Source organism: Phenylobacterium sp. (assembly GCF_035569475.1).
GTDB lineage: Bacteria > Pseudomonadota > Alphaproteobacteria > Caulobacterales > Caulobacteraceae > Phenylobacterium.
Genome location: NZ_DATMNA010000005.1, coordinates 1 through 54,741 on the forward strand (window position 1 = coordinate 1; position 54,741 = coordinate 54,741).

51 protein-coding genes and 1 tRNA gene are annotated in these 54,741 nt (G+C 68.9%); 33 read left to right on the forward strand and 19 right to left on the reverse strand.

Going from position 1 to position 54,741, the window contains the following annotated elements; genetic code table 11:
- The first annotated feature begins 97 nt into the window (after positions 1-97).
- Complete coding sequence (gene modC / locus VNW53_RS00455) at positions 98-826, forward strand: molybdenum ABC transporter ATP-binding protein (RefSeq protein ID WP_325552839.1); 729 nt, start codon at positions 98-100, stop codon at positions 824-826.
- Here the strand turns inward: modC and VNW53_RS00460 are convergent.
- On the reverse strand, positions 798-2,186 hold the full coding sequence (locus VNW53_RS00460; RefSeq protein WP_325552840.1) for a peptide MFS transporter: 1,389 nt from the start codon (positions 2,184-2,186) through the stop codon (positions 798-800). The two genes, modC and VNW53_RS00460, sit on opposite strands and share 29 nt — an antisense overlap.
- Positions 2,187-2,276: 90 nt before the next feature.
- Here VNW53_RS00460 and VNW53_RS00465 point away from each other — a divergent pair, with 90 nt between their 5' ends.
- From VNW53_RS00465 to VNW53_RS00485, 5 genes are read left to right on the forward strand one after another with little or no spacing between them, the layout of a single operon-like run.
- The gene (locus tag VNW53_RS00465) at positions 2,277-2,750 is read left to right on the forward strand and encodes an iron-sulfur cluster assembly scaffold protein (RefSeq protein WP_325552842.1); all 474 of its coding nucleotides are present in this window, start codon (positions 2,277-2,279) and stop codon (positions 2,748-2,750) included.
- A 56-nt stretch (positions 2,751-2,806) separates the two neighbouring features.
- A complete protein-coding gene (yidD, locus tag VNW53_RS00470; RefSeq protein WP_325552843.1) occupies positions 2,807-3,091 on the forward strand; it encodes a membrane protein insertion efficiency factor YidD in 285 nt (94 codons plus the stop codon).
- The gene (gene thrS / locus VNW53_RS00475) at positions 3,088-5,070 is read left to right on the forward strand and encodes a threonine--tRNA ligase (RefSeq protein ID WP_325552845.1); all 1,983 of its coding nucleotides are present in this window, start codon (positions 3,088-3,090) and stop codon (positions 5,068-5,070) included. Before yidD ends, thrS begins: the two co-directional genes overlap by 4 nt.
- Positions 5,067-6,005, forward strand: a complete 939-nt coding sequence (locus VNW53_RS00480; RefSeq protein ID WP_325552846.1) for a glycosyltransferase family 2 protein — start codon at positions 5,067-5,069, stop codon at positions 6,003-6,005. Before thrS ends, VNW53_RS00480 begins: the two co-directional genes overlap by 4 nt.
- A 24-nt stretch (positions 6,006-6,029) precedes the next feature.
- Positions 6,030-6,857, forward strand: a complete 828-nt coding sequence (locus VNW53_RS00485) for a class I SAM-dependent methyltransferase (RefSeq protein ID WP_325552847.1) — start codon at positions 6,030-6,032, stop codon at positions 6,855-6,857.
- A gap of 182 nt (positions 6,858-7,039) precedes the next feature.
- Here the strand turns inward: VNW53_RS00485 and VNW53_RS00490 are convergent, their stop codons facing one another.
- Both VNW53_RS00490 and VNW53_RS00495 read right to left on the reverse strand, forming a co-directional pair.
- The gene (locus VNW53_RS00490; protein WP_325552848.1) at positions 7,040-7,945 is read right to left on the reverse strand and encodes a hydroxymethylglutaryl-CoA lyase; all 906 of its coding nucleotides are present in this window, start codon (positions 7,943-7,945) and stop codon (positions 7,040-7,042) included.
- Positions 7,942-9,642: a glycosyltransferase family 39 protein gene (locus VNW53_RS00495; RefSeq protein WP_325552850.1), complete on the reverse strand. Its 1,701-nt coding sequence runs from the start codon at positions 9,640-9,642 to the stop codon at positions 7,942-7,944. Before VNW53_RS00495 ends, VNW53_RS00490 begins: the two co-directional genes overlap by 4 nt.
- Positions 9,643-9,700: 58 nt before the next feature.
- Here VNW53_RS00495 and VNW53_RS00500 point away from each other — a divergent pair, with 58 nt between their 5' ends.
- Positions 9,701-10,441 (forward strand): glycosyltransferase family 2 protein, encoded by a 741-nt coding sequence (locus VNW53_RS00500; protein ID WP_325552852.1) that lies wholly within the window; start codon positions 9,701-9,703, stop codon positions 10,439-10,441.
- Between the two features lie 167 nt (positions 10,442-10,608).
- Complete coding sequence (locus tag VNW53_RS00505) at positions 10,609-10,935, forward strand: DNA-binding protein (RefSeq protein ID WP_325552854.1); 327 nt, start codon at positions 10,609-10,611, stop codon at positions 10,933-10,935.
- A gap of 6 nt (positions 10,936-10,941) precedes the next feature.
- Here VNW53_RS00505 and VNW53_RS00510 read toward each other — a convergent pair whose 3' ends face one another.
- Positions 10,942-11,187 carry a hypothetical protein gene (locus VNW53_RS00510; RefSeq protein WP_325552856.1) on the reverse strand — a complete coding sequence of 82 codons (246 nt, stop codon included), beginning with the start codon at positions 11,185-11,187 and terminating at the stop codon, positions 10,942-10,944.
- Positions 11,188-11,316: 129 nt separating this feature from the next.
- Complete coding sequence (gene phaR, locus VNW53_RS00515; protein ID WP_325552857.1) at positions 11,317-11,925, reverse strand: polyhydroxyalkanoate synthesis repressor PhaR; 609 nt, start codon at positions 11,923-11,925, stop codon at positions 11,317-11,319.
- A 178-nt stretch (positions 11,926-12,103) separates the two neighbouring features.
- Between phaR and VNW53_RS00520 the strand changes: the two genes are divergently transcribed.
- The 3 genes from VNW53_RS00520 to VNW53_RS00530 all read left to right on the forward strand — a co-directional run bounded on the left by VNW53_RS00520 (position 12,104) and on the right by VNW53_RS00530 (position 14,930).
- Entirely contained in the window at positions 12,104-13,285 is a 1,182-nt protein-coding gene (locus tag VNW53_RS00520) for an acetyl-CoA C-acetyltransferase (RefSeq protein WP_325552859.1), read from the forward strand.
- Positions 13,286-13,327: 42 nt separating this feature from the next.
- On the forward strand, positions 13,328-14,053 hold the full coding sequence (gene phbB, locus VNW53_RS00525) for an acetoacetyl-CoA reductase (RefSeq protein ID WP_325552861.1): 726 nt from the start codon (positions 13,328-13,330) through the stop codon (positions 14,051-14,053).
- A 73-nt stretch (positions 14,054-14,126) separates the two neighbouring features.
- Positions 14,127-14,930 carry a DUF4908 domain-containing protein gene (locus VNW53_RS00530; protein ID WP_325552862.1) on the forward strand — a complete coding sequence of 268 codons (804 nt, stop codon included), beginning with the start codon at positions 14,127-14,129 and terminating at the stop codon, positions 14,928-14,930.
- 50 nt (positions 14,931-14,980) lie between these two features.
- On the opposite strand, the gene gloB is transcribed toward VNW53_RS00530, so the two are convergent.
- Entirely contained in the window at positions 14,981-15,742 is a 762-nt protein-coding gene (gloB, locus tag VNW53_RS00535; protein ID WP_325552864.1) for a hydroxyacylglutathione hydrolase, read from the reverse strand.
- 86 nt (positions 15,743-15,828) lie between these two features.
- Between gloB and VNW53_RS00540 the strand changes: the two genes are divergently transcribed.
- The 3 genes from VNW53_RS00540 (at position 15,829) to VNW53_RS00550 (ending at position 17,634) form a co-directional block, all read left to right on the forward strand.
- Positions 15,829-16,662, forward strand: a complete 834-nt coding sequence (locus VNW53_RS00540) for a class I SAM-dependent methyltransferase (protein ID WP_325552866.1) — start codon at positions 15,829-15,831, stop codon at positions 16,660-16,662.
- A complete protein-coding gene (locus VNW53_RS00545; protein WP_325552868.1) occupies positions 16,659-17,003 on the forward strand; it encodes a P-II family nitrogen regulator in 345 nt (114 codons plus the stop codon). The genes VNW53_RS00540 and VNW53_RS00545 overlap by 4 nt, the downstream gene beginning before the upstream one ends.
- A gap of 79 nt (positions 17,004-17,082) precedes the next feature.
- Positions 17,083-17,634, forward strand: a complete 552-nt coding sequence (locus tag VNW53_RS00550) for an SRPBCC family protein (RefSeq protein WP_325552869.1) — start codon at positions 17,083-17,085, stop codon at positions 17,632-17,634.
- Here VNW53_RS00550 and metW read toward each other — a convergent pair.
- On the reverse strand, positions 17,631-18,335 hold the full coding sequence (gene metW / locus VNW53_RS00555) for a methionine biosynthesis protein MetW (RefSeq protein ID WP_325552915.1): 705 nt from the start codon (positions 18,333-18,335) through the stop codon (positions 17,631-17,633). The two genes, VNW53_RS00550 and metW, sit on opposite strands and share 4 nt — an antisense overlap.
- Before the next feature lie 22 nt (positions 18,336-18,357).
- The gene (gene metX, locus VNW53_RS00560) at positions 18,358-19,512 is read right to left on the reverse strand and encodes a homoserine O-acetyltransferase MetX (RefSeq protein WP_325552871.1); all 1,155 of its coding nucleotides are present in this window, start codon (positions 19,510-19,512) and stop codon (positions 18,358-18,360) included.
- Positions 19,513-19,624: 112 nt separating this feature from the next.
- Between metX and VNW53_RS00565 the strand changes: the two genes are divergently transcribed.
- From VNW53_RS00565 to VNW53_RS00580, 4 genes are all read left to right on the forward strand, one after another.
- Entirely contained in the window at positions 19,625-20,134 is a 510-nt protein-coding gene (locus VNW53_RS00565) for a SixA phosphatase family protein (RefSeq protein WP_325552873.1), read from the forward strand.
- Entirely contained in the window at positions 20,131-20,472 is a 342-nt protein-coding gene (locus tag VNW53_RS00570) for a DUF952 domain-containing protein (RefSeq protein ID WP_325552874.1), read from the forward strand. Before VNW53_RS00565 ends, VNW53_RS00570 begins: the two co-directional genes overlap by 4 nt.
- Entirely contained in the window at positions 20,469-21,512 is a 1,044-nt protein-coding gene (locus VNW53_RS00575; RefSeq protein WP_325552876.1) for a quinone-dependent dihydroorotate dehydrogenase, read from the forward strand. The genes VNW53_RS00570 and VNW53_RS00575 overlap by 4 nt, the downstream gene beginning before the upstream one ends.
- A 78-nt stretch (positions 21,513-21,590) precedes the next feature.
- Positions 21,591-23,096 carry a HAMP domain-containing sensor histidine kinase gene (locus tag VNW53_RS00580; RefSeq protein WP_325552877.1) on the forward strand — a complete coding sequence of 502 codons (1,506 nt, stop codon included), beginning with the start codon at positions 21,591-21,593 and terminating at the stop codon, positions 23,094-23,096.
- Here VNW53_RS00580 and VNW53_RS00585 read toward each other — a convergent pair.
- From VNW53_RS00585 to VNW53_RS00600, 3 genes are all read right to left on the reverse strand, one after another.
- Positions 23,078-23,416 (reverse strand): MmcQ/YjbR family DNA-binding protein, encoded by a 339-nt coding sequence (locus VNW53_RS00585; protein WP_325552916.1) that lies wholly within the window; start codon positions 23,414-23,416, stop codon positions 23,078-23,080. The genes VNW53_RS00580 and VNW53_RS00585 overlap by 19 nt on opposite strands.
- Positions 23,413-25,122 (reverse strand): gamma-glutamyltransferase family protein, encoded by a 1,710-nt coding sequence (locus VNW53_RS00590; protein ID WP_325552879.1) that lies wholly within the window; start codon positions 25,120-25,122, stop codon positions 23,413-23,415. The genes VNW53_RS00585 and VNW53_RS00590 overlap by 4 nt, the downstream gene beginning before the upstream one ends.
- A 405-nt stretch (positions 25,123-25,527) precedes the next feature.
- Positions 25,528-26,256, reverse strand: a complete 729-nt coding sequence (locus VNW53_RS00600) for an FkbM family methyltransferase (RefSeq protein ID WP_325552880.1) — start codon at positions 26,254-26,256, stop codon at positions 25,528-25,530.
- A gap of 176 nt (positions 26,257-26,432) precedes the next feature.
- Between VNW53_RS00600 and VNW53_RS00605 the strand changes: the two genes are divergently transcribed.
- Complete coding sequence (locus tag VNW53_RS00605) at positions 26,433-27,746, forward strand: hypothetical protein (RefSeq protein ID WP_325552881.1); 1,314 nt, start codon at positions 26,433-26,435, stop codon at positions 27,744-27,746.
- 88 nt (positions 27,747-27,834) lie between these two features.
- A tRNA-Arg gene (locus tag VNW53_RS00610) sits at positions 27,835-27,911 on the forward strand.
- Between the two features lie 305 nt (positions 27,912-28,216).
- Here the strand turns inward: VNW53_RS00610 and VNW53_RS00615 are convergent.
- Positions 28,217-28,693, reverse strand: a complete 477-nt coding sequence (locus tag VNW53_RS00615) for an Lrp/AsnC family transcriptional regulator (RefSeq protein ID WP_325552882.1) — start codon at positions 28,691-28,693, stop codon at positions 28,217-28,219.
- 118 nt (positions 28,694-28,811) lie between these two features.
- Between VNW53_RS00615 and ald the strand changes: the two genes are divergently transcribed.
- Complete coding sequence (gene ald / locus VNW53_RS00620; protein ID WP_325552884.1) at positions 28,812-29,912, forward strand: alanine dehydrogenase; 1,101 nt, start codon at positions 28,812-28,814, stop codon at positions 29,910-29,912.
- Between the two features lie 292 nt (positions 29,913-30,204).
- Here ald and VNW53_RS00625 read toward each other — a convergent pair whose 3' ends face one another.
- The gene (locus VNW53_RS00625) at positions 30,205-31,395 is read right to left on the reverse strand and encodes an MFS transporter (RefSeq protein ID WP_325552885.1); all 1,191 of its coding nucleotides are present in this window, start codon (positions 31,393-31,395) and stop codon (positions 30,205-30,207) included.
- A 73-nt stretch (positions 31,396-31,468) separates the two neighbouring features.
- A complete protein-coding gene (locus VNW53_RS00630; RefSeq protein WP_325552887.1) occupies positions 31,469-32,848 on the reverse strand; it encodes an MmgE/PrpD family protein in 1,380 nt (459 codons plus the stop codon).
- Positions 32,849-33,094: 246 nt separating this feature from the next.
- Here VNW53_RS00630 and VNW53_RS00635 point away from each other — a divergent pair, with 246 nt between their 5' ends.
- The 7 genes from VNW53_RS00635 (at position 33,095) to VNW53_RS00665 (ending at position 39,972) form a co-directional block, all read left to right on the forward strand.
- Positions 33,095-34,090 (forward strand): ABC transporter permease, encoded by a 996-nt coding sequence (locus VNW53_RS00635; RefSeq protein WP_325552888.1) that lies wholly within the window; start codon positions 33,095-33,097, stop codon positions 34,088-34,090.
- Positions 34,091-34,100: 10 nt separating this feature from the next.
- Positions 34,101-35,228, forward strand: a complete 1,128-nt coding sequence (locus tag VNW53_RS00640; RefSeq protein WP_325552890.1) for an ABC transporter permease — start codon at positions 34,101-34,103, stop codon at positions 35,226-35,228.
- 37 nt (positions 35,229-35,265) lie between these two features.
- The gene (locus VNW53_RS00645) at positions 35,266-36,273 is read left to right on the forward strand and encodes an ABC transporter ATP-binding protein (protein ID WP_325552891.1); all 1,008 of its coding nucleotides are present in this window, start codon (positions 35,266-35,268) and stop codon (positions 36,271-36,273) included.
- 8 nt (positions 36,274-36,281) lie between these two features.
- Positions 36,282-37,334: an oligopeptide/dipeptide ABC transporter ATP-binding protein gene (locus VNW53_RS00650; protein ID WP_325552893.1), complete on the forward strand. Its 1,053-nt coding sequence runs from the start codon at positions 36,282-36,284 to the stop codon at positions 37,332-37,334.
- Positions 37,335-37,401: 67 nt separating this feature from the next.
- On the forward strand, positions 37,402-37,809 hold the full coding sequence (locus tag VNW53_RS00655) for a hypothetical protein (protein WP_325552895.1): 408 nt from the start codon (positions 37,402-37,404) through the stop codon (positions 37,807-37,809).
- A 177-nt stretch (positions 37,810-37,986) separates the two neighbouring features.
- Positions 37,987-39,423, forward strand: a complete 1,437-nt coding sequence (locus VNW53_RS00660; protein WP_325552896.1) for an MFS transporter — start codon at positions 37,987-37,989, stop codon at positions 39,421-39,423.
- Positions 39,424-39,597: 174 nt separating this feature from the next.
- Positions 39,598-39,972: a RidA family protein gene (locus tag VNW53_RS00665; RefSeq protein WP_325552897.1), complete on the forward strand. Its 375-nt coding sequence runs from the start codon at positions 39,598-39,600 to the stop codon at positions 39,970-39,972.
- A gap of 312 nt (positions 39,973-40,284) precedes the next feature.
- Here VNW53_RS00665 and VNW53_RS00670 read toward each other — a convergent pair whose 3' ends face one another.
- The gene (locus VNW53_RS00670) at positions 40,285-41,148 is read right to left on the reverse strand and encodes an IclR family transcriptional regulator domain-containing protein (protein WP_325552898.1); all 864 of its coding nucleotides are present in this window, start codon (positions 41,146-41,148) and stop codon (positions 40,285-40,287) included.
- A gap of 807 nt (positions 41,149-41,955) precedes the next feature.
- Here VNW53_RS00670 and VNW53_RS00675 point away from each other — a divergent pair.
- Positions 41,956-43,134 carry a Xaa-Pro peptidase family protein gene (locus VNW53_RS00675; RefSeq protein WP_325552899.1) on the forward strand — a complete coding sequence of 393 codons (1,179 nt, stop codon included), beginning with the start codon at positions 41,956-41,958 and terminating at the stop codon, positions 43,132-43,134.
- Positions 43,135-43,140: 6 nt separating this feature from the next.
- On the opposite strand, the gene VNW53_RS00680 is transcribed toward VNW53_RS00675, so the two are convergent.
- Entirely contained in the window at positions 43,141-43,950 is an 810-nt protein-coding gene (locus VNW53_RS00680; RefSeq protein WP_325552901.1) for an IclR family transcriptional regulator domain-containing protein, read from the reverse strand.
- Positions 43,951-44,340: 390 nt separating this feature from the next.
- Here VNW53_RS00680 and VNW53_RS00685 point away from each other — a divergent pair, with 390 nt between their 5' ends.
- From VNW53_RS00685 to VNW53_RS00700, 4 genes are all read left to right on the forward strand, one after another.
- Positions 44,341-46,422 (forward strand): ABC transporter substrate-binding protein, encoded by a 2,082-nt coding sequence (locus tag VNW53_RS00685; RefSeq protein ID WP_325552903.1) that lies wholly within the window; start codon positions 44,341-44,343, stop codon positions 46,420-46,422.
- 468 nt (positions 46,423-46,890) lie between these two features.
- Positions 46,891-47,532, forward strand: coding sequence for an isochorismatase family protein (locus VNW53_RS00690; RefSeq protein ID WP_325552905.1), 642 nt, complete (start codon positions 46,891-46,893; stop codon positions 47,530-47,532).
- A 59-nt stretch (positions 47,533-47,591) separates the two neighbouring features.
- The gene (locus tag VNW53_RS00695; protein WP_325552907.1) at positions 47,592-48,449 is read left to right on the forward strand and encodes a pirin family protein; all 858 of its coding nucleotides are present in this window, start codon (positions 47,592-47,594) and stop codon (positions 48,447-48,449) included.
- 32 nt (positions 48,450-48,481) lie between these two features.
- A complete protein-coding gene (locus VNW53_RS00700) occupies positions 48,482-49,384 on the forward strand; it encodes a LysR substrate-binding domain-containing protein (protein ID WP_325552909.1) in 903 nt (300 codons plus the stop codon).
- A gap of 146 nt (positions 49,385-49,530) precedes the next feature.
- Here the strand turns inward: VNW53_RS00700 and VNW53_RS00705 are convergent, their stop codons facing one another.
- The 3 genes from VNW53_RS00705 to VNW53_RS00715 form a co-directional block, all read right to left on the reverse strand.
- The gene (locus VNW53_RS00705; protein ID WP_325552911.1) at positions 49,531-52,995 is read right to left on the reverse strand and encodes a pyruvate carboxylase; all 3,465 of its coding nucleotides are present in this window, start codon (positions 52,993-52,995) and stop codon (positions 49,531-49,533) included.
- Between the two features lie 274 nt (positions 52,996-53,269).
- Positions 53,270-53,701 (reverse strand): hypothetical protein, encoded by a 432-nt coding sequence (locus VNW53_RS00710; protein ID WP_325552912.1) that lies wholly within the window; start codon positions 53,699-53,701, stop codon positions 53,270-53,272.
- 111 nt (positions 53,702-53,812) lie between these two features.
- The gene (locus VNW53_RS00715; RefSeq protein WP_325552913.1) at positions 53,813-54,328 is read right to left on the reverse strand and encodes a dual specificity protein phosphatase; all 516 of its coding nucleotides are present in this window, start codon (positions 54,326-54,328) and stop codon (positions 53,813-53,815) included.
- Between the last annotated feature and the right edge of the window lie 413 nt (positions 54,329-54,741).

A 54,741-nucleotide genomic window follows, 5' to 3' on the forward strand; every position in this document is an offset into this window, starting at 1 on the left:
CCGAGGCCTACCGCCTGGCCGCCGGCGTGGTGGCGTTCTCGTTCGCGGCCCTGCTGGTCCTGCTGCTGCTCGACCGGCGCATCGACGAGGCCGTGCGATGAGCGTCGAGGGGCGGTTTTCCGGCGCCCTGGGCGGCTTCCGCCTCGACGCCCGGTTCGTGCTGGCGGCCCGGGGGATCACGGCGCTGAGCGGCCCCTCGGGCTCCGGCAAGACGACGCTGTTGCGCTGCATCGCCGGCCTCACGCGGATGGCGGGCGAACTAAGCGTCGGGGGCGAGGTCTGGCAGGACGCCCGCCGCTTCACGCCGCCCTATCGCCGGCCGGTGGGCGTGGTGTTCCAGGAGGCGAGCCTGCTGGCCCACCTGTCCGTGCGCGGCAACCTCGACTACGGCGCGCGCCGCACCGAGGCGAAAGCGGAGGTGGGCTTCGACGACGCCGTGGAGCTGCTGGGCCTGGGCCCGTTGCTGGACCGCGCCCCGGCCAACCTCTCCGGCGGGGAGCGGCAGCGGGTGGCGCTGGGCCGCGCCCTGCTGAGCCAGCCCAGGCTGCTCCTGATGGACGAGCCGCTCTCCAGCCTGGACGCCGCCGCCAAGGCCGAGATCCTGCCCTACCTGGAGCGGCTGCATCGGGCGCTGGCGATCCCGGCGCTCTACATCAGCCACGACGCCGGCGAGATCGCCCGGCTGGCCGATCATGTACTCTATATGCGCGAGGGGAAGATCGTCGCCGGCGAGGCCTCCACGCCCAGCCTGGACGGGGTGGACGCCGCGACCCGCGACGGCCTGGCGCGCGCGGCGCTCAGGGCCGGGCTGTCGCCGGAGCCTTGAGGCCGTAGGCGCCCGCGAAGCGCCAGCCGATCGCCAGGAAGATCACGCCGCCGGTCGCGACGATGGCCGCGTGCAGGCTCCAGAACTGGGCCGGCGTCAGGCTCTCGTAGAGGCCGCCCAGGCGGCCCGAGGCGAAGCTGCCGACGGTCGTGGAGAGCATGTTGAGCCCGACCAGGGTCGCGACGACCGAAACCGGCGCTGCGCGCGTGAACAGGGCGACCATGGTCGGGGTGAAATAGAGCCAGCCCAGATTGGAGGCGAGGTGGAAGACCACCGCCCAAAGGATCGGCGTCCGCCCGGCGCCGTCGGCGGCGATCCCGGCGGCCGCCAGCCAGAGCGTCGCGGCGGCGAAGATGAAGCAGCCGATGGCGGCCTTGACGAATTCGCCGGGCTCCTTGCCGCGGACCGCCTGCCAACGCCAGAACATCAGCATCGGCGGCAGGCATATGAAGGGCGACAGGCCGTCGATGGCCTGGAACCACGGCACCGGCACGAGGAATCGCCCCACCTGGAGCTGAACGTGGTCGCGGACCCAAAGGTTGTAGGTGTTCCAGACCTGCGACTGGGCGATCCAGAAGAGGGCGGCCACGGGCACGAGGGCCAGCAAGGCCGCGACCCGCCGCCAATCGGCGACGGTCAGCGGCGCGCGGGCCGCGCGGACCGGTTTCGGCGCCGCCGCGACCACGGCGCCCTGGCCGCCGAGATAGACGACGAGGCCGGCCAGCATCCCGAAGCCGGCGAAGGCGAAGCCGATGTGCCAACTGAAGGTCTGGGCCAGGGCGCCGGTGACCACCGGGGCGACAAAGGCGCCGAGGTTGACCATCGCGTAGTAGAGCTGGAACGCGGTGTCGCGGCGGCCGTCCTCCGGCCGATAGAGTTCGCCCACCTGCGGCAGCAGATTGCCGCGCAGCGCGCCCGTGCCGAGGATGATCAGCAGCATGGCCACCAGGAACGACTGGTCGAAGGCCATGCAGAAGTGGCCGGCGGTCATCAGCAGGGCGCCCAGGATCACCATGCGCTTGCGGCCCAGCCAGAGGTCGCCGATCAATCCGCCGAAGACCGGCGTGAACATGGCCAGGCCGACGTAGAGGCCGAACACCTGGGTCGCGAGGCCCAGGAGGGTCAGATGTCCGAAGACGGCCTCGACGGCGGCGCGGAAGACGCGGAAGCCCGCGATCCTTTCGATGTGTCCGGGGGTGAACAACTGGCCGACCATGTAAAGCGTCAGCAGCGCTTGCATGCCGTGGAACGAGACACGGTCCCAGAACTCGGTCCCGGCCAGCACCACGAGGCCGCGCGGATGGCCGAAGAGGTCGCGGCGCCTCGCCTCGATCAGGTGTTCGGCCGTGCCCGCGGTCATGGCGCCTCCCGCCCGCAACGCTAGGGCCGTGCGAGGCGCTGACAAGGCCACATATTTGACAGGGCCGCCCAGGCCCCCGATCTAGGGGGCATGATCGACGATCTCTACTCGGCGAAACTGCTGGCGCTGGCGGCGAACATGCCCCGCACAGGGCGCCTGGCCGCGCCCGACGCCAGCGTCGAGAAGATCTCCAAGCTGTGCGGCAGCCGCGTGGTGGTCGACGTGGTGGTCGACGGCGGCCGGGTCGCCGACTTCGCCCAGGACGTGAAGGCCTGCGCGCTCGGCCAGGCGGCGGCCTCGGTGCTGGGCGCCCAGGTGATCGGCGCGACGCTGGAAGAGCTGGAAGTGACCCGTCAGCAATTCCGGGCTATGTTGAAGGACGGCGCACCCGCGCCGGACGGACGATTTTCGGACCTGGCCATGCTCGCGCCTGTGAAGGACTACCCGGCCCGCCACGCCTCGACGCTGCTCGCGTTCGAGGCGGTGACCGAGGCTGTCCGCCAGGCCAGCATTTCCGGGACGCCGGGAACCGCCGGGCGAACTAGCCCCGCCGGCGCGGCTTGATCCCCCGCTAGGGGCGGCGTAAGCCCCGCCCTGGCCCCCGAGTCTCCGTAGCCGGCATGAACCTCTACGAACGCTGCGTCAGAGGCGCGCTCCGCGCCTACAAGCTGACGCTTTCGCCGCTGATCGGGCGGCAATGCCGGTTCCTTCCGACCTGCTCGGAATATGCGGCAGACGCCCTGATCGGCCATGGCCCGTGGCGCGGGGGAGCCCTCGCCGTCCGCAGGCTGTGCCGTTGTCATCCCTGGGGCGGCGATTCGGGCTTCGACCCGGTCCCGTCCCCGCGCCACAAGATCGCCAAAGACCTTGGGGATCAGGCGCGCAAGTGGACCTGTGAGACATGATCGACCTGATTTTCCCCGATGGCGGCAAACGCCAGTACGACGACGGCGTCACGGGACGGGCGGTGGCGGCCTCCATTGCGCCATCGCTGGCCAAGCGCGCTGCGCTGATCAAGCTGAACGGCGAGCTCTATGACGTGGACCGGCCCCTGCCGGCCGGCGGCCACTTCGAGATCCTGACGCGCGACGCGCGGGAGTCGCTGGAGACCCTGCGCCACGACGCCAGCCACGTCATGGCGCAGGCCGTGCAGGAGCTGTTTCCCGGCACGCAGGTGACCATCGGCCCCTCGATCGAGGACGGCTTCTACTACGACTTCGCCCGCGCCGAGCCGTTCAGCCTGGACGACCTGGCGACCATCGAGCAGCGCATGAAGGAGATCGTCGACCGCGACGAGCCGATCACGCGCGAGGTCTGGACGCGCGACGAGGCGGTCAGCCACTTCAAGTCCATCGGCGAGGCCTACAAGGCGGAGATCATCGAGGGCATTCCCGCCGGCGAGGACGTCAGCGTCTATCGCCAGGGAAACTGGAAGGACCTCTGCCGCGGCCCGCACTTCCCCTCGACGAAGTTCGTGGGCAAGGCGTTCAAACTGACCAAGCTGGCCGGCGCCTATTGGCGCGGCGATCACCGCAACGCCCAGCTCCAGCGCATCTACGGCACGGCCTGGGCCTCGGAGGCCGATCTCGAAGCCTACATCCACCGCATCGAGGAGGCCGAGAAACGCGACCACCGCAAGATCGCCAAGGCCATGGACCTCTTCCACCTGCAGGAAGAGGCCAAGGGGATGATCTTCTGGCACCCCAAGGGCTGGACGCTCTACCGCACGGTCGAGGCCTATATGCGCCGCCGCCTGGACGCCGACGGCTACGTCGAGGTCAAGGCGCCCCAGCTCATGGACCGCGAGCTGTGGGAGAAATCCGGCCACTGGCAGAAGTTCTCCCACGCCATGTTCACCTGCGAGACGGAGGAAGGCGAGGTCCTGGCCGTCAAGCCGATGAATTGCCCGGGCCACGTGCAGATCTTCAACCACGGCCAGAAGTCCTATCGCGACCTGCCGCTGCGCATGGCCGAGTTCGGCGCCTGCCACCGCTATGAGCCGTCGGGCGCCCTGCACGGCATCTTCCGGGTGCGGGCCTTCACCCAGGACGACGCGCACATCTTCTGCCGCGAGGACCAGATCGAGGCGGAGTCCACGAAGTTCGTGCGGCTGCTGGAAAGCGTCTACCGCGACTGCGGCCTGGAGCTGCACGCCGTGAAGCTGGCGCTGCGCCCTGAGCTGCGCTTCGGCACGGACGAGGTCTGGGACATCGCCGAGCAGAAGCTGGAGCGGGCGGCCAAGAACGCCGGCATCGCCGAGGTCGAGATGCTGCCGGGCGAGGGCGCCTTCTATGGCCCGAAGCTGGAGTTCCACCTGCGCGACGCCATCGGCCGGACCTGGCAGTGCGGCACGCTGCAGCTCGACTATGTGCTGCCCGAGCGGCTCGACGCCGAGTACGTGGCCGAGGACGGGACCAAGCAGCGGCCGGTGATGCTGCACCGGGCGATCTGCGGCTCGCTGGAGCGCTACATTGGCGTGATGATCGAGAACTACGCCGGGGCCTTCCCGCTCTGGTTGGCTCCTGTTCAGGTTGTCGTCGCCACGATCACCTCCGACGCCGACGATTTCGCTCTCCAGGCGGCCGCGGCGTTGCGGGCGAAGGGGCTGCGGGTGGAAACCGACCTGCGCAACGAGAAGATCAACCTGAAGGTCCGGGAACACTCCCTGGCCAAGGTTCCGGTGATCGCCGTGGTCGGGCGGCGCGAAGCCGAAGAGGGCAAGGTGGCCCTGCGCCGGCTGGGCTCCGACGGCCAGCAGATCCTCGACCTCGCGGCCGCCGCGAACCTGCTTGCCATGCAGGCGACTCCACCCGATGCTGCGAGCGCCGGGGGAGCTGCGGAGTTGCGGGTCCCGGGCGCGGTCGGCGCCATGGAGGCTGGATGAACGGCATCGCCGCACCCATCGTCGCCCACGAACTCGCACCGACCTCGGATTTCCTGGCCGCGCGGCGCAGCGTCTCGGTGGTCATGGTCGTCTACATGACCGGGGCGGCGCTGGAGGAAAGCGTCGAGCGGGTTCTGAAGGACCCGCTGGTCGACGAGTTCGTCATCGTCGACAACGGCTCGACCGGGCCGGAGGCGGCGCTTCTGCGCGGGCTCGCGGAGCGGGACAAGCGGGTCGTGCTCCTGGCCGGCCACGGCAACGTCGGCTTCGCCCGGGCCGCCAACCTGGGCGCGCGGACGGCCAGCGGTGAGATCCTGGTGTTCCTGAACCCCGACGCCTTCCTGCAGCCGCGCTGCATCGCCGAGCTGGTGCGCGAGATCGAGGGCCGGCCCTCGCCCTGCATCGTCGGCGGCCGGGTGCTCAACACCGACCTGACCGAACAGCGGGGCGGCCGGCGCGGCGAGATCACCCTGATGAACGCGCTGATGTCGCTGAGCCAGCTCGCCGGCCGCAGCGCCGCCTGGCGGCGCTACGAGGTGCACTGGGAGGGCGAGGCCCTGCCGGACCAGGCCGCCGCGGTGCCGACCATCTCCGGGGCCTGCTTCTGCATGCGCCGCGAGGACTTCGAGGCCGTGAAGGGCTTCGACGAGGGCTATTTCCTGCACGTCGAGGACGTCGATCTCTGCTGGCGGGTGCGCGAGATGGGCGGGCGCGTGCTGTTCCATCCCAAGGCCGAGGTGATCCACCTGGGCCACACCAGCCGCACCAGCCCGATCCGGGTCGAGTTCCACAAGGGCGTGGGCCTGGCCCGCTACTTCCGCAAGCGCGCCGTGGGCGTGACCCAGAGCGTCATCGCCTGGGTGATGTCGCCGGTCGTGGTCGGGGCGGCGATCGTGCGGCCGGTGATGTGGCGCTTCCGGGGCCGCGCGGGCTGACGGCCGCAAGGCGCTGATAGACCCATGGCGCCACGCATCCTTCGAAGACTGATCGCCGTCGCGCCGCCGGGCGTGCGCCGCACCCTGGCCGGGGCCCTGCTCGATTTCAAAAGCCTGCCCGCGCGACTGGCCGACCCCCGGCGCCGCGCCGAGCCCTGGGCCTTCGTGCACAACGTCGGCGACGGCGACTTCGTGGCGGTGGGCGCCCAGCTTGTGCGACACCTGAGCGAACACGCCGGCCTCAGGCCCGCCGACCGGGTGCTGGACATCGGCTGCGGCAACGGCCGGGTGGCCGAACAGCTCTCGCCCCTGCTGGCCCGGGGCGGCGGAAGCTATGTCGGGTTCGACCTGTCGCCGGCGGGCGTCCGCGCCTGCCGCCGCCGCTTCGCCGGCCAGCCGCACATGACCTTCGAACACCTGGACGTCTGGAACGGGGAGTACAACGAGACCGGCAAGCTGGCGGAAACCGAGGTGGTGTTCCCGGCCGCCGACGCCTCCGTCGACCTGGCGTTCGCCACCTCGGTCTTCACCCACATGCGGATGCCCGGGATGCGCCGCTATCTCGCCGAGGCGGCGCGGGTGCTGAAGCCCGGCGGGCGCCTCGCCTTCACCGCCTTCGCCCTGACGCCCGAGCGCCAAGATTCGGAGGTCTTCGCCTTCCGCCCCTTCGACGAAACCTCGATGATCATCGACCCCCGCTCGCCCGAGCGGGCCATCGGCCACCGGCGGGCGGCGATCGAGGCGGCGGTGGCTGAGGCGGGCCTGACGCTGACCGCCAGCCACAATGGCCTCTGGGCCCCGCCCAGCGACTACGACGGCGGCCAGGACCTGTTCGTGGCGGCGAAGGGGTAGCGCTCCTCTCCCCCGAGCGCAGCGAGAGAGGGAGAGGGTAGGGAGAGGGCGGCGTCGAACTGGCCGCCGCCGATCCGCGTCCAGCCATAACCCATGGTCCTCGCCCGACCGTCTGCGGATCACGGTTTCACGAGCCGCCCTCTCCCTACCCTCTCCCTCTCGGCTTCGCCGGGGGAGAGGAGTCAGGCCGGCATCGGAAACACGCCGGCGCGGCTGACCGAGGCGGCCGGGGGCTTGCCGAGGATCGCGGCCATCCACTTGGCCGTGTCGATCAGGGCGGGCAGGTCGTAGCCGGTCTCGAAGCCAGCGCGCTCCAGCATGTAGACCAGGTCCTCAGTGCCGATGTTGCCGGTGGCGTCCGGCGCGAAGGGGCAGCCGCCCAGGCCGCCGCAACTGGCGTCCAGCACGTCGACCCCGGCCTCTACGGAGGCGTAGGCGTTGGCCAGGCCCGTGTTGCGGGTGTCGTGGAAATGCATTCGCAGGCGCTGGTCGGGCGCGGCCCTGCGGGTGGCCTCGACGCGCTTGCGCACCAGCCAGGGGTCGGCGACGCCGATGGTGTCGGCCAGCGCGATCTCGGCGACGCCCGCCTGCGCCGCCGCGCGGACGATGCGGATCACCTGCTCTTCCGACACCTCGCCGTCGAAGGGGCAGCCGAAGGCCACCGATATGGTCACCGTGATCGGCGGGCCGCCCTCGGCCTTCTGCCGCGCGGCGATGGCCTGCATGGCGGCGGTCTGCTCGGCGGCGCTGGCGCCCTGGTTGCGGATGCCGAAGCCGTCGGTGGCGCAGACCACGACATTGGCCTCGTCGCAGCCGGCCGCCACGCAGCGGTCCCAGCCGCGCTCGTTCAGCACCAGGCCGATGCGCGAGCGGCCGGCGGCGTGGGGCAGGGCGGCGGAAATCTCCTCGGCGCCGGCCATCTGCGGCACGCGCTTGGGGTTGACGAAGGAGACGGTCTCCATGCGTCGCGCGCCGGCGACCTCCAGGCGGCGGATGAAGTCGAGCTTCTGGTCGACTTCCAGCAGGGCCTTTTCATTCTGCAGGCCGTCGCGGGGCCCGACCTCGACGATCTCGATGGAGCGGCTCACGGTTGGCCTCCTGTGTCCTGCGCCTCGGTCTGAGGCGATCCCGGCGCCGCCTCGTAGACGCGCAGGGTCATCTTCTTGCCGTCCGAATAGTCGAGGCCCTTGATGGCCGCCACCAGATGGGCGCGCGCGCGGTAGCCCGCCAGGGCCTTCTCGAAATTGGCCTCCTCGCGCTGCTCGACGACGGCGGGGCGGTGTTCGGAGATCGCCTGGGCGGCGTCTTCGGGTCCGGCGAGTTCGGTAGGGGTGCCCAGCGCAAAGACCAGGCTGGGCTCGGCGTAGCCGGCGACGGTCACCGGCGCGTCGGCGATGCCCTGCTCGGGCAGCAGCTCGGCCTTGGCCATGACCGTCTCCACGCGGGCGGAGAGCCAGAGCGGGCGGAGCCTCGGGGCCAGGCCCGCCGCCAGGGTCGCATGGCCGGCGACGCCCAGGGCCAGCGCCGTCATCGCCGCGCTCGGCGGCGCCTGGCGCACCAGCATGTAGCCGCCGACCAGGCCCGCGCCGGCCAGGAACAGGGCCGCGGGGAGGGCCGCCGGGAGGTCGGAGGCGTCGCCATAGGCCTTGACCAGGTAGAGCGCGCCGCCGGCCAGCAGCACCCCGAACAGGCCCGCCATCGCCGCCCCGGTCCAGCGCGCGCCCTTGCCGATCGGCGCCGTCAGGGCCGCGGCGGCCAGCCAGGCGACCGCGCCATAGGTCGGCAGGGTGTAGTGCACGAGCTTGGTCGGCAGGGCCTCGAACACCAGCCAAGTGGGGATCAGCCAGCAGAGCGCGAACCGAACGCCGGGCTCGCCCCGGCGCCGCCAGGCGGTCACCGCGGCGGCGGGCAGCAGCAGCGTCATCGGGAACATCAGGAGCGGCGAGAGCAGGGCGTGGTAGCCGGGCGGCGCGCCATGGCTCTCCTGCCCGCCGGCCAGCTTGGGCGCCAGGTCGCCGCCGAGCGCGGCGCTCCAGAACCCGCCGTCGGTGGCCACCGTCACCGCCCAGGCCCAGGGGCCGCAGACGGCGGCCAGCAGGATCACGCCCCAGAGCCAGTTCAGCCGCTTCAGCCAGCCGGCGCGGCGCTCGCTGAGGGTGAGCGCGGCGATGGTCAGGGCGGCCACCATCGGCGTCACCGGTCCCTTGACCAGGGTCCCGACCGAGACCCCGATCCAGAACAGCAGCCAGGCGCGCCGTCCCGCCGGCGGGCCGCCGCGCGCCTCGGCGTAGATCCGGCCGAGCGCCGCCAGGGCGAGCGTCGTGACCCCGCAGAGCGTGGCGTCGGTCTTGGCGATCAGGGCCTCGGTCGACAGCATGAAGGTCGCGCCCAGCATCGCCCCCGCCAGCAGGCCGGCCGGGGCTCCGAAGAAGGCCGACGCGCCCCAGGCGCAGGCGGCGGCGGCCAGCATGGCGCCCAGCAGGCTGGGGATGCGGTAGGCCCAGATCTGGCGCGCCTCGGGGCTGGAGAAGACCGAGACGCTGGCCGCCTGCAGCCAGTGGATGCCCACCGGCTTCTTGAAGCGGGGCTCCTCCTGGTAGCGGATGACGGTGAAGTCGCCGCTTTCCAGCATCTGGGCGGTGGCCTGGGCGAACCGCGATTCGTCGCGGTCCAGGGGCGGCACGGCGAGCAGGCCCGGCAGGCCCGCCAGGAACGCGATCAAAGCCGCCAGCGCCGGCCCCCGCCAGCCGCGGCTGAGCCGCGCCAGTTCACCCTCAAGCGTCATGGCAGCGGTGATAGCACGATCCTTTCCAACGCTCGCTTTTCCGGTATGGGAGGCAGAGATGGCTCGAACCCCTGCCTCTTCCGTCCCCGAAATCTCGGTCGTCGTGCCCGTCTTCGACGAGGAGGGCGCAGCGCCCGCGCTGGCCCGCGAGATCGCCGCGGCCTTCGAGGGGCGGAACTACGAGATGATCTTCGTGGACGACGCCAGCCGCGACGGCACGCGCGCGGCGCTGCAGGCCCTGCGCGCCGAGATCCCGCGGTTGCGGGTGCTGTCCCACCGCCGGAACTCCGGCCAGAGCCGGGCGATTCGGTCAGGCGTCCTCGGCGCGCGCGGCGCGGTGATCGTCACCCTGGACGGCGACGGCCAGAACGATCCGGCGGACGGGCCGGCGCTGGTGGACGCCCTGCTGGCCGGGCCGCCGGAGCTGGCGCTGGTGGGCGGCGAGCGGGTCAAGCGCCAGGACAGCTACGCCAAGAAGGTCGCCTCGCGAATCGGCAACGGGGTGCGCAAGCGCCTGCTGAGCGACACCGCCAACGACACCGGCTGCGGCCTGAAGGCCTTCCGCCGCGAGGCCTTCCTGAGGCTCCCCTACTTCGACCACATTCACCGCTACCTGCCGGCCCTGATGCAGCGGGAGGGATACCTGACCGCCTTCCGGCCGGTGAACCATCGCCACCGCCAGACCGGCGCGTCGAAGTACACCAACCTCGGACGGCTCTGGGCGTCGTTGTCGGACCTGTTCGGCGTGGTCTGGCTGCAGTCCCGCGCGCGCCAACCGGGCGGCGTGGACGAGGTCTAGCCCCTTCCTCTCCTTCATGGGGAGGGAAGGCTAGGTGAGGGCCGTCAGGATCAGCGCGACCACGGTCACGTCGACGAGGCGGAAGACGGCTTGCAGCATGACGGGCCCTCGTGATCGGAATCGCCATCACGGTTAAGCAAGTCCGGCGCCAGCCGTGCGGAGACCCCATGGCCCTGTTCTTCGACGCCGCCTGGTTCGACGCGCGCCTCGGCGAGCGCGGCCTTTCGCGCGCGGTGCTGGCCGCCGCTGCGTCCCTGAGCGCCGAGGACTTGGCCCTGGTCTTCAAGGACCAGCGGGAGCTGTCGGCCGGCGAGGTGGCGGTCTTTGCCGAGCTTTTGGGCGCGGAGGCGGCAGAAGTCGCCGCCCATGCGGGCGTCTCGACGCCGGTTCCGGGGACGGAGGGCGGGGCGGCCGCGCGGATCGCGGCCCTGGAGCGGCGGGTGGCGGCGCTGGAGGCGGAGGTGGCGCGGCTGTCCCGGCTTTCGCCGGGATGAGCGGATTCAGATCTCGGTGCGGGCGGAGCGGCCCGTCGGCGCGCGGCGGTCGGCCGAGCCGGACCAGGCGGTGCGGTTGTAGCTGACGCGGGCCTGGTCGTGGATCTGGGGGCCGGCCCGCAGGCCGCGGCGTTCGCCGATCACCTGGGCGTCGATGGCCGAGGCGCCGCCGACGCGGGCCGCGCTTCGCGGGATCGTGCGCGGCGGGCCGACCGGCACCGGCAAGAGGCTGCCCGCGGTCGCCTGCGTCAAATCGGCACGGTCTGTGTCGGCTTCGCCCTTGCGGCTACGGCTCGGGCCAGGGGCCCTGCGGATAGGATCGATCGATATCGTCATTGCGGGGCTGCTTGTGCAGGACTCGGGCCAACCATTACCGAGACGTTAACGCTTGCCGGCCAACTTCTCAATCTGCGCCTGCATCTCCTCCATCTGCTTGCGCAACGCCACGAGGGCCTCGTCGGATGCAGCCGGCGCCGGCTCGGCCTTGGGTGCGGGCGCCGGCTCCTCCGGCCGCGCGGCGTAGGCGAAGGGCGAGAACATCTTCATCGCCCGGTCGAAGAGGGCGAGGTTCTGGCGCACCTGCTCGTCGAAGACGCCCACGCCCGGCGCGGCCTGGCCCAGGGCGGAGAACTGGCTGCGCATGCGCTCCTGCTGCTGGGTGAAGCTGGCCAGCGACAGCTCCAGATAGGACGGCAGGAAGGCCTGCATGGAGTTGCCGTAGAAGCCGATGAGCTGCCGCAGGAACTGGATCGGCAGCAGGCTCTGCCCCTGGCTCTCTTCCTCGAAGATGATCTGGGTCAGGACCGAGCGGGTGATGTCCTCGTTGGTCTTGGCGTCATAGACGACGAAGTCGACGTTCTTCTTCACCATCTCCGAGAGGTGCTCGAGGGTGACGTAGCTGGAGGAGGCGGTGTTGTAGAGTCGCCGGTTGGCGTACTTCTTGATGACGACGCGCTCGCCCGGGGCGGCTGTCCCTTCCGTGTCGGCCATCCCAATTCCTTATGCCGGGCCGCGAACCTCCGCGAACCCTGTTTCTGCACCGCAGTATCGCGGATGCGAGCAGAATGGCAATCGGCGCCAAATCACGCGCGGGGTTGCGGAAATGTCGCGCGCTCCCAATAGATGGGGAGGAAGGGCCGTCCCCAAAAGACGTCAAGGAATCCGCGTCATGACCGACATCGTCATCGTCTCCGCCGCGCGCACGCCGGTGGGCTCGTTCAACGGGGCGCTCTCCAGCCTGCCCGCCCACGAACTGGGCAAGATCGCCATCATGGCCGCCATCGAGCGCGCCGGGATCAAGGCCGCCGACGTGGACGAAGTGGTGATGGGCCAGGTGCTGCAGGCCGGCGCCGGCCAGGGCCCCGCGCGGCAGGCCTCGGTCAACGCCGGCATCCCGGTGGAAAGCCCCGCCTGGAGCCTCAATCAGCTCTGCGGCTCGGGCCTGCGCGCCGTGGCCCTGGGCGCCCAGCAGATCATGGATGGCTCGGCCGACATCGTGATCGCCGGCGGCCAGGAGAGCATGAGCCAGTCGCCGCACGCCCAGAACCTTCGCGGCGGCCAGAAGATGGGCGACCTGGCCCTGGTCGACACGATGATCAAGGACGGGCTGTGGGACGCCTTCCACGGCTATCACATGGGCCAGACGGCCGAGAACATCGCCGCCCGCTGGCAGATCACCAGGGAGGACCAGGACCGGTTCGCCGTGGGCTCGCAGAACAAGGCCGAGGCCGCCCAGAAGGCGGGCAGGTTCGCGGGCGAGATCGCCCCGGTCACCATCAAGGGCCGCAAGGGCGACACGGTCGTCGATCAGGACGAATACATCCGCCACGGGGCGACGCTGGAGGCCATGGCCGCGCTCAAGCCCGCCTTCGCCAAGGAAGGCTCGGTCACCGCCGCCAACGCCTCGGGCCTCAACGACGGGGCCGCGGCCCTGGTGTTGATGAGCGCCGACGAAGCCAGGAAGCGGGGCCTGAAGCCCCTGGCGCGCATCGCGTCCTGGGCCAACGCCGGGGTCGATCCGGAGATCATGGGCACCGGCCCGATCCCCGCCAGCCGCAAGGCCCTGGAGCGCGCCGGCTGGTCGGTGGGCGACCTGGACCTGATCGAATCCAACGAGGCTTTCGCCGCCCAGTCGATCTGCGTGGTGCGCGACCTGGGCCTCGACCCGGCGAAGGTGAACGTCAACGGGGGGGCCATCGCCATCGGCCACCCGATCGGCGCGTCGGGCGCGCGGATCCTGACCACCCTGCTGCACGAGATGAACCGCACGGACGCAACCAAAGGCCTCGCGACGCTCTGCGTGGGTGGCGGCATGGGCGTGGCCATGTGCGTCGAGAAGATTACGAGCTGAACGCCGGATCAACCGGCGACGGTCGATAGGGAGACGAACGGCATGGCCAGGGTGGCGCTGGTCACGGGTGGAACCCGTGGCATCGGGCGGGCGATCGTCGAGCGGCTGACCGCGGACGGGTTCAAGGTCGCCGCAGGCTATTCCGGCAACGAGGAGGCCGCCGTCGCGCTGAAGCGCGAGACCGGCGCCATGGTGATCAAGGGCAATGTCGGCAACTTCGCCGATTGCCAACACGCCGTGAAGGCGGTCGAGGCCGAGCTCGGTCCGATCGACATCCTGGTCAACAACGCCGGCATCACCCGCGACGGCGTCTTCCACCGGATGAACTCCGAGCAGTGGAGCGAGGTGATCCGGGTGAACATGGACTCGCTGTTCAACATGACCCGCCAGGTGATCGAGGGCATGCGCGACCGGTCCTGGGGCCGCATCATCAACATCTCCTCGATCAACGGCCAGAAGGGCCAGGTGGGCCAGACCAACTATTCCGCCGCCAAGGCCGGGATGATCGGCTTCACCAAGGCCCTGGCCCTGGAGAACGCCAAGAAGGGCGTCACCGTGAACTGCATCGCCCCCGGCTACATCGACACCGAGATGGTCCAGGCAGTGCCCGAGAAGGTGCTGGAGGGCATTATCGGCCAGATTCCCGTCGGCCGGCTCGGCCGCGGCGACGAGATCGCCGACATGGTCGCCTTCCTGGCCGGCGAGCGCGCAGGGTATGTGACCGGAACGACACTGTCGCTGAATGGCGGACAATACTTGGTCGGCTGAGGCCCCGCTGTCCGGTGAAGGCCCTGCCCCGGTCCAAAAAGCGCCACACCCCCTCGGCATGCCCTTTGGAGTCATGACGGGCGAGCCACTGGCTTTTTCTAGGACGAAGGCGGCGGCGGTTCTCGCCGTCATGCTCGGCCTATGGCTCAGCCTCGTTTCGCCGGCGACGGCGGGCCCCCTGGGCAGCCTCCGGGACGGGCTCTTCGGGCGCCATCCCAGCGACGGGCGCGACATCGCCGCGCCCTTGGTCGCCCGCTATGTCACCGAGGACGGCGATGTCTTCACCTTCGACCGCTCCCAGTCCAAGGCGCTGCTGAAGTTCGACGGCAGCTTCGAGGTCTGGGCCCTGCAGCCGCAACCGGCCCCGCGCGGCGACACCATCTACAAGAACGACCTGGGGGAGCCGGTGCTGCGCGCCACCCGGCTGGGGGGGGTGACGGTGTTCACCGACCAGCGGCCGGGCGGCGCGGCCGCGGCCCTGGCGGGCATCGCCCCGCCGTTGAAGCTCGCCATCATGGGCCCGCAGGTCCTGCTGGAGCGGCTGGCCCAGGCCAGCGCCCGCGCCAGCCGCGCCGCGCGCCGGCTGATCCAGTTCGACGCGGGACGGCCCGGCCAGGAGGCGACGCCCATATCGGCCCCCCTGATCGCCGACGCGGCCATGGTGACCAGCGAGGCGGTGGTGCGGATGTCCAAGCGTTCCGACGCCCGCAAGATCCTGGATCACATCCTGCGGGTGCAACTGGTGGAAGGGAGCCGCGCATCCGTCCAGCTCGACAGCGCCGGCGTCCTGGAGGTCACCGTCGCCCCGCCGCAGGGCCTGGCCGGCCGGCCCTCGTCGGATCGCATCGTCCAGGTGGCCCAGAGCTTTCGCCAGTAGGCATCCTTCTCCGCCCGGCTCCGGCTCTTGCGGCCCGGGCGAGCGGAGACCTATCCCTTGAACACGTCCTTGGCGGCGCGGACGGCGCCGAAGGCTTCGTAGTCGGGCTTGCCGGCGGCGCCGACCCGGCCGGCCAGCACCGGCGCGCGCAGGAAGGGGTTGGTGGCCTTCTCCAGCGCGATGGTGGTCGGCACCGTGGCCTCGCCGCGCTGGCGGGCGGCGAAGACCTGCTCGGCGCGGGCCTTGAGCGCCGGATCGTCGTCCACCGACAGCGCGAAGCGGGCGTTGGAGGCGGTATATTCGTGCGCGCAGTAGACGGTGGTGTCGTCCGGCAGGGCGGCGAGGCGCTGCAGGCTGGTCCACATCTGCTCCGGCGTGCCCTCGAACAGCCGCCCGCAGCCGAGCGCGAACAGGGTGTCGCCCACGAAGGCGATGCGGTCGGCGGCGTCGAAATAGGCGATGTGGCCCAGGGTGTGGCCGCCGCTCTCGATCACCTGGAACTGGGTCTCGCCCAGCATCACGGTGTCGCCGCCCTTCACCTCGCGGTCCAGCGCCGAGATGCGGGTCACCTCTGCGGGGCCGACGATCCTGGCGCCGGTCGCGGCCACGATCTCGGCGTTGCCGCCGGCGTGGTCGGGGTGCCAGTGAGTGTTGAGGATCATGTCGAGCTTCCAGCCCAGCTTGTCGAGCTCGCGCAGGATGGCGCCGGCGTCAGGGGTGTCGACGCAGGCGGCCAGGCCGGTGGCCGCATCGCGGGCCAGGAAGCCGTAGTTGTCCTCGAGGCAGGGGAACTGGTGGACGGTGAGCGGCATGGGTGGACCTCCTGCCAGATGGGGAGCGTGCGGGGCGCATGCGATTTAGGTTGGCGGGACCCCTTAGTCGAGCATAGCCATGGATTATGCGCCGCGACGTCCTGGAGCTTCGACAGTTCTACGCCTCCGATCTGGGGCGGGCGGCGCGCGCCATGGTGGGCCGCAAGGTGATCGAGGCGTGGGGCGACGCGCGCGGACTGGACGTGCTGGCGCTGGGTTATGCGACGCCCTTCGTGGCCCCGGCCCGCCACGCCGCGCGGCGGGTGATCGGCGCCATGCCCGCCCAGCAGGGGGTGGAGATCTGGCCGGGCGGCGCGCGCAACCTGACCACCCTGGTGGGCGAGGACAGCCTGCCCTTCGCCAACGCCCTCTTCGACCGCATCCTGATGGTCCACGGCATCGAGGAGAGCCCCGACCCCCTGGCCCTGCTGCGCGAGGTCTGGCGGGTGCTGGCGCCTTCGGGAAAGGTCGTCGTGGCGGTGGCGGCCCGCAATGGGCTGTGGGCCAATTCCGAGAAGACGCCCTTCGGCCATGGGCGGCCCTATAGCCGCGGCCAACTGGCCGAACTGCTGCGCGAGGCCGAGCTGGAGCCCTCCGGCTGGACCCGGGCGCTTTATGTGCCGCCGCTCAACTGGATGGCCGGCTGGGCCGAGGGATTCGAGCAGACGGGCTCCAGGCTGTGGCCGGGGTTCGCGGGCCTGCTGCTGATGGAGGCGGTGAAGCAGACGTTCGCGGTGAAGCCCAAGGGCCACGCTGCGCGCGTGCGGCGGGCCCGCCCGCTGCTCGCCCCCGCGCCGGGAGCCCTTTCCATGGCGCCCATTTCCCGGGCAGGAGGAACCGAGCGAAAGCTCAAGCTCTTGGAGCGACGCGGGGAAGGCCTTAGCGTCGAGCCGCGAATGAACCGAAAGGCGGCGCCATGAAGATGATCGTCGCGATCATCAAACCCAGCCGGCTCGACGCCGTGCTCGACGCGGTCACCGAGGCCGGCGCCTCCGGCCTGACGGTCACCGAGGTGCGCGGCTACGGCCGCCAGCGCGGCAAGACCGAGGTCTATCGCGGGGCCGAGTACGAAGTGAAGCTGCTGCCCAAGGTGAAGCTGGAAATCGCCGTGCCGGACGACATCTGCGAAGCGGTGGTCGAGGCCGTCTCGCGCACCGCCAACACCGGCAAGATCGGCGACGGCAAGGTCTTCGTCATGGACCTGGAGCAGGCGCTGCGCATCCGCACCGGCGACCGCGACGCCGCGGCCATCGCCGGTTAGCCGCGGGCCATTGTCCCGAACAGGTGGCTCAGGTCGTCGGGGCTTGGTCCGCGCGCCCGGCCTCGCCTAGGGTGGGTCCATGCCGACCGACCTTCCCCCGCCGCCCGCCATCGACCCCGACGCCCCGATGATCGCGCGCACCGAGCGCATCGTCGTCGACCGGCCGCCCCAGGCGGTCAGCGACTGGGTGGTGCTGGGGGCGCTGGAGGAGATGGTCCTGCCGACCAAGCGGCTGCCGGGCGTGGCCGGGGTGACGCCGCTGACGCCGGGGCCGTGGGGAACGCCCGGCGGGCGGCGGATCGTGCGGCTCACTGACGGCGCTCAGACCACGGAGCAGGTGGTGGTGCGCACCCCCGAACTTTTCCGCTACCAGGTGTGGAACTACACCACCCCGGCGGCGCGGCCTGTCGCCTACGCGATCGGCGAGTTCCGCTTCGCGCCCCTGGACGGCGGCGCGCGCACGGAACTGGCCTGGACCTACGCCTTCCGGCTGCGCGGCGACCGGCTCCCCGGGAGCCTCGGCGGCCTCGGCCGCGCCCTGATGCGGATCGCCTTCCTCGACAGCGCCTACGCCGAGCTGATGCGAACGGCGCTGAAGGCCATCAGGGCCAAGCTGGAGCGGGCCGGCTAGGCCTTCGCGCGCGTCCGCCGGGCCTTGGGCGCCACGCCCTCCGGCCTCGGCAGGTCCACCTCGCCGAACAGGTTCTGCGGCGTGGCTTCGGGCCGGTCCTCGGCGCGGCGGCCGAGCAGGAAGAGGGCGGTCTCCGAGCGCCAGTTCTCCAGCAGGCCGTCCGGGCGGATCGAGCGCGCCGGCTTGCCGCCGCTCAGCGCCGCGCAGGCGTCGACCCGCAGGTCCAGTTCGCGGCAGAGGTCGGTGAAGTCGCGCAGGGTGCACAGGTGAATGTTGGGCGTCGACCACCAGGGGTCGGGAAGCGCCCGCGTCTCCGGCATCCGGCCCCGCGCCATCAGCGACATCCGCATCCGCCAGTGCCCGAAGTTCGGCACCGAGACGATGGCCTGGTCGGCGATGCGCAGGAGTTCGGACAGCACGTGCCTGGGATCGCGCATCTGCTGCAGGGTCTTGGACAGGATCGCGTAGTCGAAGGCCCGCGTCGGGAAATGGTCGAGGTCACGGTCGCCGTCGCCCTGCACCACCGCCAGGCCCTTGGCCAGGCAGGCCGAGACCCCGGCGGGGCTGATCTCCAGCCCCTGGCCGTCGACGCGCTTCTCGCGGGTCAGGAGGTCGAGCAGTTCGCCGTCCTCGCAGCCCACGTCGAGCACCCGCGCGCCGGGACGCACCAGCCGCAGGATCTCGGCGAAGTCCTCGCGCATGGCGGCCACTAGAGTCCCATTCCTATAGTCCTCGGGCCTGGGCGGTGGAGGCGAAGAAGCCGCGCAGCGTGCGGTCGAGCTGCGGCTCGTCGAGGAAGAAGGCGTCGTGGCCCTTGTCGCTCTCGATCTCGGCGAAGGAGGCGCGGCAGCCGGCGGCGTTGAGCGCGCGCACGATGTCGCGGCTCTCGGCGGTGGGATAGAGCCAGTCGGAGGAGAAGGAGAGCACGCAGAAGCGCACCCCGCGCGCCTTGCGGAACGCCTCGGCCAGCACGCCGCCGTGCCGCGCGGCCAGGTCGAAGTAGTCCAGCGCGCGGGTGATGTAGAGGTAGGAGTTGGCGTCGAAGCGGTCGACGAAGCTGGCGCCCTGGTGGCGCAGATAGCTCTCCACCTGGAAGTCGGCGTCGAAACCCCACGACAGGCCATCGCGCTGCAGCTCGCGGCCGAATTTCCGCTGCAGGGCGGGCTCGGACAAGTAGGTGATGTGCGCGGCCATGCGCGCCACGGCCAGGCCCTTTTCCGGACGCACCCCGGCGGCCTCGTAGTCGCCCGCCCGCCAGTCGGGATCGGCCATGATCGCCTGGCGGCCGACCTCGTGGAAGGCGATGTTCTGGGCCGAGTGGCGCGGCGCGGCGGCGATGCAGACGGCGCTGAACAGCTTCTCCGGGAAGTCCGCCGCCCACTGCAGAACCTGCATCCCGCCCATGGACCCGCCGACCACGGCGAACAGGGTCTCGATGCCCAGGGCCTCGATCAGCATGGCCTGGGCGCGGACCATGTCGGCGATGGTGATCATCGGGAAGGACAGGGCGTAGGCCTGTCCGGTCTTGGGATTGGCCGAGGCGGGCCCGGTCGAGCCCATGCAGCCGCCGATCACGTTGGTGGCGATCACGAAGTAGCGCTCGGGATCGAGCGGCCGGCCGGGTCCGATGACGTTTTCCCACCAGCCGGGGCGGCCGGTGACCGGATTGACCGAGGCGGCGTGCTGGTCGCCGGTCAGGGCGTGGCAGACCAGGACGGCGTTGGTCCTGGCCTCGTTCAGGCGGCCATAGGTCTTGTAGGCCACCTCCAGGCCGCTCAGCGTCGCCCCGGAGTCCAGGCGCAACGGCCTTCCCGCCGGAAACCGCCAGGTCCCGCCGCCGCTCTCGACATCCGACCCGGGCTCCGCGCCTGCGTCCATGGCGCCTTGGACCGCCAAGCCCTTTCGGTGTCAATGACGTCTTGGGCGCTTTGCGGCGGCTTCGCAGGCGGCGCGGGCGCCGCTATGAGGGGCGCGCAAGGGTGGAGCGTCCATGGATCGGCTGATCCTTTTCCGGCACGGCAAGGCTGAGGCGGAGTCCGCCAGCGGCGAGGATTTCGACCGCCGCCTCGCGCCCCGGGGGATCGAGGAGTCGGCGCAGATGGGCGCCCAACTGGCCGACATGGGCTTCGCGCCGGACCTGGTGCTGGTCTCGACCGCGGCCCGCGCCCGCGAGACCTGGGCGGCGGCCGAGCCCCACTTCGCCAAGGCCCGCGCCCGCTTCGACGACGACCTCTATCACGCCGATTCCGGCCGCGTCCGACGCGAGGCCGCGCGGGCCGGCGCGGGCGCCCCTACGGTGATGGTGGTGGGCCACAATCCGGGCCTGCAGGAGCTGGCCGTGCAGCTTCTGACGGAAGGCTCGGCCCCACCCTCGCTGATCGCCCGCGCCAGCCGCCGGTTCCCCACAGCCGCGGCGGCGGTGTTCCTGTTCGACGACGACGGCCGGCCGGCCTTCGATGGCCTGTTCTTCCCCGAACGCGGCCTGGGAGGGGGCGATTGACCCGCATCTACAAGATCCTGCCACGCGCCGACTGGACCGCCGCCCATGAGGCCGGGCGCTACGAGGGCTCGCCTCTCGACCGGGCGGACGGCTTCATCCATTTCTCCACCGCGGCCCAGGCGCAGGAGACCGCCCGGCGGCACTTTGCCGGCCAGGCGGACCTGGTGGTGCTGGAGGTGGAGGCTGACGACCTGGGCGAGGCCCTGCGCTGGGAGCCCTCGCGCGGCGGCGACCTCTTCCCGCACCTCTATGGCCCGCTCGCCGCCCAGCAGGTGCGCTATGTGACCGAGGCGCCGCTGGACGGCGAGGGCGTCCCGGTCCTCGGCGCGCTCTCGTGAGCCTGCACGGCGCGGCGACCTGGGCGCTCCGGGGCCTCGATCCGGAAGACGCGCACGGCTGGGCGATCAAGGGACTGAAGCTGGGGCTGGGCCCGGCAGGCGGCCGCGACGATCCGATCCTGGCCACGTCGCTGGCCGGGCTTTCCCTGCCCAATCCGGTGGGCCTGGCGCCGGGCTTCGACAAGGACGCCGAGGTGTTCGCACCGATGCTGCGCGCCGGCTTCGGCTTTGCGGAGTGCGGGACGGTGACGCCCTTGCCACAGGCCGGCAACCCGCGCCCGCGGCTCTTCCGGCTGAGCGAAGACCGGGCGGTGATCAACCGCATGGGCTTCAACAACAAGGGCCTGGAGGCCTTCGCCGGGCGGCTGGCGCGGCGCGGACCTTCCGGCGTCGTCGGCGCCAACATCGGAGCCAACAAGGACTCCGCCGACCGCATCGGCGACTATGTGACCGGGCTGACGCGGCTGTGGGGCCTGGCCAGCTATTTCACCATCAACATCTCCTCGCCCAACACGCCGGGCCTGAGGGCGCTGCAGACCAAGGCCGCGCTCGAGGAGCTGCTGGGCCGCCTGGCCGAGGCGGCGGACAGCCTGCCGCCGGCCGGCCGGGCGCCGATGTTCCTGAAGGTCGCCCCGGACCTGGAGGCGGGCGAGGTGGAGACCATCGCCGCGGCCTGCGCCGTCCGGGGCCTGGCCGGGATCATGGTCTCCAACACCACCGTGTCCCGTCCGCCGCTGACATCGCGGTTCGCGGGCGAGGCGGGCGGGCTATCGGGCGCGCCGCTCACGGCGCTGTCGACGCGGGTGCTGGGCGAGTTCGCCCAGGCCGCCGGCGGCCGGCTCGCCCTGGTGGGCGTCGGCGGGATAGGCTCGGGAGCGGACGCCTATGCGAAGATCCGCGCCGGAGCCTGCGCCGTGCAGCTCTATTCGGCCCTGGTGTTCGAGGGCCCGGGGCTGGTGGGGCGCATCAAGCGCGATCTGGCGCAGCGCCTGCGCGCGGACGGCTTTGCTTCGGTCGGCGCCGCGGTGGGCGCAAAGTAGGCGCGGGCAGGCCCAAGGCTTGCAGGGGCCAAGGCCCGCGTTGCCGAAGTGAACGCGCTGCATTAACTCGGAAGGATCATGGCGGACGCCGCCCCCACGCCACAGGAAGAGACCAGGCCCGCGAGGCCCCGCTTCTTCTGGCCGGGCGGCCTCTCGGCGCGCCTGCTGACGCTCACCATCCTGTTCGTGGCGTTCGGCGGCCTGCTGTCCCTGCCGCCCGCGCTGGCGTCCTTCGAGCAGCAGTGGCTGCTGGACCGGGTGCGCGCGGCCGAGCTCGCGTCCCTCGCGCCCGAGGTCGCGCCCGACCGCAAGGTCTCCGAGCAGTTGAAGACGGAGCTCCTGAAGGGCGCCGGGGTGGAGATCGTGGCCATCTCCAACGACAAGATCCGCTCCCTGGTGTTCGCGGGGCCACGCACCGCCATCTCGCCCTACCTGGTGGACCTGCGCGGCAATGTCGGCCTGGACCTGCTGGCCCCCTTCCGCACCCTGTTCAGCGCGCCGGACGCGCGGCTGCGGGTGATCGCCGCCCCGCGCTTCCGCAACGACCTCAACGCGCGCACCGATTTCGTGGAGTTCGTGGCCCCCGACGCGGAGCTGAAGAAGGCGCTGACGGGCTATCTCTGGCGGGTGGTGCTGGTCATCGCCTTCGTCTCGGCGATCGCGGGCCTGCTGGTCTACCTGACGCTCAACCTCTTCCTGGTTCGGCCCATCCAGCGGCTCACCTACGCCATGGAACGGTTCCGCGCCGACCCGGAGGACTCCGAGGCGCGCATCCAGCTCTCCGGACGCCGTGACGAGGTGGGCCGCGCCGAGGCCGAGCTCGACCGCATGCAGGCCGACCTGCGCGCCGCGCTGAACTCCCGCGCCCGGCTGGCCGCCCTGGGCGAGGCGGTGGCCAAGATCAACCACGACCTGAAGAACATGCTGACCAGCGCCCAGATCGCCTCCGAGCGGCTGGCGGCGCTGAAGGATCCCAAGGTGAGCCAGGCCCTGCCGCGCCTGGAGCGCGCGCTCGACCGGGCGGTGAAGCTGGCGTCCGGCGTGCTGGCCTACGGCAAGACCCAGGAGGCCGCGCCGGAGCCCCGGCCCGTGCCCCTGACTTCGGCCGTCCAGGCGGCGGCCGAGGAAGCGCGGCTCGTGGAGCACCAAGTCGCCCTGTCCTGCCGGATCGCCGCGGCCGAGCGGGTGATCGCCGACCCCGACCAACTGCACCGCATCCTGGCCAACCTGCTGCGCAACGCCCAGCAGGCGATCGAGCACCAGGAAGGGCGCACCAAGCCCGGGCGGATCGCCGTCAGCCTGACCCGCACCCGAGACGCCAGCCTGATCCGCGTGGCCGACAACGGGCCGGGCCTGCCGGAACGGGCGCGCGAGCGGCTGTTCCAGCCCTTCGCGGGATCGGGCCGCCCCGATGGCGCGGGCCTGGGCCTCGCGATCGCGCGAGAGCTCGCCCAGGCGCACGGCGGAGACCTGAGCCTCGTGGAGACCGGACCCGGCGGCTCAATCTTCGAGCTGCGCCTGCCGGGCGCGCCGACGCCGGCGCCGCCGAAGCGGCGGCCTGCCGCTCACGCCGCGCCGAAGTAGGCGCGAGCGACCTTCTTCGGGACGATCTGGGTCCAGGCCTCGCGGACCAGCTCACCGATTTCATCGGCGTCGAGCGCGGCGATGTCCACGAAGCTCCAGCGCAGGGCGCCGGCGATCATCGGGCGGAAGACGTCCGGTCGGGCCTCGAACAGCAGCTCCTGATGCGCGGAGGCCAGCTTCATGATGATCCTGCCGCGCGAGCTGCAGACGAAGCCCTTGGACCCCACCTGGAACCAGGGCTCGCCGCGATAGTCGACCTCCTGCACGCCCGGCAGGGCCAGGGCGACGGCGCGTATGTCGTCAAGGGTCGCCAGGCTCAGTACCCTCGGGCGACGCCTTCACGGCGCGGGTCAGCGCCGCCGCGAAGGCCGTTGGGCGTCATCTCGATCGCCTGTTCGCCGGAGCCCTCGCCGAAGGGGCCGCCGCGCACCGCGACGCCCTTGGCCGCCAGCCCCGCCACCACGCCCGGCGGGAATTTCGCGGGCTCCGAGGCGTAGATCGTGTCGAAGGCGATCAGGTTGGGCAGGGCCACGGCTTCCTGCGGCGGGACCTTCCAGTCCATGAGGCCCACCAGCACCTTGAGGTTGAAGGCGATGATCGACGGGCCGCCGGGGGAGCCGGCGCCGGCGACGAAGCGGCTCTGCCGGTCCAGCACGATGGCCGGCGCCATGGACGAGCGCGGCCGCTTGCCGCCCGCCGCGGCGTTGGCGGCCGGCGCGCCGTCGTAATCCTTCGGCGTGAAGGAGAAGTCGGTGAGCTGGTTGTTGAGGAAGAAGCCGCCGACCATCTTACCGTCGCCGAAGATGCTCTCGACCGTGGTGGTCATGGAGATGGCGTTGCCGTCCTTGTCGACGATGACCATGTGGGTGGTGCCGCCGGGCTCCTTGGTGCGGTCGGGCCCGCGCGGGCCGGCGCCTTTGGGATTGCCGGGCGCCGGCGGCGGGCCGGCCTTGTCCGGGTTGATGAGCCGCGCCCTCGCGTCGAGGTAGTCGGGCGCCAGCAGGCCCTCCATCGGCACCGAGATGAAGTCCGGGTCGCCGTAGTAGCGGTCGCGGTCGGCGTACATCAGCCGGCTCGCCTGGCTGAACAGGTACCAGCCCTGGACGTCGTTCGGGTGCTTGTCGATATCGGTGCGCTGCAGGATGCCCAGGCCCTCCAGCACCGCCGGTCCGCCCGAGGGCGCGGGCGGCACGCAGACGGTGTATTCGCGATAGGGCCGGCAGACGGCAGGCGTGACCTCGGGCTTGTAACCGGCCAGGTCCTTCAGGGTCATGGCGCTGGGATAGGGACCCTCGTGCAGCTTGGCCACGATCTGCTCGGCGATAGGGCCTTCCAGGATGGCCTTGGGCCCCTCGGCCGCCAGCCGCTTCAGCGTGGCGGCGTAGGCCGGGTTCTTCATGATCTCGCCGGCCTGGACCTTGGTCCCATCGGGCTTGGTGAAATAGGCGACGGCGTCCGGCTGCTTGGCCTGGGGCGCGTTGGAGGAGGCCGCCGCGGCCATCCGGGCGGGAACGTGGAAGCCGTCGCCGGCCAGGTGCTCGGCGTCGCCGAACAGATCCTTCCAGGCGAGCTTGCCGTGCTGGCTCTGGGCCAGGTGGAGCATGGCGATGGCGCCGGGCACGCCGGCCGAGCGGCCGCCGACGATCGCCTGCCCCTTGGGCATGGGCTTGCCGTCCGGGCCGTAGAACAGCTCCGCCGTGGCGCCCGCCGGGGCGGTCTCGCGGCCGTTGTAGGCGGTCACCTGGCGGGTCTTGGCGTCGTAGTAGGTCATGAACGCGCCGCCGCCGAGGCCGGAGCTCTGCGGCTCCTCCAGGCCCAGCACCGCCTGCACGGCCACCGCGGCGTCCACCGCCGAGCCGCCGGCCCTCAGCACCTTCAGGCCCGCCTCCACCGCGTCGGGCTCGGCCGCGGCCACCATGGCCGTGGGGCCCTTGGGCGGCGCCTGCGCGGCCGCTGCGGTGGCGCTGAGCAGGGCCGCCAGGGTGAGGGGCAGGAGACGCTTGAACGGGGGCAAGACTGAAGACACGGGCGAAAAGGCTCCGGAAGGGACGGGAGTGAAGCGCCAACATAGTGGCCGCGGGCGCGTGGACAACAAACCCGGCGGCGTGCGAGGTCGCCCGATCATGAGCGGACTGCCATCGCATGCGCGGGCCGGACCCCGCAACCTGATCACCGACGTGGCCGGGCTGAAAGTGGGCCAGGCGCACGATCCCCGGGCGCGGTCGACGTCCGCGGCGGGGCGCCGGGCCCGCGGGAGACCGACGCCCCGGCGCCGGAGAACCTGGTGGAGGCGGTGGACGCGGCGGTGCTGTCCGGGGGCTCGGTCTACGGCCTGACCGCCGCCCGGTTCGAATGGGATCTGGTGACCCGGACAAAAAGGGTCGATCTTCAAAAGCTCAGAGCGCGTCGGACGGGTGACCCGCGTTCCACTTCACCCTGACGCGCTCCAGCCGGTTTTCACATACCAGTCGTCGACGCCCGACATGGCCTCAAGCGTCCGCCGATAGCCCTTGGACGTCAGCAGATCGAAGATCTCGCGACGCTTGTCCGTATGATTGTGCTCGACGCTGATCAGGCCCACGTCGTAGCGCTCGAAGTCCAGGGCCTGCAGGATCGCCAGTTCCGAGCCTTCCGTGTCAGCCGACAGGTAGTCGATCCTGCGGGGCGCGTTCCAGTGCGCCAGCAGATCGTTCAGGGATACGGTCTCGACCTCATAGCGCGCGCCGGTTTCGCGTGTGGGGCCCAGGTTGTCGCTGTCCGAGAAGGCGTCGAGGGTGGAGTGCGCGGGGATGGCCGCCTGGTTGAACAACAGGGTCTCGCCGGTCTTCGTCCAGACGCAACGGTTGTCCACGAAGCAGCGCCGGTTGGCGCGGAGCTGGGTGCGGTAGATCCGCGCCGGTTCGGCGACGATCCCCGTCCAGCCGAGTTCGCGCTCCAGGTAGGCGGTGTTGGAGTACCGGACGCCGTCGCCGGCGCCGAACTCGACGAAAAAGCCGTTCCGCCGACCGGGACGTTCGAACGTCACCCACAGGTCCTGCAGCATCTGCGCGCGACTGCCGGAAATATTGTTCAGACAGTGGACGAGGAAACGCGCGTCCTCATTCGCGGGATTGTGGTCCCGCAGGACCACGAGCAGTTCCAGAACCTCCGGAAAGCCCATCGGTCGCATCCGGCCCTGCCCTCGCCGCCAAAATCCAGGCGCGCAGCAATAGGCAGGCGCGGACATCTTGGGAAGTTCGCCCCGCTTCGGCCGCGCCAATCGGGGGACAATACGCAGGCTTTACCTGAGCGGCGCCCCTGATAGCCTTGTTCTGCGAATTGGGGCGGGAGGCTGCCATGCGTAGGGGTCACAGGTTTCTGCTGCTGACGGGCGCGGCGGCGGCGGCGAGCGCGGCGGTGGCGCAGCCGGCGCAGAAGGTCACCGGGCCGGTGGCGGTCTACTGGATGAGCGCCTCGACCCAGAGCGGCTTCGGCATGCCGGGCATGGGCGGCGGGGCCGGCGGCGGGCGGCCGTCGATGAGCCAGGTCATGGCGATGATGAACGGCGGCGGGGCGCAGCACAGCCTGCTGCTGCAGCTCGGCTCCTCGGACCGCCCGTCGGGGCCGCCCAGCGCCGAGCACCTGCCGCCGGCTGGCCTGGGCGCGGGCGCCAGCCTGCCGCTGGTCACCCCGCAGGCCCCGACGCCGGTCGTGCGCGACGACGCCCCGGAGAAGCCGCAGATCCCGCCGGAGTACCAGAAGCCCAAGGGCCGGATGCTGATCTTCTGGGGCTGCGGCGAGCATGCCAAGCCCGGCCAGCCGGTCGTCCTCGACTTCGCCGAGATGAGCGCCGGCAAGGCCCAGCCGGGCATGGCGCTGATCGGCAAGGGCCTCGACATCCGCCGGATGCAGCCGCCGTCCCCCGGCCGCTACGCCGCCTACGGAGACTGGCCCAACGCCCAGTCGCGCACGACGGCGCCCGGTAGTGGCTCGCTGGTGGGCCAGCACACGGTCCACGGGAACTACAGCCCGGAGATCAGGTTCACCCTGAACGCGAGCCAGGATTTCCTGGGGCCGCTGACCCTGACCACCAACGCCAAGACGCCCGGCGGGCCGGCCCAGCTCGGCTGGGCGCCGGTGCAGGGCGCCCAGGCCTATGCGGCGACGGTGATCGGGGCCGGCGGCGCCGGCGGGCGCGGCCGCAGCGGCGACGGGGGCGACATGACGGTGGTGCTGTGGAGTTCTTCCGAGACCCAGGCGGCCGCCTTCGCCCTGCCGGACTACATCGCCCCGTCCGACCTCGCGCGCGGCGTCGAGACCCACACCCTGATGGGTCCCCAGACCACGAGCTGCCAGGTGCCCAAGGAGGTGGTCGACGCCGCGCCGCAGGGCTTCGTGCAGATGGTCGCCTATGGCGGGGAGGCGAACTTCGTCTATCCGCCCCGGCCCGCCGACCCGAAGATCGCCTGGAACCGGCAGTGGGAGGTCAAGGTCCGCTACCGCTCGGCGACCGGCGGCCTGCTGGGCATGGCCATGCCGGCGATGGGCGGCGGCCGGAGCTATCCGGGCGGCTCGCAGGCTGGCCAGGACCCGCCGCCGTCGCCGCAGGACGCCGCCGCCGCGCGCCGCCGCGCCATCCTCAACGGCCTGGGCGGCCTGATCCCGCACTGACGCGGGGCGCGCGAAATTCTAACGCGCCCCCGGCTTGCGCTTTGCGGCGTCCGCGACTAGGTTCCGCGCCCTCGCCGTCAGGCGGTGCGCGCCCGTAGCTCAGCTGGATAGAGCATCAGACTACGAATCTGAGGGTCGGACGTTCGAATCGTTCCGGGCGCGCCAATTTCTCCTTTAAAATTAAATACTAAGTCGGCCTCGGCCTTCGTCGCCGTTTTAAAATTCGATTTAAAACGGCGTTTAAAACGGTGTTTGACCATGAACGCCAAGGGAACGCCGCCCGCCATACGCCGCGGTTCGCAGTTCTTCGATGCCGCTCGCTTCGGCTGCAGCGGACCGAATCCCGAACGGACGGGGCTTGCCGGAAGGATCTCGGTGGACGGAGGCGCCGCGCCGGCACACGTCCGGACGCCATCATCCGGGTTCGCAGCGGGCCGCCCAGACTTTGCGCGGTCTCGGCGCCGAACGACCTATCGAATCGGCAGGGCGTTTCGGCGGACGACGCTGCGCAGCGCGATCGAGGAGTTCAGCCGCGCCACGCCGGGCAAGCGAGTCAGCACCTTGGCGTGAAGCCGCTCCAGGTCTTCGACGTCGGCGGCCACGACCCGAATAATGTAGTCGGCCTGGCCGGTCATCAGGTGGCACTCGACGATCTCGGGGGCTTTTGCGACAGCCTCCTCGAAGGCCGCCAGCACGTCCTGCGCCTGACTCGCGAGCGTAATCGAGACATAGACCGTCAATCCCAGGCCGATCGCCTGAGGGTCTACCGTGGCGGCGTAGCCGGTGATGACGCCGGCGTCTTCCAGCGCCCGGACTCGACGGAAGCAGGCGCTTTCAGACAGGTTGGCGGCCTCGGCGAGCTCCACATTGCTTGCCCGGCCATGGTCCTGGAGCCGACGAAGCAAGACTTTGTCGTACGCATCAATCCGATTTGCAGATTTCGCCATTTGAAACTTCATTTGTGCAAGATCGTTGCATATCACTGCTGTGCGGAGAGGGAAAAATCAAGGTTCCACTCCGCTCTTCGGCATAGGCTCCCCTATCGACTTCACTGGAGAGCGCACTATGCGGATTGGAACCGTCACCGAGATCAAGAAGCTTGAGCGCCGGGTGGGCTTGACGCCCGCCGTCGTCGCCACCCTTGTCGCCCATGGCCACGAGTTGTTCGTGCAATCGGGGGCCGGCGCGGGCGTGGGCCTGTCGGACACCGACTACTCGGCCGCCGGCGCCACGATTGTTCCCGATGCGCCCGACGTCTTCGACGCCGCTGAGCTGATCGTAAAGGTCAAGGAGCCGCTAGCCTATGAGATCGCGCTCCTGAAGCCGCACCACATCCTTTTCACGTACCTCCACCTGGCGCCTGATCCGGCGCAGGCCAAGGGCCTGATGGCGTCGGGCGCCACCTGCATCGCCTACGAGACCATCCTCGACGACAAACGCGGCTTGCCGCTGCTGACGCCGATGAGCCAAGTGGCCGGCCGCATGGCCGCCCAGGTGGGTGCGGCGTGCCTCCTGGCCCCGGCCGGCGGGCGTGGCCTGCTGATGGGCGGCGTGCCCGGTGTGGCTCCGGCGAAGGTGGTCATTCTCGGTGGCGGTGTTTCGGGCTTCAATGCCGCCGAAGTCGCGGTCGGTATGCGCGCCGATGTGACGATCATGGACATCTCGCCCAGCCGCCTGGCCCAACTGGACGCCAACTTCCAGGGCCGCGCCCGCACGATGCTGGCGTCGCGCGGCGCCCTGCTGGAGCTGTTGCCGACCGCCGACCTGGTGATCGGCTGCGTGTTGGTCACCGGCGCGGCGGCGCCCAAGCTGATCCGCCGAGAGGACCTGAAGCTGATGCGCAAGGGTTCGGTGTTGGTGGACGTATCCATCGACCAGGGTGGCTGCTTCGAGACCTCCAAACCGACCACTCATGCCGAGCCGACGTACGAGGTCGACGGCGTCGTCCACTACTGCGTGGCCAACATGCCGGGCGCGGCGCCGCTTACCTCCACATATGCCCTGAGCGCGGCGACCACCCCATACGTCCTTGCCCTGGCGGAAAAGGGCGTCGAGCGCGCGCTCGCCGACGACCCGGGCTTCGCCGCTGGCCTGAACGTGGTGGGCGGGAAGATCGTCCACCCGGCCGTCGCCGACTCGCTCGGCCTTCTGTTTGTCGCCGCCTGAACCACGCGGAGGGCGCGCCACTGCAGCGGTCGGATCGAATATCGGATAGAGAGGCCGCTGGTCGGCCGATGCGTCAAAGTGGCCGAGCTCGGCCAGAGAGCAGGTCTCTGGCCGATGCCCTTCACATCGCCGAGGGCCAAGCGCTCGATGGCAGTGCGATGACCGCGGGCGCCAGCTGAACTGCCATCCCGCGATCCGAAGGCGCCTTTGCAAAAGCTGATCGCCCGCTGCGGTCTCGACCGGAAGTCCGGCGCAAAGTGGAGGAAGCGCAGCTTTCTCCACGAGGCGCCTCCTAGGGGTCCTGTTCCTCCGGTGGTTGGACCTTCTGGAAGCGCCAAAGCAGCAGCAGGTCGTAGGTGATCTTCAGTCCCCCGCAGATCACCAGCGGCCAGGCGAACGGGCTGGCGCTGAAGATAAACCCGGCCAGCGCCGGACTAAGCGCCGAGGCCAGGCTGCGCGGCACATTCGTCACGCCGGCGGCGGCCGCGCGCTCGGCTGGAGTCACGATGGCCATCACGTAAGAGGTCCTGGCCGGCACATCCATCTGCGACAGCAGGGCGCGCAGGAACAACAGGGCGAAGGCTGTGGGCAGGTTCGGCGCGAAGGCCGCGGCCATCACGCAGACGTTCGCCGGGATGTGCGTGAACACCATGGTGTTCACAAGCCCGACCCGCCTGGCGAGCAGCGGCGCGGCCAGTTGCGAGAGCGCCGAAAGCACGCCGGTCCAGAAGAAGAAGGCTCCGGCCGCGGTCAGCGAAAGCCCAAAGCGATGGAACAGCCACAGCGCGAACAGCGACTGCACCAGAAAGCCGCCGGCGAAAGAATCCAGGCTGAAGAGAGCCGCCAGCCACAGCACTCTGTTGCGTGAGGGCCCAAGCGCCGTGCGCGGCGTCTCGGTCTCCGCCGGTTGGTCGGGCAGGCGCCGATAGAGCAGGAAGCTGGCGAGGCCCAGCAATCCGTAAGCGGCGAATGCCCACTCGATGAGCGTCAGCCTCGGCAGCCCCGTGGCCTTCAACGGATCCAGCAGCCCCACGCTGAGCGCGCCGAGCGCGGCCATCAGCGACCCGGCCAGGGCATAGCGGGCGAACAGGTGGGTGCGTTGCGACGGCGGACCCGCGTGGGCGAGCAGCGATTGCTCCAGCGGCAGGAACAGGCTGACGTCGCCCCCTGACGGATTGAGCGTGCCGACGAACCCCACGATCACCAGGGGCCAGAACGCATGGGCTTGGGAGAAGGCGAGCCCGGTCGCCGCCATCAACACGCAGGCGGCGAACAGCAGCCGCTTGGCCGGGAACCGGTGACCGGCCAGCCCGACCGCCAGGGTGAGCGCCGCGGAGCCCAGCAGGGTCGCGGTGGTCAGCACGCCGACGCGGAAGGCGCTGTAACCCAGGTTCGTCAGATAGACGGGCAACAGCAGGGCCGTGAAGCCGTCTCCAAAACCCCGGACGCCGCGCGCCGCGATGAGGGTGGCGGAACCCCGCAACCCCGGGCTCACATCAGACGCGGGGTGATATCGTTGAGCGGGCCGCCCTCGCGCACGGTCTTATGGCGATAGATCACAGCCCGATACAATTCGGCCGCTGGGCGATGGCGGTGCGGAAGGCTGGCCGCTCCGCGAGGCAGCTGAACAGAGGCGATAGGTCCGCAAGATGCTCCATGTCGCCAACGATCGAAGTGAGCGTCATCAGCTGGGCTGTGTCGGGCCCTTTTCCATGGAATCGCACAATCTCTTCGACGTTGGTGTTGCGCAACAAGCGGTAGTCCCCTTCGGCCCGGAGAACCCTGCCGTCGACGGTGTGGACCTCGATCTGCTGAAGGCCTTCGTTGACCCCCTGCAGGCGCCGGAATTCGACCTTCCTCGTAATGTCGAACACCTCCGGCACGTTGGGATTCTTGAAGCGTTCCAAGGTGATGCCGCCATCGAGCAGGGTCGCAGCGAACGCAAACGGCATCGACGATCCCGCGTAATCAAGGATGAATGGACCCTTCGCATGCTTAACCGGATCGTTGGACTCGAACGCCCGGGACACGACGATGCGGATCACCTGCTGGGGCGTAAGGCCATGCTCAACGATGAGGCGGGCCATCAGGATCACGGCCACGCCGCTGTTGAGCGTTCCGGGCGCCGGTTTCAGCACCAGCCCCGTCAGGGCAAAGTCCACGCCCAGACTGGCCAGCGCGGGTTCGAAGGATTCAGGGCGGCCGCCGAGCTGAGCCTCATAGAACCCCGGCGAACCTTCAAGGGCGTCCCGCGGCGCGGGGGCTCCCGCCTGCCCGAGGTAGGCCGCCGTCATGCCGTTGCGGGCCAGTACGGCGTATTGGTGATCCTCAAACCCCAGCTGGATCATGGCCGCGATATTCCCGGCATAGGCCAGCGCCGTCGCCGTCTGCCCGATATCGAGTCCGAGGAGGCGCGCCGCGGTGACCGCGGCGGCGAACCCGCCATAGGTGTGGGAAGAGGTTCGCACCATGCGCTTGTCGGGCGCGGCGCGATCCAAGACCGCAGCCACTTCGCACCCCGCGACCATCGCCGTGAGGACATCGGCGCCGCTACGGCCGTGCTGTTCCGCGAGGGCGATCGCCACCGGCAGGGTGATCGCCACCCCGTGGATCCCGGACGGCATGAGACTATCCTCCTGTCGAAGGGCCCGGATCATCGCCGCATTGGCATAGGCCGCATCGATGGGGGCCGCACGTCCGGCCTGTCCGAGAACGCAGCAGCGACCCGGGGCGCCGCCCTCGCCTTGGATGAACCGCAGGGCGCGCTCGGTCTGCCAGTCGTCATGAGCGATGAGCCCCATGACGAGGTCCTGAAGTATGGCCGTCTTCAGGCGCGCGACCACATCTTGAGGAATATCGTCGAGCGACAACCCGGAGGCCCAGGTTGCCAGCCGCTCGCTCAGGGTCGGGGGGTGCGCGCTCAAATCGTCCGCCATCTGTCCATTGTGGAGGCTGCACGTCCGGCTCGCGAGCCTCGCCGCCGCGGGTTGCATAGGTATCGCCCAGCGCAGATGATAATGATCATTATTCAAGAGCTTGCTAGCAGCCGGCATACTTGGGCGAAGCCGCGCTTTCCCGAACCCCGGTTCGACTGGCGAACTTTTTGTGCGGCCGAAGCGACTGGGTCTTAGTGAGCCTGCCCGTCCAGCCCGGACGGGGTTCGGAGTGTCGCTCGTAAGCGCATGGGGTCAGTTTCGAAATTCATCCTCCGCCGGCTGGCCCTCTGCGTGGTGACGATCTGGGTCATTTCGGTGATCTCGTACGTCATTATCCAGCTGCCGCCTGGGGACTTCGTCTCCAGCTACGTTGCTCAGCTTGCGCAATCCGGGGCTATCGGCTCTGGGGACGACCTGCAGCGGCTGCGGGCGGACTACGGACTGGATCAGCCGATGTTCGTCCGCTACGCCCACTGGGCCTGGGGCGTGCTGCGCGGAAACCTAGGCTGGTCGCTCGACTGGGGCCGCCCGGTGGCCGATCTGATCGCGGAGCGGATTGGCATGACGCTGCTGCTCTCGGTCACCGCTCTCGCGCTTTCCTGGATGTTGGCGCTTCCGATTGCGGTGTACTGCGCGGCCAACCGGGGGACGCCCGGGGATTACCTCTTCGCGACCCTTGGACTCACGGGCGTGGCGTTGCCCAACTTCCTCCTTGCGCTTGGGGTCATGTACGTCGGGTACCGTTGGTTCAACGTGGATTTCAGCGAGGTGCATTCGGCGCAATACGCGACCGCGCCGCCGAGCCTGGGAAAGGGGCTCGACCTGCTCTGGCATCTGCTGACGCCGGCGCTGATCCTAGGGCTCGCCACGACGGCTCGCCTCATCCGGGTGATGCGGGCGAATCTGTTGGACGAGTTGGAGAAGCCCTACATCGTCACGGCGCGCGCCAAAGGCATGCGCGAGCTCAATCTCATCCTGAAGTATCCGCTTCGCGTGGCGCTCAATCCCTTCGTCAGCACGATCGGCATGACGCTTCCTCAACTCGTCTCGGGCAGCATCATCGTTTCCCTCGTCATGAATCTGCCGACTGTGGGACCCTTGCTTCTACGGGCGTTGCAGGCTCAGGACATGTTCCTCGCCAGCGGCATTCTGCTCATTCTGGCCACCCTGACCGTCCTGGGGACGCTGGTTTCAGATCTGCTCCTCGCGTGGCTTGATCCGCGCATTCGGCTCGCGGCTTAGAGAGATGTCGATGCAGGCCCTGATCGCCCCGCCGGAGCCGCCGCAACCAATGGCTGAGCTCGTACCCGGGGCTTCGCAGTGGACGCTTATCCGACGGCGATTCCTGAAGCATCGCCTGGCCGCCGCGAGCACCGTGGTGGTCGCGCTCCTCTACCTCGTCGTCGTGTTCGCAGATTTCCTGGCCTACTCCGATCCGGCCGCCACCAATCCCGGGCGCCCCCTAGTGCCCCCCCAGCCGATCCACTTCTTCGAAGACGGCCACTTCGCGCCCCACGTGCACGCGCTCCACCGCTGGCGGGACCCCCAGACGTTCGAGATGCGCTACACGCCGGATCCCGCCACGCGCATCCCGGTGGTCCTGTGGGCGGAGGGCTACAGGTATCGCATTCTCGGGTTCGAGGCCCATCGGCACCTTATCGGCGTGGCGGGGCGGCCCGCCACGGAAGGCGCACTCTTCATCATGGGCGCGGACTCGTTGGGCCGCGACCTGTTCTCTCGGATCCTGCTCGCCATACGCACCTCGCTGGTCATCGGCCTGGCGGCCGTGGCGCTGAGCCTGAGCCTTGGGCTCTTGATGGGGACGATCTCGGGCTACTATGGAGGCTTGGTCGATCTGCTGATCCAGCGGCTCATCGAGATCCTCCGCGCCATCCCCACGATCCCGCTCTGGATGGGGCTGGCCGCCGCCATCCCGGCCAGCTGGAGCATCACCGCGGTCTACTTCACCGTCACCCTGATCATTGCCCTGATCGGCTGGACAGAGCTCGCACGCGAGCTGCGCGGACGAATCATGGCGCTGCGCAACGAAGACTACGTTCTCGCCGCCGAGCTGGCCGGCAGCGGTCCTGGACGCATCATGCTGGTGCATCTGCTGCCAGCCTGCACCAGCCACATCATCGCCACGACGACCCTGGCGATTCCCGCGATGATCGCCAGCGAGACGGCGCTCGGGTTCCTGGGGCTGGGGCTACGGCCGCCTGCGATCTCGCTGGGCGTGCTGCTCAACGGTGCTCAGAATCTTGAAGCGCTGGCGCTCTCGCCCTGGTTGCTCTGGCCGGTGGCGCCCACAGCGGCGGCCATCCTCGCGTTCAATTTCATCGGTGATGGCCTTCGAGACGCTGCGGACCCCTATGCCTGAGCGAATTCCCCCTCCACCGCCTGACCCGCTGCTCTCCGTGCAGGATCTGCACGTCTCGTTCCGCACAGACGAAGGCGTCGTGCGCGCGGTCAATGGGCTCAGCTTCGACCTCCGGCCAGGGCGCACGCTGGGCGTGGTGGGGGAGAGCGGCTGCGGCAAGAGCGTCACGGCGCGCGCCATCCTCCGCATCGAGGACAAGCACGCACGGATCGACTCCGGCCGCATCCTGCTGTCCCGCGACAACCAGGTAACCGACCTTGCGACCTTGTCGAAGCACGGCCCTGAAATGCGGGGGATCCGCGGGCGAGACATTGGCCTGGTGTTCCAGGAGCCGATGACCTCGTTCAGCCCGGTGCACACGGTCGGCGACCAGATCGTCGAAACCATCCGTCTGCACATGCCGCTGGACCGCGCCGCCGCGCGTCGCAGGGCCATCGAACAGCTCGCCCAGGTCGGCACGCCCCACCCGGAGTTCATCATGGGCCAGTACGCCTGGGAGCTGTCGGGCGGGCTACGGCAGCGGGCCATGATCGCGATGGCGTTGGTCTGCGGACCTTCGGTGCTGATCGCGGACGAGCCAACGACCGCCCTCGATGTGACCACTCAAGCCCAAGTGCTCGATCTCCTCGGGCAACTGCGTAACAGTAGGGCCATGGCCCTGCTGCTGATCACCCATGACCTCGGGGTGATTGCAGAAACCGCGGATGACGTCGTGGTGATGTATCTGGGCCGCGTCGTTGAACAGGGGGCGGCGGCCGCGATCTTCAGATCGCCCAAGCACCCCTACACTCAGGCGCTGCTGCGCTCGATGCCCAATCCGCTCGCCAAGCCCCGCACGCGCTTGGCCACCCTGCGGGGCTCGGTGCCGCATCCGCTTGCGCGGCCTCCGGGCTGCCCCTTCCACCCGCGATGCGGCCAAGCCATCAGCGGCCTGTGCGATCACATCGAGCCGGCGCCGCGGACGGTGGCGCCTGGCCACGCCGCCGCCTGCCACCTCTACGCGGATGCGGCGGCGGATGGGGCGTTGCGCCCCGAAGTCGCGTGAGCGCCGCCATGGACACGAGGCAACCGCGCCCCGGCGTCTGCGAGGCCGACGCCTTGCCGGAGGACGTCGTCTTGCGCGTCACGGGACTTTGCAAGACCTATGGCGGGAACGGCCGGGACGCACGATCCGGCGTGGTGAAAGCGGTCGACGACGTCAGTTTCGACGTCCGGCGCGGGCGCACCCTGGCGTTGGTGGGCGAAAGCGGATGCGGCAAGACGACCATCGCGCGCTGCGTGCTGAGGGCGGTTGAGCCAACCGCCGGTCGGGTGACGTTCCGCACGGCGGCGGGCGAGACAGTGGACCTTTCAGACCTGCCGGTTCGCCGACTGCGGGCCCTGAGGGCCGAGTTCCAGATGGTCTTCCAGGACCCCTACGCCTCGCTCAATCCGCGGCTGAAGGTCCGGGACATCATCGCCGAGCCGTTGGTGATCCACGGCTGGCGGGACCGCGCCCGGATCGATGCCCGGGTCGACGAGCTGCTGCAGTTGGTGGGCCTGCGGCGCGATCATGCGAACCGCTATCCGAACGCCTTCTCCGGTGGCCAGCGGCAGCGGATCGGGATCGCGCGCGCGCTCGCGCTCAGCCCGCGACTGATCGTGGCGGATGAGGCGGTCTCAGCGCTGGACGTGTCGGTGCAGGCGCAAATCCTCAACCTCCTGCTGGACCTGCAGGATGCTCTCGGGCTGTCATATCTGTTCGTCTCACATGACCTCGCGGTCATCAAACACGTGGCCGACGAGGTGGCGGTCATGTACGTGGGCCAGATGGTGGAGCAGGGGCCCTGCGAGGACCTGTTCCGGCGCCCCTTGCATCCCTACACCGCCAGCCTCCTCGCCGCGGTGCCGAAGCCGGACCCAAGCCTGCGCGGCGGGCCCCGTCCGTTGGCCGGCGAGGTGGCCAGTCCGCGAAATCCGCCGAGCGGCTGCTACTTCCATCCGCGGTGCCCGTTTGCGGAGGCGCGTTGCAAGGAAATGGCGCCGGCGTGGCGGGAGGTCGAACCCGGCCGTTCGGTTCGGTGTCACCGGGCCGATGAGCTGACTTTGCTGGGGGTGCGCGCATGATCGGACGAACCCTCACCGCGCGAGACAGCCGAATGCTTCGCACATCGTCCGGGGCGCGCGCTCAGGCATGATCTACGTCAACTACATCCTGCAATACGCCCACGTGGTCTGCGCCGCGTTCTGGTTTGGGACGGTGCTCTATACGGAAATCGTGCTCTGGCCGCAGCTGAGACGGATGGGCGACCTGCAGCGTGTGCAGGCTGAGCTGCGCCACATAGAGGTGCGCAGGATTGTCGGCCTGTTTATCGTCGGCACCATCGTCACTGGGGTCGCCCGTGGAGTCGCCAACGGGTTGCTGCCAAGGCTGTACACGCCCTACGGCGTCTGTTTCGTGGCAGGCGCACTGGTGGGGATCTGGATGATGACCTGGTGGCTTTGCTTTCCGCCGCGAAGCATGACGCTGGGTTGGCGAACCTTCTATTCGAGCTTTTGGGTGGTGCTGGCGCTCATGTTCGGGATGCGTTTCACCGCTTGAAACCGCTGCGCGCGGCGCCGAATTTCAGGGCCCCGATCACCCACACCGGCGCGCTCGCCTTGCGAACATCAGAGTCGCTGGCCAAACACATTGCCGCCGCGTGACCGGCTCGGGGATCATGCCGCCGTAAGGATCGGCGGCGCTTGTCCCGGGGTCCATCCACCGGGATTGAATGTCATGGACGATATCCGTGGGGCCGAGGTGTCGCGGACGTATGCTCCCGCCAAGCTCGTCGCCCTGGCGGTTTCCTGCGGGCTGTTCATGGAGCTGACGGACACCAGCGCCCTGGCGACCGCCCTGCCAACGCTCGTGCGCGAGTTCCATGTCGACGTCCTCAAATTCAAGCTCGTGCTCACGGCCTATCTGATCGTCGCGGCCATGCTGATCCCCTTGAGCGGCTGGTTAGCGGATCGGTACGGCGCGCGGCGGGTGTTCCTCACCGCGCTTTCGGTCTTCCTCTTGGGATCGACCTGCTGCGCGCTGGCGAACAGTTTTGAGCACCTTGTTCTTGCCCGGATCCTGCAGGCCCTGGGCGGTGGCTTGATGACCCCGGTGGGGCGTCAGATCGTGGCGCGGACGGCGCCACGGAACGAACTCGTCAACGCTCTGAACTGGTTCACCATTCCCGCGATGATTGGGCCGCTGATCGGCCCGCCGCTCGCCGGCCTGCTGATCGAGTTCGCGACTTGGCGTTGGCTGTTCCTGATCAATATCCCGGTGGGTGTCGCGGGCTTCTTTGTGGTCCGGCGCCTCGTGCCGCCGCTGGCGCTGCAGAACCCCGGCCGGTTCGACGCGGCCGGCGCGGTGCTGGCGATTCTGGGCGTGGGCTCCTTGATGGGAGCGGCCGAGCTGATCGGGCGCGCCGGTGTCCCACTGGGCGTGTGGTTGCCGGCAACGGTTCTCGCGGCGGCCATCAACACCATCATGGTTCGCCACATGCTGCGCACCAAGGACGCCATTCTCGATGTGGCGCTGTTCCGCATTCCCTCGTTCCGCGCCACCATTCTGGGCGGGGGCGCGATCCGCCTCGGGCTGGGCGCGCTGCCCTTCCTGTTGCCGCTGCTCTTGCAAAGCGCGCTCGGCTGGTCGCCCTTCGAGAGCGGGCTGGTCATGCTCGTGGCCGCCGTGGGGTCGCTGCTCGGTCGGTTCGTCGGGCCGACGACCATCCGCCGGATGGGCTTCCGCGCCACGCTGGTGGTCTTCGCTCTGGGAAGCGCGATCAGCGCCAGCCTCCCGGCGCTATTCCGTCCGTGGACGCCCGGCGTCGTCATCTTCGTGCTGGCGCCGGTCGGCGAATTCTTGCGCGTGACGCATTTCATCGCGTCTTCCGCGCTCACCTATTCGGGCATACCCCCGGAACGCAGCGGTCGCGCGTCGACATTGAGCGCCATGACTCAGCAGCTGAGCCTAAGCATCGGCGTCAGCTTCGGCGCTGTCGCCCTTTCGCTCTCGCGGGCGCATGGCCATGCTGCTCTGACGGCCAACGACTTCATCCTGCCCTTCCTGGCCATCGGCGCCGCGGGGCTGCTGGCGCTGCCGGAATACCTCAGCCTGCCGCGGGACGTCGGTGCGGAGATGCGCATGGGAGGACGGCCGCGGACCAAGGCGCGCTAGCGGGGCCCCGGACCACGGACGCACGGCGCGACGGATCGCACGCGCCGAGGCGCCCGCGTAGCGAACACGCGGATCGCTCGTCAAACATTTTGCCGCAGGGGGACCGGCTCGGGAAAAGTTCGGTCTTAAGGACCTGCGGAATCGTCCCGGGCTCCGTCCACCGGGATCAACATCATGACCGAGACCCGCACCATCAAACGTGTGCCGCACCCCTGGAAGCACGTGAAGGGTCGCAGTGCGGGGAGCATCCATGGCGACCTCGTCTGGCTCGCTGGCGTCGCCGACACCGATGCGCCCGACATCGACGTGCAGACGACAGATCTGTTCGCCAAGCTCGATCGGCTCCTGGCTGACGCCGGCGCCGATCGTACGCGCATCCTCTCGGCCTCGATCCACCTGGCGGACCTCAAGGATAAGCCTGTGTTCGACCGAGCGTGGGATCGATGGGTTGGAGACGACCCGGCGCACTGGCCGCAACGCACCTGTGTTGGGGGCGAGCTGATTGGGCGCTACCTGGTCGAGATCAAGCTGGTCGCCACCCGGCGCTAGCCAGAGGGCCTTGGGCCAGCGAGCCCATCGGCCGCGCAGAAGCCTTTAGCGCCGACGCGCGGCCGCAGGGCGCGCGGCCCGAATTGGCAAATAGGCCTGCCTCTCACGTCGCTCGGATTGAACGCGGTCGGCGGCGGGTGGACAATTCCAACGCGCAGGCGCGACCGTCGGCCCGAGCCACGTGGAATCGTTCGCCCGCGCCGCCTACCCGCTGGAGAGATCGAAGGTCTCGAAATCCGGAGGCCCGCGACAGACGCTGTTTGACGGCCTGCCTTCGGACCTGTTCGAGCCTACCCGATGAAACGGCGGCGTCTATGTTGGCCTGAAAGGCGAAGGTTCCGACGCCGCGCCGCCTGCATCACGGGCTTCGAGGATGTCGGCCGCGGCCTTTCTCAGCTGCGGCACCGCCACATCTTGCACGAACTCGTCCGTCGCGCGCGCGGCGGACATCACGACCTTCAACGCGGCGATCGTGGCGCCGAGATGGTCTGTCAGGGGGACCGCGACGCAGGCAAAGCGCTCGTCGACCTCCGAGCGCTCCAGGCACCATCCCTGGCGTCGCGCAGCCTCGAGGCGCCGCCGCAATTCGGTGATGTCGGTCACCGTGTGCGGCGTAAACGCCTGCAGGCGCGCGTCGCGCAGGTAGAGATCAAGTTCTGCGTCCGGCAGCCGCGCCAGAAGCATGCGCCCAATTGCGGTCGAGGTCGCCGGGAGCCCGACGCGACGCGCGATGAGGAGTTGCACCACCTTCGGGGGGCGCGCGTGCACTTTGCAGACGACTTCCCCGCTGTCCATGACGCCGGCCCAGACCGGTTCGTTCAGGCTCGCCGCCACCTCGTCGAGGATCGGCTGCGCGAGCTCCCAGATCGATTTGCTCTGGTGGCCGGCGGCCAATTCAATGACGCGGGACGTGAGGTAGAACAAGCGACCCTCGGATCGGACATAGCCGAGGGTGCAAAGGGTGTGGAGGAACCGCCGGGCGGTGGCGCGCGTCAGACCGCACGCGGCGGCCACCTGCGCCATGGTCATCCGCTCGCAATCCGGCCGGAAGGCTTCGATCACGGATAGGCCGCGGGCCAACGACAGGATGAAGCCATCCTGTGTATCGAGGCCGTCCTGAAAAGAGACGTCCGAATCGTCCGCGTGAGCGACGACAGATGTATGCGGCGTCATCATTACTCAGCTTCGCAAATTAGGTCCGGGCCGTGCCGGGCCGTTAAGCTTCAACGAATTATGACACAGCGGAGACAATTAAAAAACCGCCCAGGAAATCCCGTTACGCGGGCAGAGCTTGGCTTGCGTTTCGCCAAATTCCAGCGCGCCGATCGATAGATAGCCGCGCCGAGCGGGCCGGCGATCATCGCCCTGTCATCCAGCAATAATGCGCCTGCGACGGGGCGCGATCGCTTCGGTGATGTTCCGCTGCGACGGCGAAAGAGGCCGCAGTCGGGGGTGACGCCCGCGACGGGCTGTCCCGTGGCGTCGCCGGGGCGCGCTGCGCCGTCTGCGCGCGACCTGGGCGCGCGGCCCATCAGCGTCGGCGTGGCGGCCATCTGGATGAGGGCCCAGTAGGCCTGGTCCCCGCCAAAGACGCGGCGCTGGGGCTGGCGCGCCTGGCTGGTATCTCAGCTTCGTCCTGATCTTTGCGCTCGCGATGGCGCCGTGGACGCCTGGGGTTGGGAGATGTGCGCACGCGCGTCAGGATTGAGCCTCGCTCCAGCCCTCAGCCTACGTATATACGCAAGTATATCATATATCTGCTTGGATAAACTTACGAAAATAAGGGAGTGAACTTAATAGACAAGCGTAACATAGGAAAAATATGCCGACAATTTGCTTGCGGTCTCTAGATGAACATAAGTTCGCGCGCCGAACATTTTGATTGAACAGATCTTGTGCGGTTCGACTGGGGTCTGAGCAGCAAAGAGGAGGTTGAACTTGCCCGGACTTAGTCGTGCCGTGAGGAATTATCGTCATGAGCGCATGCTGTCGTTCATGCGCGAGACGGGCTGTGATGCGATCGCCTTCACCAGCGCCGAATGGGCTGAATGGGCCTTCAATTTCCAGATCCTCGAGAAGACCTGGGAGCGGCCCGTCCTCGTCGTCGTCACCAAGGAGGGCCAGGCGCTCGCGTTCCTGGCCGACATGAGCGAACCGGCGGCGACCGCGGCGTTCGACGGTGGGCAACTCTGGGTGGACCAGATGGTCTTCTACGCGGACACGCCGCTGGCCGAACGCTACAATGCGTGGAACACGGGCAACTGGGACGAGATGGTCGCGACGGGACTGGCCAAGGCCGGGCTCGGGCGTGCCCGCATCGCTGTCGATGCGCTCACCGGTCCGCTGAGGAAGGTCGCCGAGCGCCTTCCCGACGTGACGCTCTATGCGGCCGAGCCAATGTTCCGCAGCCTTCGTTGGATCAAGCATCCGGAAGAGGTCGAAACCATGCGGGCGGGTGCGTCGCTCAGCGAATGGGCGATGCAGCGGCTTGGCGAGGAGTTGCAGCCCGGCCGGCAGACGGGGGAGGCGGACCACACGGTCGCCGCCATGCTTATGACCGAGGCGGCGCGACGCTACCCCGATGCGGCTTTCCACGTGATGGGCATCTTCTCGGTGGGAAATCCCGACTCGGCCTACCTCAATCCAATTAACGCCCCCGTCGACCGTCGGGTCGAACGGGATACGGTGCTCATCTCGCAGATCAGCACGCGGCTGAACGGAGTCACGACGGAATTCACGCGCCCCTGGCTGGTCGGGTCTCCCAGCCGCGAGTTGGTGGGCTATGTGGAATGTGTTCGCGAAGCCCAGGAGGCCGGAATTGCGGCGGCGTCGCCAGGCGCTCCGATCAACGGCATCCAGGCAGCCGCTCAGAGCGTGATCGAACGTGCGGGCCACGGCGCCCATTGCCGGCTGCGCGCCGGCCACGGCATTGGCGTCATCATGCACGATTTTCCTGAGGACCTGCCCTTCGCGGATCGGCCGTTGCAGGCCGGCGAGCTCTATTCGATCGAACCCGGAATCTACATCCCCCGCGTCGGCGGTTTCCGGTATGCGGACACCATCGTGGTGCGAGAGGGGGGGGCGGAGCGCATGACCAAGGGGTCCGCGGACCTTGAGCAACTGAGGATCAGCGCCGCGCCGGCCCAGACTGTCGCGGGCTGACGAGGCCTAGCCGGGCTGCGAACTGAGGGCGGCGGTGATCCCCGCCGCCGTTTCCCTCAAGATGGGCAGGATCCGGCCCTCGACGTACTCTGGGCCGGCCCGCTCCGTTGTCATGCTGACGTTCAAAGCGGCAAGCGTGAATCCCTCGCGATCGACGAGCGGAACCGAGACCCCAGTCGTCCCGGACTCGAACTCCCCTCGTGCGATGCCCCAGCCCTGCTGGCGCACGAGCTGCAACCTCTCGGTCAAGGCCTCCTTGCTGATGAGAGTCGTCGCGGTCAACGGCTCGAAGCGCGCCTGCCGCATGTAGCTGGCGAGGTCGACCGGCGGAAGGGCGGCAAGGAGCACCTGCCCCATGCTCGAGGTGTGCGCCGGGATGTGAGCCCCTGCGCCGAGGTCGAATTCGAAGATCTGCAGCCTCTGAATCCGTAGCGTGTAGACGAGGTCGAACCCGTCGAGCACCCCGGCCGAGACCGTTTCGTTCAGGGTGGCCGCAAGGCGCTCCAGCTGGGGTCGGGCGATTTGCCAGAGCGACTGGCTGAGATAGCCGCGAGCCAGGTCCCGCACCCGCGACGTCAGATGAAACAACCGGCCTTCGACCCCAACGTAGCCGAGGGACTGGAGGGTGAAGAGGATCCGGCGGGCTCCGGCCCGGTCGAGTTGCGCCGCCTTGGCCACCTCGGAGATCGTCAGCTGACCACGACCCGGACCGAAGGCCCGGATGACCGCGAGTCCCCGTCCTACAGACTGGATGAAAACGTCACGATCAGGGTCAAGGTGTGAAGTCATCAATGGCCAAGGGTCTACGACACTCATAGTCTGCCCCCACCAAGACGACACTCTTGCAAGGCGAAATATGAATCTAACACGGCGCCGACCGTCAACATAGAAAAGCAAAGCTTGGATTGGAGAATTTTTGCAGGAAGTTGTCTCAGGGTTTTCCACTGCCAAGGGTTGCGACGAATAGACTCGACTTGACTTGAGTTTACGGAGCCATTGACCAGCCTGAAGTGGTCGGGTCCCCACAGGCCTGGAATCCGGTCAGCTGGTTCGGCTGCCGAACTCTTTGCGGCCGGCCTCCCGGTGGGTTTTCGTCAGCCCTCCATCGCGCCCGCCGCGCTGCCATAGGTCGAACATGAATCGGGACTGGATCCAGAGTGCGCCAGCGACGGCGCCATACCTGCCAGGTCCTCCGGAACCTATCCAATGATCCCGCGGCGGACGGTGATCCTCGCAGGCGGCGCCGCGATCGGGCTCTCCGGACTGGCATGGCGCCAGTGGATGCGTCCGAAGCCCCGGCTCGGGAGCAACACCCCTGGGCCGGTCGGCGAGGCCTCTGTCCCGATGTTTCCGCTCACGGGGCCCGAGGTACTGCGCGACCCGCGTCTGATGCCGGCGCGTTTCCAAGAGGCGCCGATGCTCGCCCGGGAAGTACGCGCGGGGCGCCTGCCACCGGTCGGCGAGCGTATCGGGCTGGATCCCATCGTTGTCCGCCCGCTCCACGAGATCGGCAGCTACGGCGGCACGATCCGCCGGGCCTTCGTGGGGCCGGAAGACAGTCAGGGCATCGGACGGTTCGCATCCGGCCCAGACGGCCTGCTTGCCTGGGACTACGCTTGGCGGGAAATTCGTCCGAACATCGCTAAGGACTTTGTCTTCAGTCCAGACCAGCGGGTGCTCACGCTGTCGCTGCGCCGCGGCATGCGATGGTCGAGCGGCGCGCCGTTCTCCGCCGATGACATTCTGTTCTGGTACCAGCGAATGTATCTTGACCGCCGCATTGTGGGCGGCCCCAGCCTGACGCTGCAGGTGACGGGCGGCGATGTGGTCGTCCGCAAGGTGGACGACCTGACTGTAGAGTTCGTCTCGCCCGCGCCTTATCCACTCCTCGCTGACGTACTGGCCAGTTACAGTGAACTTGGGGGGCCTTCGTTCCTCGGCCGTAGCGGCATGGGGGGCTATGCGCCACGACACTATCTCGAGCGATTCCATGCCTCTGCCCGCAGCGAGGATGAGCTGAATCGCGAGGCTCGTGAGGTCGGGTTCGCAAACTGGACCCTCAGGTTCAAGGCCCTAAACGACTGGACGCTCAATCCTGACCTTCCGGTGACATCCCCCTGGCGCGTGACCTCGCCGATCAACACCCAAAACCTTAGCCTGGCGCGGAACCCGTACTGCGTCTGGGTCGACACCGCCGGCAACCAACTGCCCTACGTCGACCATATCGACCATGTGCTCTGCTTGAGCCCGGACGGCGTGGTGCTTAAGGCGGCCGCCGGCAAGCTTGATTTCCAGGATCGGCACATCTACGTCTCGAAGCTCCCGTTCCTGTTGTCCAACCGACGAAGGGCGAACTACGTCGTCGGCATGAATCCCTACCAGGGGACGGACCTTGCCGCTCGGTTCAACCTCAATCACAAGCAGGATCCGGAGATCGGCGCGCTGCTCGCCGACGTGCGCTTCCGCCGGGCCCTGTCTCTCTCGATCAACCGTCCACAGATCAACGACACCTTTCTGTTCGGAACGGCTGTGCCTTCGGCGTCCACGCCGTCGCCGGACTGCAAGTATTATCCCGGCGAGGCCTGGGCGCAGCGCTGGGCGACGCACGATCCAGAGCGTGCGAATCGCATGCTCGACAGTCTGGGCCTCAGCGCACGTGACCAAGCGGGCTACCGCCTGCGCCGCGACGGCGGCGGACGGCTGCGGCTCGTCGTTTCGGTGACAAGGTCCGGCTTCGATTACGCCTCACTTGGCGAGATGATCCGCGAACAGTGGCGCGACATCGGCGTGGACATGGACCTGAGGGAGCTGGAGGGAACCCTGTTCGGGATGCGGATGATCTCCGGCGAACTCCAGATCACGCTGCAGAGCACGTTCTCTGAAGACCCCTTCATCTATCCGGACTTCCTCTTCCCGTCCTCGCCCTATGCGTCGGGGGCGCTGTTGGGGGTGGAGTACGCCCAGTGGTTCAGGTCCAATGGCCGGCGCGGTCAAAAGCCGCCGCCCGAGCTGGTCGAAATCATGGAGCTGTGGCGCCGAGGCCGATCGTTGCCCGAGACGCAGCGTCTTGAGGCCGGGCGCGAGATCATCCGCCGCCACATCGATCTCGTCCTGACAGCTGGCATCGTCTCGGCCGGCCTTGCGAACAACGGTGTGCACGTCGCCAGCAACGACGTCGGAAACGTCCCGCAGCGGATCCTGAACACGGCGGTCCTGCGGTCGCCAAGCAACGTCATGCCCATGACATTCTATTTTCGCAATGCTGGACGCCGGCGCCTGACAGCATAGGTCACCCAGGACTTGGCCGCTCGCATCCACGCCGCGCGGGACCTCGACCAAGAGATCGGAACGCTCGGTCTCCTCAGCATCCGCATCGCTCGCGCCGCTGGCGACGAGATGGAGAAGCTTTACGCCGCGGCGTGGGCCGCCGGCCGAGGCATCGTAGGGAACCGGTCCTGATCGGATCGCCGGCGCTCAAGCGTTCAAGGGGATCCGGGACCGAATGGTCACCCGCCTGAGCGTCGTGCGGTCTGGAGGGGCGGGGAGGTCGTTCGACCGGTTTTGCGCCGCGCCCTGGCGAGGACCTCAGCCCCGATGCGGCGCCGGCCGGTGTTTCCGGCGGGCGCCGGTACGGATGAGCCAATAACGTCAGGGGTCTTCGTTCTGAAATTGGAACGCTGCTTCGCGATGCTGCCGGATACCCCGCCGCTTTCGACCACTTCATATGTGGGGCGTCACAAGCAACGGAGACCTCCCATGACTGTCAGCGCTTCCAAGAATCCCCTCCTCGACCCTGATAACCACGCCCTTCTGCTGATCGACCATCAGTACCTGCAGATGCTCACCACCCGTTCCCACGAAGTGGGCGACATCATCAACAATGTCGCGGCCGTCGCCGAGGGCGCCAAGATCTTCAAGGTGCCCACCTTGGTGACCACCGCCTTCGCCGAGAAGCAGAATGTGGTCTCGGCGCTGGCCGACGCCACCTCCGATCAGGTTCCGATCGACCGCACCACGCTCAACTCGTGGGAAGACCCCCGCGTCACCGACTGGGTGAAGGCCACGGGCAAGCGCAAGCTGGTGATGGCCGGCCAATGGACCGAGGTCTGCCTCGCCATGCCGGTGCTCTCGGCTCTGGCCGAGGGCTACGAGGTCTATATCATCACCGACGCATCGGGCGGCGCCACGAAAGAGGCGCACGACATGGCCGTCCAGCGGATGATCCAGGCCGGCGCCGTGCCGATGACCACCTGGGCCTACGTGAGCGAGCTCCAGCGCGACTGGGCGCGGCCGACCGCCGGCGACGTCGCCAATCTGTTCGCCGCGCGCGGCGGCGGCTTCGGCCAGGGCCTGCGCTGGCAATGGCAGTTGCTCGCCCTCAAGGAAGGCTCACGCTGACCCACGTTCCAGGGATCGCGGCCCGGCGCCGCGATCCCGCCCGTCGCAAGGACCACCCCATGACCATCCAGCGAACCATCAAGCGTCTGCACGCCGCGCATCGCGACGACATCGCGGACCTCCAGACCCGTCGGCCCCTGCCGGGCCCGGCCCTGCCGAACCTCGGCGCGTTCCTGTTCCTCAATCACCACGGACCGCAGGTCTATCCGCCGTACAATGGCGGCCTGCCATTCGGTCCCCATCCCCATCGCGGTTTCGAGACCGTGACCTTCATCCTTGAAGGCGAGCTCACCCACCGCGATACGGCGGGCCATGAGAGCACGATCCTGGAGGGCGGCGTCCAGTGGATGACGGCCGGCAGCGGCCTCGTCCACGCCGAGGTGTCCTCGTCGGAATTCAAGCGCAACGGCGGGCCGCTGGAACTCCTGCAGCTGTGGGTGAACCTGCCCGCACGGCTCAAGATGACCACGCCTCGGTATGTCGGCGTGCAGCGCGACGGCATCCCATCCCTGCCCGCCGCCAACGACAAGGCGCGGGTGAACCTGGTCGCCGGCCAGCACAACGGCGCCGAAGGCCCGATTACTTCGCTGAGCGGGGTGTTCATGGCCACGGTCACAGCCGAGGCCGGCGGCAAGGTCCGCTTCGATGGACTTAGGGGCCGCGACGTCTTCCTCTATGTCGCCCGCGGCGAGATTGAAGTGGCCGGCCGCCGGGCCGGGGCGTTCAACCTCGTTGAGCTGAATGAGGGCGACGCCGTGGAGATCGAGGCGACGACCGATACGGTCCTGGTGTTCGGCCATGCCGAGCCCATCGACGAGCCGATTGTCAGCGGCGGCCCGTTCGTCATGAACACGATCGAAGAGATCCAACAGGCCTTCGACGACTTTCGCGCCGGCCGTTTGGGCGCCATGGCTTAGCGAATGATGGCGACGAACCAGGGAATGTCGGGATGAGCGACAGCGAGGCGGACGATCTCATCCTCTTCGCCCGTATCGCTCAGCATGGCGGCTTCTCCGCCGCCGGCCGCGCGCTCGACATTCCCAAGTCGCGCCTCAGCCGGCGCCTTTCAGGGCTCGAAGAGCGGCTCGGCGCCCGGCTCATCCAACGGAACTCGCGCGGCTTCTCGCTGACCGCGATCGGCGAGCAGGTGCGCGTGAGGGCCGAGGCGATCCTCGCCGAAATCGAGGCGACCAAGGCCATGGTCGAGGGCCATCGCGCGCAGCCGCAAGGGACGCTGCGCGTCAGTTGTCCCGTCACCATCTCGCAATACTGGCTCAGTCCGCTGCTTCCCGCCTTCCTCGCCCGCTATCCTCAGGTCCAGGTGGTGCTGGAGACGACCAACCGCCGAGTGGACCTGATCGCCGAGCGGATCGACGTCGCCCTGCGCGTGCGCCACGGCCAGGTCGATGAACCGGACTGCGTCATACGCAAGCTGCTGGACGCCCCGGACATTCTGGTGGCCGCGCCGGAACGGCTCGAAGGCCTGGCAGGGCTGGACCAGGGCAATCTCCACCTTCTGACGGACGGACAGACGCTGGCGACGGCCAGCGGCGAGCCCCACATCTGGCGGCTGGTCGATCCGTCCGGCCACGTTCATCATCTCAGCCATCGGCCGCGGCTGATCACCAATGACATGGGGGCCGTGCGGCGCGCCGCGCTCGACGGGGCGGGCGTCGCGCTCATTCCGCTGATGGCTTGCGCCGAGGATCTGGCCGCCGGACGCCTGGTCCGACTGCTGCCGGACTGGAGCGCCGGCTCAGGCGTACTGCAGGTGGCCTATGCGTCCCGTCGCGGGGTGGCGCCGCCCGTCAGGGCGCTCATAGACTTCCTGGTCGACGCCGCAGCCGGTTGAGGCGTCCGCGAGTTGGCCGCGAGGATCTTCAACGCGAGGGCCGCGCCGCGTCTGGATCCTGAAGTCCGCCCTTCCAAGGCGAGCCAAACTTAGCCTTTATGTCCGAATTTCCAGCGGCGCCTCAGTGCGCTGGCATCATCGGCTGGTCAGCCCTCGCCAGCGCCGGCCACGGGCTCCAGCGTCAGCAGCAGGTCCTTTGCCTCGACGGTGGCGCCGATCTGAACCGTGACCTCGCCGACCGTCGCCGCGGACGGCGCCGTCAGCTGGGTCTCGACCTTCATTGCCTCGATGGACAACAGGATCGCGCCCGCCTCGATCCTCTGACCCGGCGCGACGCTCAGGGAGCTTACGATCCCCGGCATGGGCGCGGCGACATGGGCCGGATTCGACGGATCGGCCTTAAGCCGGCGGCGTTGGGGCGCCTTCGCGCTGTCCTGGCGCAGTTTGATCTGCCGCGGCTGGCCGTTGAGTTCGAAGAAGACCGACACCATGCCCTCTCCATCCGGCGTCCCGACCGCCAGCAGCTGGATGAGCAGCGTCTTTCCGGGTTCGATCTCGACCTCGACCTCGTCACCTGCCGCCATGCCATAAAAGTAGATAGGGGTGGGCAATGCGCTCACGGGCCCCTGAGCCTGGCTGGCGCGGGAGAAGTTGAGGAACACCTTTGGATACATCAGCGCCGACGCGAATTCGCGGTCATCGATGTCGCGTCGGCAAGCGGTCGCGGACTCGGTGCGGAGCTTCGCAAGGTCGACGGGCGGTAACAGCGCCCCGGGACGGTCGCTGAGTTCGGCGGCGCCCTTGAGCACCCTGTTCTGGATGGCGGGCGGCCACCCGCCTGGAGGCCGTCCCAGCTCCCCGCGCAGCATTTCCGTGACCGATTGCGGGAAGGCGATCTGGCGGGCCGGGTTCAGGACGTCGTCGGCCGACAGGCCCTGCGACACCATCATCAGGGCCATGTCGCCCACCACCTTGGAGGAGGGCGTAACTTTCACGATATCGCCGAACAGGTCGTTCGCGGCGCGATAGGCGCGGGCGACCTCGTGCCAGCGATCGGCAAGGCCCAGCGCCCGGGCCTGTTCCCGGAGATTGGTGAATTGCCCGCCGGGAAGCTCGTGCAGGTAGACTTCGGACGCGCCCGCGCGCATGTCGCCCTCGAAGGCGGCGTACTGCGCCCGGACCTTCTCCCAGTACTCGCTGATGGCGCGGATGGCGGTGGGGTCTAGCCTGGTGTCGCGCGGTCCGCCGCGCAAAGCTTCCACGAGAGAGCCCAGGCACGGCTGCGAGACTCCGCCGGACATGGCATCCATGGCCGCATCGAATGCATCCACGCCGGCGTCGACCGCCGCGAGCACCGTGGCGGCCGCGATCCCCGACGTATCATGGGTGTGCAGCTGGATGGGCAATCCCACCGTCTCCTTGAGAGCCGTCACCAGCCGCCGAGCGGCGCGGGGCTTAAGGAGACCCGCCATGTCCTTGATCGCGATCACATGGCAGCCGGCGCGTTCGAGCGCCTGCGCCAGACCGAGATAGTAGTCGAGCGCGTACTTTTCACGGCTGGGGTCGAGGAGGTCGCCGGTGTAGCAAATCGCGCCCTCGGCGATTTTCCCGGCTGCGCCGACAGCGTCGATGGCGACGCGCATATTCTCGACCCAGTTGAAGCAGTCGAAGATGCGGAAGATGTCCACGCCGGCGTCGGCCGCCTGCTGGATGAAGTAGCGAACAACATTGTCCGGATAGTTGGTGTAGCCGACCCCGTTGGCCCCCCGCAGGAGCATCTGCAGCAGGGCATGCGGCGTCCGGCGCCGCAGTTCCGTGAGCCGCTCCCAGGGATCCTCGTCCAGAAAGCGCATGGCGACATCGAAGGTCGCGCCACCCCAGCATTCGAGCGAAAAGAGGTCAGGCAGGCCGTTGGCGTACGCCTGCGCGGGCCGCACAATATCGAAGGTTCGCATGCGCGTGGCGAGGAGGGACTGGTGCGCGTCCCGCATGGTGGTGTCGGTGACGAGCGGGCGGCTCTGCGCGAGCATCCATTGCGAGAGGCCCTCGGCGCCGACCCGATCGAACACCGCTTTGGCGGGCTCGGACGCCGGATGGATCGGCGTCACCGGCAGACTCGGGACGCGGACGTCGCGGGGTCTTGGTCGTCCCCTGGTCTCGGGATGACCGTTCACCGTCACGCCGGCGATGTAGGACAGCAGCTTTGTTCCACGATCGCGCTTGCGCGGATACCGCAAGAGCTCGGGCGTCTCGTCGACAAACGTTGTCGTGTAGCTCATGTCGCGGAATCGAGGATGCGACAGAAGCGCGTCCAGAAATGAGACGTTCGTCGCCAGCCCCCGGATTCGGTACTCGCGCAACGCGCGTTGACTCCGCGCGACGCACTCCTCGGGGCTCCGGCCCCAAGCCGTGAGCTTCTCCAACAGGGGATCGTAGAACGGCGTCACGACGGCGCCTGCGTAGGCGGTGCCGCCATCGATGCGGATCCCGAAGCCCGAAGGCGCGCGGTGCGCGACGATGCGACCGTAGTCGGGGATGAAGTTGTTTTCAGGGTCCTCCGTGGTGATGCGGCACTGCAGGGCGTGGCCGTCGAGGCGGATCTCCGCCTGCGGGGGAACGCCGGTTTCGGCGACGATTCCGAGCCGTCCCCCTTCCGCGATCCGGATCTGCGCTTTCACGATGTCGATGCCGGTCACCATCTCGGTCACCGTGTGCTCGACCTGAATGCGGGGATTGACCTCGATGAAGTAGAACGCGCCGTCGTCCTCGTTCAGGAGAAACTCAACGGTGCCAGCGCCTTCGTAGTGGGCGGCCCGGGAGATGCGCAGCGCGGCCTCGCACATGGCGTCCCGCGTTTGTGGGGCCAGGAACGCCGCCGGCGCGCGTTCGACGATCTTCTGTCGTCGTCGCTGAATGGAGCAATCGCGTTCGTAGAGGTGCAGCAGGTTTCCATGCCGGTCCCCGAGCACCTGGATCTCCACGTGCCGCGCGCGCCGAACCAGCTTCTCAAGGTAGACCTCATCTCGTCCGAAGGCGGCGCGGGCTTCCCGTCGGGCGGACATCACCGACGGTATCAGTTCCTTCGGATCTAAGATGGGGCGCATCCCGCGGCCGCCGCCGCCCCACGAGGCCTTCAACATGAGCGGATAGCCGATCTCTGCGGCCAGCCGACCGATTTCGGCCTCGTCATGGGGAAGCGCCGCCGTGGCCGGCACGACGGGTACGTCCGCCCGCTCGGCGAGGCGCCGCGCCGTGACCTTGTCGCCTAGCTGCCGGAGCGTCTCTGCCGACGGCCCGATGAAGGCGATGCCGGCCGCCGCGCAGGCTTCTGCGAGTTGCGGGTTCTCCGAGAGAAACCCGTAGCCCGGATGCACGGCGTCCGCGCCGGCCTCCAGGGCCACGCGCATGACCTCGTCGATGCAAAGGTAAGCCTCGATCGGCGCCAGGCCGGCCCCGACTTGAAAGGCCTTGTCCGCCTTGAACCGGTGGAGGCTCAACCGATCCTGCGCGGCGTAAAGCGCGACGGTTTCAATGCCCATTTCCGCGGCGGCCCGGAAGATCCGGATCGCGATCTCGGACCGGTTCGCAACCAGCAGGCGGCCTATCGCCATGCGATGCGCCCCACCTGGCGATGGGGCGCGGGCAAGCCAGGTCCCCCTGCGCCTTCCACCCTGATCGTCGCCGCCATGGTCAAACCCGCCCTGAGCCGGGGGGAGCGGGCCCCTGCCGATCGTCGATCTGCAAGCGCGGTGCTGTGTGACGAGGCGGTCCGGTGTCCCGCCAGGCTCGGCGTGAGACGGGAATTGGTTCCCGAGAGCGGGTTAGAGGGGATGATCAACGGGCACGAGGGGCGATGCTCGCGCAATCGGCGCCAGTGATGGGGGGTCATGGCGTGAAGGGCTCCAGCCCAGAGCAATTGGCTGAGCTCGAGCCGTCCGCTGGCCTGGCGATGACGTATTCCGCCACCACCCGACCGCCGATCAGATGCTCTTGGATGATCCGTTCAAGAACGTCGCGGCGGCAGTGGCGATACCAGACGCGGTCCGGATAGACCACCGCGATGGGCCCCGCGTGGCAGACCTGCAGGCAATTGGCCTTGGTTCGCATGATGCCGCCAGCGCCCAGCAGTCCCAGCTCGCGCAGCCGCCTTTTCAGGAAGCGCCATGACTCCAAGCCCTCGGCGTGATCGCAACACTTCGGCTTGGTCTGATCTGCGCAGAGGAAGATGTGCCGCCGCACGGTGGCGGCGCCCAGAACATCGAGCACCTCGCGCGCCAGTTGCGCCTCGTCCCGCGGCGGGGCTTCCGCAGGGCTCATCCAACATCCTTCGCAGATTGGGCGGCTCGAACATCAATGGTTCGACGGGTGGGGGCGTGTCCGCAGTCGCCCCGCAACCGTCGATGGGCTCGCCGGCAGGGGGCCGGGAGCTCAATCGCTGCGGGTTGCGGCACGGCGTTCCTCGAGCGTGCGCAGGAACACCATCTGATCGGGGCCGATCTTAATTTGGGGCCGAGCCTGACTTACGAGCTGCACGGCCTCGTCGAGCCCCCTTCCAGACAGGACAAGCAACCCGACAGCCGTGGTCGCCGCGCGACCAATGCCGCCCACGCAATGGACGTAGACCTTGCTGTCCGGAGCGCTGGCCTCAAACCACTTCATGACGTCATCAAGCTGATCGGCAGTCGGCGCGCCGAAGTTGGGGACCGGAGCCCGACGATACGCAATTCCCATCTGCGCCAGCCGCGCCGGGTCGGCGTTCAACTCCTTGTCTACACGTACATCGACGACGTGCGTGATCCCCGCATCGCGAAGATGCTCGTAGTCCTCGACAGCCGGCGCTCCGCCGAGGTGAAGCCAGCCGTTGACCTGATCGACTTTCTTGCTCGCGGCTGCGCGTTGGGCTTCGTTGGTCTCGGGCTCGCGAGACGTGTCGTCCGGGGTCATCTCTGCACTCATCCTGTGAATTTGGGCTTGGCAACGTGTCTGACCCGACGAGGATGACCGCCAAAGAGCCGAACCATTAGCGAAAGCTTGTTGTAATCTCCTGCGCTGGCCGCATGAAGTTGCACGGCGGCGGACGGGCAGAGCTCGGCCCTCGAAACGCCTACGAGAAACCCGGTGTAGCCGTTCGGTCGAAGTCGCTCAGAGGCGGCGGCGACCAGGGCCGCGCGGCCTGCCGAACATTGCAAGCCGACGTGCGCCCGATCCTTCAGGCGATGGCCGCCGAGAGCGCGGAGAGGTCAGCCGCGGAGTCCAAGCCCTCGACCGCGGCGCGGAGTCGGTCGGTCTTCTCCGCCCCGATGACCGGGACGGCGTAGCGGGCCAGGAAGGCCTCCATGTCCGGGACGGGAATGTTC

Bases quoted from the DNA above. Each gene is read 5' to 3' on its own strand.
- VNW53_RS00605 (WP_325552881.1), top strand. From the start codon at position 26,433: ATGCGTAGGGGTCACAGGTTTCTGCTGCTGACGGGCGCGGCGGCGGCG.
- VNW53_RS00615 (WP_325552882.1), bottom strand. From the start codon at position 28,693: ATGGCGAAATCTGCAAATCGGATTGATGCGTACGACAAAGTCTTGCTT.
- VNW53_RS00635 (WP_325552888.1), top strand. From the start codon at position 33,095: ATGGGGTCAGTTTCGAAATTCATCCTCCGCCGGCTGGCCCTCTGCGTG.
- VNW53_RS00660 (WP_325552896.1), top strand. From the start codon at position 37,987: ATGGACGATATCCGTGGGGCCGAGGTGTCGCGGACGTATGCTCCCGCC.
- modC (WP_325552839.1), top strand. From the start codon at position 98: ATGAGCGTCGAGGGGCGGTTTTCCGGCGCCCTGGGCGGCTTCCGCCTC.
- VNW53_RS00580 (WP_325552877.1), top strand. From the start codon at position 21,591: ATGGCGGACGCCGCCCCCACGCCACAGGAAGAGACCAGGCCCGCGAGG.
- VNW53_RS00480 (WP_325552846.1), top strand. From the start codon at position 5,067: ATGAACGGCATCGCCGCACCCATCGTCGCCCACGAACTCGCACCGACC.
- VNW53_RS00630 (WP_325552887.1), bottom strand. From the start codon at position 32,848: ATGGCGGACGATTTGAGCGCGCACCCCCCGACCCTGAGCGAGCGGCTG.
- VNW53_RS00715 (WP_325552913.1), bottom strand. From the start codon at position 54,328: ATGACCCCGGACGACACGTCTCGCGAGCCCGAGACCAACGAAGCCCAA.
- VNW53_RS00700 (WP_325552909.1), top strand. From the start codon at position 48,482: ATGAGCGACAGCGAGGCGGACGATCTCATCCTCTTCGCCCGTATCGCT.
- VNW53_RS00505 (WP_325552854.1), top strand. From the start codon at position 10,609: ATGGCCCTGTTCTTCGACGCCGCCTGGTTCGACGCGCGCCTCGGCGAG.
- VNW53_RS00675 (WP_325552899.1), top strand. From the start codon at position 41,956: ATGCTGTCGTTCATGCGCGAGACGGGCTGTGATGCGATCGCCTTCACC.
- VNW53_RS00650 (WP_325552893.1), top strand. From the start codon at position 36,282: ATGGACACGAGGCAACCGCGCCCCGGCGTCTGCGAGGCCGACGCCTTG.
- VNW53_RS00465 (WP_325552842.1), top strand. From the start codon at position 2,277: ATGATCGACGATCTCTACTCGGCGAAACTGCTGGCGCTGGCGGCGAAC.
- metX (WP_325552871.1), bottom strand. From the start codon at position 19,512: ATGGACGCAGGCGCGGAGCCCGGGTCGGATGTCGAGAGCGGCGGCGGG.
- phbB (WP_325552861.1), top strand. From the start codon at position 13,328: ATGGCCAGGGTGGCGCTGGTCACGGGTGGAACCCGTGGCATCGGGCGG.
- phaR (WP_325552857.1), bottom strand. From the start codon at position 11,925: ATGGCCGACACGGAAGGGACAGCCGCCCCGGGCGAGCGCGTCGTCATC.
- VNW53_RS00640 (WP_325552890.1), top strand. From the start codon at position 34,101: ATGCAGGCCCTGATCGCCCCGCCGGAGCCGCCGCAACCAATGGCTGAG.
- VNW53_RS00460 (WP_325552840.1), bottom strand. From the start codon at position 2,186: ATGACCGCGGGCACGGCCGAACACCTGATCGAGGCGAGGCGCCGCGAC.
- VNW53_RS00690 (WP_325552905.1), top strand. From the start codon at position 46,891: ATGACTGTCAGCGCTTCCAAGAATCCCCTCCTCGACCCTGATAACCAC.
- VNW53_RS00500 (WP_325552852.1), top strand. From the start codon at position 9,701: ATGGCTCGAACCCCTGCCTCTTCCGTCCCCGAAATCTCGGTCGTCGTG.
- VNW53_RS00665 (WP_325552897.1), top strand. From the start codon at position 39,598: ATGACCGAGACCCGCACCATCAAACGTGTGCCGCACCCCTGGAAGCAC.
- yidD (WP_325552843.1), top strand. From the start codon at position 2,807: ATGAACCTCTACGAACGCTGCGTCAGAGGCGCGCTCCGCGCCTACAAG.
- VNW53_RS00655 (WP_325552895.1), top strand. From the start codon at position 37,402: ATGATCTACGTCAACTACATCCTGCAATACGCCCACGTGGTCTGCGCC.
- VNW53_RS00705 (WP_325552911.1), bottom strand. From the start codon at position 52,995: ATGGCGATAGGCCGCCTGCTGGTTGCGAACCGGTCCGAGATCGCGATC.
- VNW53_RS00670 (WP_325552898.1), bottom strand. From the start codon at position 41,148: ATGATGACGCCGCATACATCTGTCGTCGCTCACGCGGACGATTCGGAC.
- VNW53_RS00710 (WP_325552912.1), bottom strand. From the start codon at position 53,701: ATGAGCCCTGCGGAAGCCCCGCCGCGGGACGAGGCGCAACTGGCGCGC.
- thrS (WP_325552845.1), top strand. From the start codon at position 3,088: ATGATCGACCTGATTTTCCCCGATGGCGGCAAACGCCAGTACGACGAC.
- VNW53_RS00520 (WP_325552859.1), top strand. From the start codon at position 12,104: ATGACCGACATCGTCATCGTCTCCGCCGCGCGCACGCCGGTGGGCTCG.
- VNW53_RS00550 (WP_325552869.1), top strand. From the start codon at position 17,083: ATGCCGACCGACCTTCCCCCGCCGCCCGCCATCGACCCCGACGCCCCG.
- VNW53_RS00530 (WP_325552862.1), top strand. From the start codon at position 14,127: ATGACGGGCGAGCCACTGGCTTTTTCTAGGACGAAGGCGGCGGCGGTT.
- VNW53_RS00485 (WP_325552847.1), top strand. From the start codon at position 6,030: ATGGCGCCACGCATCCTTCGAAGACTGATCGCCGTCGCGCCGCCGGGC.
- VNW53_RS00495 (WP_325552850.1), bottom strand. From the start codon at position 9,642: ATGACGCTTGAGGGTGAACTGGCGCGGCTCAGCCGCGGCTGGCGGGGG.
- VNW53_RS00600 (WP_325552880.1), bottom strand. From the start codon at position 26,256: ATGGGCTTTCCGGAGGTTCTGGAACTGCTCGTGGTCCTGCGGGACCAC.
- ald (WP_325552884.1), top strand. From the start codon at position 28,812: ATGCGGATTGGAACCGTCACCGAGATCAAGAAGCTTGAGCGCCGGGTG.
- metW (WP_325552915.1), bottom strand. From the start codon at position 18,335: ATGCGCGAGGACTTCGCCGAGATCCTGCGGCTGGTGCGTCCCGGCGCG.
- VNW53_RS00545 (WP_325552868.1), top strand. From the start codon at position 16,659: ATGAAGATGATCGTCGCGATCATCAAACCCAGCCGGCTCGACGCCGTG.
- VNW53_RS00565 (WP_325552873.1), top strand. From the start codon at position 19,625: ATGGATCGGCTGATCCTTTTCCGGCACGGCAAGGCTGAGGCGGAGTCC.
- gloB (WP_325552864.1), bottom strand. From the start codon at position 15,742: ATGCCGCTCACCGTCCACCAGTTCCCCTGCCTCGAGGACAACTACGGC.
- VNW53_RS00685 (WP_325552903.1), top strand. From the start codon at position 44,341: ATGATCCCGCGGCGGACGGTGATCCTCGCAGGCGGCGCCGCGATCGGG.
- VNW53_RS00695 (WP_325552907.1), top strand. From the start codon at position 47,592: ATGACCATCCAGCGAACCATCAAGCGTCTGCACGCCGCGCATCGCGAC.
- VNW53_RS00540 (WP_325552866.1), top strand. From the start codon at position 15,829: ATGCGCCGCGACGTCCTGGAGCTTCGACAGTTCTACGCCTCCGATCTG.
- VNW53_RS00680 (WP_325552901.1), bottom strand. From the start codon at position 43,950: ATGAGTGTCGTAGACCCTTGGCCATTGATGACTTCACACCTTGACCCT.